This is a genomic window from Novipirellula caenicola, assembly GCF_039545035.1.
GTDB classification, from domain to species: domain Bacteria; phylum Planctomycetota; class Planctomycetia; order Pirellulales; family Pirellulaceae; genus Novipirellula; species Novipirellula caenicola.
This window is the reverse complement of the sequence record NZ_BAABRO010000033.1, coordinates 1-41,827: the sequence shown is the minus strand read 5'-3', so window position 1 is coordinate 41,827 and position 41,827 is coordinate 1. Positions and strand designations below refer to the sequence as shown.

31 protein-coding genes are annotated in these 41,827 nt (G+C 54.9%); 16 read left to right on the top strand and 15 right to left on the bottom strand.

Going from position 1 to position 41,827, the window contains the following annotated elements:
- A partial coding sequence (locus ABEA92_RS30285) for a transposase domain-containing protein (RefSeq protein ID WP_345689442.1) occupies positions 1-402 on the bottom strand: 402 nt, incomplete at its 3' end.
- Between the two features lie 688 nt (positions 403-1,090).
- On the opposite strand from ABEA92_RS30285, the gene ABEA92_RS30280 reads away from it, so the two are divergent.
- Both ABEA92_RS30280 and ABEA92_RS30275 read left to right on the top strand, forming a co-directional pair.
- A complete protein-coding gene (locus ABEA92_RS30280; RefSeq protein ID WP_345689440.1) occupies positions 1,091-3,268 on the top strand; it encodes a 3-keto-alpha-glucoside-1,2-lyase-like domain-containing protein in 2,178 nt (725 codons plus the stop codon).
- A gap of 348 nt (positions 3,269-3,616) precedes the next feature.
- Positions 3,617-4,360, top strand: a complete 744-nt coding sequence (locus tag ABEA92_RS30275) for a DUF3405 domain-containing protein (protein WP_345689438.1) — start codon at positions 3,617-3,619, stop codon at positions 4,358-4,360.
- A 1,820-nt stretch (positions 4,361-6,180) separates the two neighbouring features.
- On the opposite strand, the gene ABEA92_RS30270 is transcribed toward ABEA92_RS30275, so the two are convergent.
- Positions 6,181-6,771, bottom strand: coding sequence for a hypothetical protein (locus tag ABEA92_RS30270; protein WP_345689436.1), 591 nt, complete (start codon positions 6,769-6,771; stop codon positions 6,181-6,183).
- Positions 6,772-7,136: 365 nt separating this feature from the next.
- Between ABEA92_RS30270 and ABEA92_RS30265 the strand changes: the two genes are divergently transcribed.
- The 3 genes from ABEA92_RS30265 (at position 7,137) to ABEA92_RS30255 (ending at position 9,747) form a co-directional block, all read left to right on the top strand.
- A complete protein-coding gene (locus ABEA92_RS30265) occupies positions 7,137-7,703 on the top strand; it encodes an RNA 2'-phosphotransferase (RefSeq protein ID WP_345689434.1) in 567 nt (188 codons plus the stop codon).
- A gap of 86 nt (positions 7,704-7,789) precedes the next feature.
- Positions 7,790-8,860: an ADP-ribosylglycohydrolase family protein gene (locus tag ABEA92_RS30260; protein WP_345689432.1), complete on the top strand. Its 1,071-nt coding sequence runs from the start codon at positions 7,790-7,792 to the stop codon at positions 8,858-8,860.
- A complete protein-coding gene (locus tag ABEA92_RS30255) occupies positions 8,860-9,747 on the top strand; it encodes a M28 family metallopeptidase (RefSeq protein ID WP_345689430.1) in 888 nt (295 codons plus the stop codon). Before ABEA92_RS30260 ends, ABEA92_RS30255 begins: the two co-directional genes overlap by 1 nt.
- Positions 9,748-9,749: 2 nt before the next feature.
- On the opposite strand, the gene ABEA92_RS30250 is transcribed toward ABEA92_RS30255, so the two are convergent.
- Entirely contained in the window at positions 9,750-10,004 is a 255-nt protein-coding gene (locus ABEA92_RS30250; RefSeq protein ID WP_345689444.1) for a ferredoxin family protein, read from the bottom strand.
- Positions 10,005-10,074: 70 nt separating this feature from the next.
- Here ABEA92_RS30250 and ABEA92_RS30245 point away from each other — a divergent pair, with 70 nt between their 5' ends.
- The 5 genes from ABEA92_RS30245 (at position 10,075) to ABEA92_RS30230 (ending at position 16,335) form a co-directional block, all read left to right on the top strand.
- A complete protein-coding gene (locus ABEA92_RS30245) occupies positions 10,075-11,520 on the top strand; it encodes a sigma-70 family RNA polymerase sigma factor (RefSeq protein ID WP_345689428.1) in 1,446 nt (481 codons plus the stop codon).
- A gap of 475 nt (positions 11,521-11,995) precedes the next feature.
- Positions 11,996-12,412 carry a hypothetical protein gene (locus ABEA92_RS31465; RefSeq protein ID WP_425572524.1) on the top strand — a complete coding sequence of 139 codons (417 nt, stop codon included), beginning with the start codon at positions 11,996-11,998 and terminating at the stop codon, positions 12,410-12,412.
- Positions 12,413-12,507: 95 nt separating this feature from the next.
- Positions 12,508-13,116: a thioredoxin family protein gene (locus tag ABEA92_RS31460; protein WP_425572525.1), complete on the top strand. Its 609-nt coding sequence runs from the start codon at positions 12,508-12,510 to the stop codon at positions 13,114-13,116.
- Between the two features lie 832 nt (positions 13,117-13,948).
- Positions 13,949-14,332 carry a hypothetical protein gene (locus tag ABEA92_RS30235; RefSeq protein ID WP_345689424.1) on the top strand — a complete coding sequence of 128 codons (384 nt, stop codon included), beginning with the start codon at positions 13,949-13,951 and terminating at the stop codon, positions 14,330-14,332.
- Positions 14,333-14,943: 611 nt separating this feature from the next.
- Positions 14,944-16,335 (top strand): hypothetical protein, encoded by a 1,392-nt coding sequence (locus ABEA92_RS30230; RefSeq protein WP_345689422.1) that lies wholly within the window; start codon positions 14,944-14,946, stop codon positions 16,333-16,335.
- Positions 16,336-16,430: 95 nt separating this feature from the next.
- Here ABEA92_RS30230 and ABEA92_RS30225 read toward each other — a convergent pair whose 3' ends face one another.
- The 3 genes from ABEA92_RS30225 to ABEA92_RS30215 all read right to left on the bottom strand — a co-directional run bounded on the left by ABEA92_RS30225 (position 16,431) and on the right by ABEA92_RS30215 (position 18,118).
- The gene (locus tag ABEA92_RS30225; RefSeq protein ID WP_345689420.1) at positions 16,431-16,883 is read right to left on the bottom strand and encodes a thioredoxin family protein; all 453 of its coding nucleotides are present in this window, start codon (positions 16,881-16,883) and stop codon (positions 16,431-16,433) included.
- 125 nt (positions 16,884-17,008) lie between these two features.
- Positions 17,009-17,740, bottom strand: a complete 732-nt coding sequence (locus ABEA92_RS30220) for a class I SAM-dependent methyltransferase (protein ID WP_345689418.1) — start codon at positions 17,738-17,740, stop codon at positions 17,009-17,011.
- A gap of 72 nt (positions 17,741-17,812) precedes the next feature.
- Entirely contained in the window at positions 17,813-18,118 is a 306-nt protein-coding gene (locus ABEA92_RS30215; RefSeq protein ID WP_345689416.1) for a hypothetical protein, read from the bottom strand.
- Positions 18,119-18,481: 363 nt separating this feature from the next.
- Here ABEA92_RS30215 and ABEA92_RS30210 point away from each other — a divergent pair, with 363 nt between their 5' ends.
- Complete coding sequence (locus ABEA92_RS30210) at positions 18,482-18,913, top strand: Fur family transcriptional regulator (RefSeq protein WP_345689415.1); 432 nt, start codon at positions 18,482-18,484, stop codon at positions 18,911-18,913.
- A 339-nt stretch (positions 18,914-19,252) separates the two neighbouring features.
- Here the strand turns inward: ABEA92_RS30210 and ABEA92_RS30205 are convergent, their stop codons facing one another.
- Complete coding sequence (locus tag ABEA92_RS30205) at positions 19,253-20,896, bottom strand: alkaline phosphatase (protein ID WP_345689413.1); 1,644 nt, start codon at positions 20,894-20,896, stop codon at positions 19,253-19,255.
- 471 nt (positions 20,897-21,367) lie between these two features.
- Between ABEA92_RS30205 and ABEA92_RS30200 the strand changes: the two genes are divergently transcribed.
- On the top strand, positions 21,368-22,084 hold the full coding sequence (locus ABEA92_RS30200; RefSeq protein WP_345689411.1) for a hypothetical protein: 717 nt from the start codon (positions 21,368-21,370) through the stop codon (positions 22,082-22,084).
- Between the two features lie 97 nt (positions 22,085-22,181).
- On the opposite strand, the gene ABEA92_RS30195 is transcribed toward ABEA92_RS30200, so the two are convergent.
- The 4 genes from ABEA92_RS30195 to ABEA92_RS30180 all read right to left on the bottom strand — a co-directional run bounded on the left by ABEA92_RS30195 (position 22,182) and on the right by ABEA92_RS30180 (position 27,636).
- Positions 22,182-23,723: a PDZ domain-containing protein gene (locus tag ABEA92_RS30195; protein ID WP_345689409.1), complete on the bottom strand. Its 1,542-nt coding sequence runs from the start codon at positions 23,721-23,723 to the stop codon at positions 22,182-22,184.
- A gap of 95 nt (positions 23,724-23,818) precedes the next feature.
- Positions 23,819-24,190 carry a hypothetical protein gene (locus tag ABEA92_RS30190; RefSeq protein WP_345689407.1) on the bottom strand — a complete coding sequence of 124 codons (372 nt, stop codon included), beginning with the start codon at positions 24,188-24,190 and terminating at the stop codon, positions 23,819-23,821.
- A 1,303-nt stretch (positions 24,191-25,493) separates the two neighbouring features.
- Positions 25,494-27,461: a M60 family metallopeptidase gene (locus tag ABEA92_RS30185; protein WP_345689405.1), complete on the bottom strand. Its 1,968-nt coding sequence runs from the start codon at positions 27,459-27,461 to the stop codon at positions 25,494-25,496.
- 31 nt (positions 27,462-27,492) lie between these two features.
- Positions 27,493-27,636: a hypothetical protein gene (locus ABEA92_RS30180; RefSeq protein WP_345689403.1), complete on the bottom strand. Its 144-nt coding sequence runs from the start codon at positions 27,634-27,636 to the stop codon at positions 27,493-27,495.
- A 1,610-nt stretch (positions 27,637-29,246) separates the two neighbouring features.
- Between ABEA92_RS30180 and ABEA92_RS30175 the strand changes: the two genes are divergently transcribed.
- Positions 29,247-31,532 (top strand): bifunctional SulP family inorganic anion transporter/carbonic anhydrase, encoded by a 2,286-nt coding sequence (locus tag ABEA92_RS30175; protein ID WP_345689401.1) that lies wholly within the window; start codon positions 29,247-29,249, stop codon positions 31,530-31,532.
- A 627-nt stretch (positions 31,533-32,159) separates the two neighbouring features.
- On the opposite strand, the gene ABEA92_RS30170 is transcribed toward ABEA92_RS30175, so the two are convergent.
- The 4 genes from ABEA92_RS30170 to ABEA92_RS30155 all read right to left on the bottom strand — a co-directional run bounded on the left by ABEA92_RS30170 (position 32,160) and on the right by ABEA92_RS30155 (position 38,401).
- A complete protein-coding gene (locus tag ABEA92_RS30170) occupies positions 32,160-33,590 on the bottom strand; it encodes a sulfatase (RefSeq protein ID WP_345689399.1) in 1,431 nt (476 codons plus the stop codon).
- Between the two features lie 112 nt (positions 33,591-33,702).
- A complete protein-coding gene (locus ABEA92_RS30165) occupies positions 33,703-35,892 on the bottom strand; it encodes a response regulator (protein ID WP_345689397.1) in 2,190 nt (729 codons plus the stop codon).
- A complete protein-coding gene (locus ABEA92_RS30160) occupies positions 35,889-37,166 on the bottom strand; it encodes an ABC transporter substrate-binding protein (protein ID WP_345689395.1) in 1,278 nt (425 codons plus the stop codon). Before ABEA92_RS30160 ends, ABEA92_RS30165 begins: the two co-directional genes overlap by 4 nt.
- 341 nt (positions 37,167-37,507) lie before the next feature.
- Complete coding sequence (locus ABEA92_RS30155) at positions 37,508-38,401, bottom strand: helix-turn-helix transcriptional regulator (protein WP_345689393.1); 894 nt, start codon at positions 38,399-38,401, stop codon at positions 37,508-37,510.
- Positions 38,402-38,604: 203 nt separating this feature from the next.
- Here ABEA92_RS30155 and ABEA92_RS30150 point away from each other — a divergent pair, with 203 nt between their 5' ends.
- The 3 genes from ABEA92_RS30150 to ABEA92_RS30140 all read left to right on the top strand — a co-directional run bounded on the left by ABEA92_RS30150 (position 38,605) and on the right by ABEA92_RS30140 (position 41,655).
- A complete protein-coding gene (locus tag ABEA92_RS30150) occupies positions 38,605-39,564 on the top strand; it encodes a dihydrodipicolinate synthase family protein (protein WP_345689391.1) in 960 nt (319 codons plus the stop codon).
- A gap of 76 nt (positions 39,565-39,640) precedes the next feature.
- Positions 39,641-40,813 (top strand): Gfo/Idh/MocA family protein, encoded by a 1,173-nt coding sequence (locus tag ABEA92_RS30145; RefSeq protein ID WP_345689389.1) that lies wholly within the window; start codon positions 39,641-39,643, stop codon positions 40,811-40,813.
- Positions 40,810-41,655, top strand: a complete 846-nt coding sequence (locus ABEA92_RS30140) for a sugar phosphate isomerase/epimerase family protein (protein ID WP_345689387.1) — start codon at positions 40,810-40,812, stop codon at positions 41,653-41,655. Before ABEA92_RS30145 ends, ABEA92_RS30140 begins: the two co-directional genes overlap by 4 nt.
- The last annotated feature ends 172 nt before the right edge of the window (positions 41,656-41,827 follow it).

Below are 41,827 nucleotides of genomic sequence, written 5' to 3'. Positions count from 1 at the left end.
GGGACAGTCCAGCAGCGTGCCATCAATGCCCATCATCCGCAGGCCCTTGTAGTAGGCAAATGAATGCTTGTCTGGAGAGCTTGCTAAAAGCTTGACGACCGACACGCAGAGTTTTTCCAACACGCTGACGGAGAGTCGTTTGCGTGCCATCGTGATCGTGGCCGAAGAGGGGACGGGCACCCAGCAAGCGGCCAAAAGCCGGAAGATTTGTCGATACTGCTTGCCAGGAAAGAGCCCCAAACCCACAATGAGCCAGACCAGCTGTTGGTTGTCGATACATTTGCAGTAGCGAGTCTTAAGATGGTCGCCGATACTACGTTGGATCACCTTCTGTGAGAGGACGCGTTTGAGACCACGAAGTCGGGCGGAATCCTTCAGTGACGGCTCAACATTCTGAAACATGTCGCATTTCCTTTGCGGGATTGGGCTTAGACACCACAATCATGCGGGGAAATGCGACTTTTTGAAATGTCAATTTAGCGGTATTGGCCTTACGGCCCGCGGCTCAAATAAACAACGAACTGTCGAGGCCTTCGTCGAGTAGGGTTTGAAAACGGTGCGCGGATGGAAGGCAGTGGGGGACGAAACTTTTGACAAGTTTCGCTACAGGCGGTTCGGCGTAGCGGAAGTCGTCAAGACTTTCGTCGGTCTATTGAGCCGCGACGCGTAAGCGGCCGGGTCCCATGCACGACCCGGTGCCTTACGGCCCGCGGCTCAAATAATCAACGAACTGTCGAGGCCTTCGTCGAGTAGGGTTTGAAGACGGTGCGCGGATGGAAGGCGTTGGGGGGACGAAACTTTTGACAAGTTCCGCTACAGGCGGTTCGGCGTAGCGGAAGTCGTCAAGACTTTCGTCGGTCTATTGAGCCGCGACGCGTCAGCGTCCGGGGCCCGCGCACGCCCCGGTGCCTTACGGCCTGCGGCTCACCGATTAGATTCATCTGGGCCGTGGAACGAAAGTCTTGACGACTTCCGCTACGTAAAACGCGCATCACATCGTTCTTGAGCCGCTCCTTTGCTTGACCCCAGGGAATTCGAGTATCATGGGCCACGTCTTGCTCGTTCCCCCAACATTGATAGGACTGCTTCGATGCGTTTGTTTGGCTTGGTCCACTGTTTATGGCTGTCGTTGTTTACCGTTGCAGGAGTTTGGTCGAGCTCCTGCCATGCCGATGAAGCAAATGATTCGGACGACTCCGCTGCCGAACAGATATCGCTGGTGTCACCTGAGGATGATTGGAGCCAGCCGTCGTTTTGGCGGACCGGCAATGGGAAACCTGTGGGTGAGGCCTGGGAGTTTGCTGAGGGTGAGGTGCGTTTAGTAAAACCTCGCACCGGCGACGGAAATCTGCTAAGCCCTCCTCTGCCGCCAAACTTTGAACTTGCTTGGGACTGGAAGATCTCGCCAAAAACCAATTCGGGACTCAAGTACCGAGTTCGCAAATTTGGCAACCGCTATTTGGGAGTGGAATACCAGATTATCGACGAAGCGATCCCGCTGAAGAACCCGAGCAATGGCTCGACCGCCGCGATCTACGATTTGCAAGCTCCTGTACTCGACAAGCCGTTGAAACCTGCCGGCCAGTGGAATCATGCGAGAGTGGTCGTCCAGGGAACTCATTTGCAACATTTCCTCAATGGAAAACTGGTCGCGGAAACATCCACCGTGGGAACCGCCTGGGACGCGATCTACGCTCGCAGCAAGTTTTACGTAGAGTCCGGTTTCGCCCAACCCCGCGAGGGCGACCGCGTGATGTTGACCGATCACGGCGGGAAAGCGGCATACAAGAACTTTCAGTTGACCATCTTGCCGGCACCCTCGGAAGCTCCCGTGGCACCGTCCACCGATGGGCCGTTTCTCGCGAACGGAATGCGGAATGGTTGGGCCGATCAAGACTCAATTGTGTTGTGGACTCGGACAACCCAAAACCGGGAAGCGAAGATGGATGGGCTGCCCTTTGTGAAATTGTCTAACCGCCAGGCACGAGAACTTGCACAGGGGACCGACGCGAACGAACTTCTTGCCGCACAATTACCTGCCGGAGCGGAACTCGATCAGATGCTCGGTGCATGCCCCGGCGCCGCCGGCGAAGTGCGGCTGACTTACTTCCCAAAATTAAAACGCTACGATTCGAAGACGACAGCATGGACGACGACGAACGCGTCACAGGATTTTACGGCTCAGTGGCATTTGAAAGATCTAAGGCCGGGGACCGAGTACGCAGCAATCGTGGAAACGCGACCGGTGGGCAGTAATCCAGATTCCGCGGAGTCATTGTCGGCGGTTTTGCGAGGCACCTTCGAAACGGCGCCCGAAGCGACAAGCAGCAAAGACGTACGGTTTTGCATGACCACCTGTCACGATTTTATTCGCCGAGATGATGGCGATTTGGGACACAAAATCTATCCTGCCTTTGAAAAGATCAGCCCTGATTTCGTCGTGCACGCCGGCGATATCGAATACTACGACAAACCCGATCCATGGGCGATGACCAAGGAATTGATGCGGTTCAAGTGGCAGCGAATTTTTGCCTTGCCAAACAATCGCCGCTTCTATGCAAACCACACCACTTACTTCATCAAAGACGATCACGACACGCTCAAGAACGATTGTTGGCCAGGAGCTCGCTACGGATCGGTCTCTTTCGAAGAGGGCGTCCAGCTGTTTAACGAAGAGCAATTTCCCTCGCATCAGCCGCGTTACAAAACGGTGTCCTGGGGCAAGCATGCACAGATCTGGGTTTTAGAAGGTCGCGATTTCCGTAGCCCCAATACGATGCCGGACGGACCTGAGAAGACAATTTTGGGCAAGGAGCAAAAGGATTGGTTGTTGCGAACGCTAAAGGAATCCGATGCGACCTTCAAATTGCTGTTCAGCCCGACGCCGATTGTGGGGCCGGACCGTGATAACAAGAGTGACAACCACGCCAATGACAACTTCGTTCACGAGGGAGACGAGCTGCGGCGGGCATTTGCAGAGATCGACGGTTTGATCATCTTTTGCGGCGATCGACATTGGCAATACGCATCGCTCGATAAAGAATCAGGACTTTGGGAATTCGGCTGCGGCCCCGGAAGCGCCGATCATGAACTGGGATGGAAGCCAGGCGACAAAAGGCCAACGCACCAATTTTTGCGAGTCGCAGGTGGCTTTTTGTCAGGGCAAGTCAAAGCCAAGGGAAAGGATGGCAAGCCCGAACTGACACTGCGTCATCACGAGGTCAATGGCAAACGAGTAAGCGAGTTCCGTTTCCCTGTCAAAGAATAATGGTTGTGATGCGAGCTCGCTGTCGGAGCTAACCGTTGTTTGAAGACGCATCGACCGCGAAACGAGGTAGCGGAATTCGTCAACGACTTGTTGTTTTATTCGTACGATGGACTTCCTAGTCCGTCGAATGCGCCATTGACGGACTAGAAAGTCCATCATGCCCCCCTTGCCGCAGGAAACATCATTAAATCAACAAGCCGTCAACGACTTGTTGATTTAATCGAAATGTAAGTTGCAACAGTGAGCCGTGGGCCGTAAGGCACCGGGTAGCGTGCGGGACCCGGCCGCTGACGCGTCGCGGCTCAGTAAATCAACAAGCCGTTGACGACTTGAGGACGTAATATCGAAATGAACATTTGCGTGTTGTTCCTGACTCATGAATCAAAACCTTCGATCATGCAGCATTTTGATTCGATTACATTGCCTGCGGGTTGGAGCAAGCATTTGCTGGTCGACGAGGATTCGTGCGCGGTCAGCGATTTTGGCAACCGCAATGTCATCGGGTTCCGTCATGATAACCTAGTGAAGCTTGGCTATCGGCCGATTGCTGCAACGATCGTCCCAGGCAGTGCCCATTTCCCCGTGATTGAGTTTGCCTACACGCACCAGTATGACTACGTTTGGGCAATCGAATTTGACGTGCACTGGACCGCCAACTGGCTCGATTTTTTCAACCAATTCGACCATCACGCGGACTTCTTGACCACTCAATTGCGGAGGTTTGATTCGGATCCCGAGTGGGTCTGGTGGGATTCGATGCAATCACCTCCCGGAACCCTTTTCCCGTGGCATCACCCGCATGCGTCACTGGCGTCTTTCAATCCGATCTACCGGTTGTCGTCTGCCGCGGTCGCCGCATTGCGACGTCGATTTTTATGGGGTTGGACGGGGCACAACGAGGTGACGATCGCTACCCTGCTGGAACAGGATGGATTTATCGTCGCAGACATGGACAGTGAAAGCGAATTCAAACGCGGCCCCCATTGCAAACGTGTTTATTCACTGGACACGATGCGATGGAGACCAGAATTCAGCCTGCAAGACGTTTCAACCTTTCAGCCCAATCAGCTCTATCATCCCGTAAAGCATTGATATCACGGTCGAGCGAGCAGCCTTTTCTTGTCAAGCGAGCCATCCTTTCGTTAGCCCGTCAAATCCGAAGATCAAAAATCCTAAGACAAACACCACCAAGCACGTTGTCCTACTCCGTTTCTGCTGATTCTGCGTAGCGAACCTTGCAAGCGGCTTATTGATTTGCTGAGCCGCGACGCGTCAGCGTCCGGGTCCCATGCGCTACCCGGTGCCTGACGGCCCACGGCTCAAATAGTCAACGATCCGTTGCGGCTTTCGCTGAGTAGGGTTAGAAGACGTTGCGCGGATGGAAGGGGGAGGGGGGACGAAACTTTTGACAAGTTCCGCTACAGCCGGTTCGGCATAGCGGAAGTCGTCAAGACTTTCGTCGGTCTCCTGAGCCGCGACGCGTCAGCGGCCGGGCCCCACGCACGACCCGGTGCCTGACGTCCCACGGCTCAAATAGTCAACGATCGATTGCGGCTTTCGTTGAGTAGGGTTGGCAGACGTTGCGCGGAAGGAAGGGGGAGGGGGGACGAAACTTTTGACAAGTTCCGCTACAGGCGGTTCGGCGTAGCGGAAGTCGTCAACGGCTTTCGTCGGTCTCCTGAGCCGCGACGCGTAAGCGGCCGGGTCCCACGCCCTACGCGATGCCTGACGGCCCACGGCTCAAATAGTCAACGATCCGTTGCGGCTTTCGCTGAGTAGGGTTAGAAGACGTTGCGCGGAAGGAAGGGGGAGGGGGGACGAAACTTTTGACAAGTTCCGCTACAGGCGGTTCGGCGTAGCGGAAGTCGTCAAGACTTTCGTCGGTCTCCTGAGCCGCGACGCGTAAGCGGCCGGGTCCCACGCGCTACCCGGTGCCTGACGGCCAACGGCTCAAATAGTCAACGATCCGTTGCCGCTTTCGTCGAGTAGGGTTAGAAGACGGTGCGCGGATGGAAGGCGTTGGGGGGACGAAACTTTGGACAAGTTCCGCTACAGGCGGTTCGGCGTAGCGGAAGTCGTCAAGACTTTCGTCGGTCTCCTGAGCCGCGACGCGTAAGCGGCCGGGTCCCACGCGCTACCCGGTGCCTGACGGCCCACGGCTCAAATGGTCAACGATCCGTTGCAACTTTCGTTGAGTAGGGTTAGAAGACGTTGCGCGGATGGAAGGGGGACGAAACTTTTGACAAGTTCCGCTACTACAGCCGGTTCGGCGTAGCGGAAGTCGTCAAGACTTTCGTCGGTCTCCTGAGCCGCGACGCGTTAGCGGCCGGGTCCCACGCACAACCCGGTGCCTGACGGCCCACGGCTCAAATAGTCAACGATCCGTTGCGGCTTTCGCTGAGTAGGGTTAGAAGACGTTGCGCGGAAGGAAGGGAGAGGCGGGACGAAACTTTTGACAAGTTCCGCTACAGGCGGTTCGGCGTAGCGGAAGTCGTCAAGACTTTCGTCGGTCTCCTGAGCCGCGACGCGTGAGCGGCCGGGTCCTATGCACGACCCGGTGCCTGACGGCCCACGGCTCACATAGTCAACGATCCGTTGCGGCTTTCGTTGAGTAGGGTTAGAAGACGGTGCGCGGATGGAAGGGAGAGGCGGGACGAAACTTTTGACAAGTTCCGCTACAGGCGGTTCGGCGTAGCGGAAGTCGTTAACGGCTTGTTGTTTTAGTCGTACGATGGACTTCCTAGTCCGTCGAATCCACCATTGACGGACTAGGAAGTCCATCCTACACCCCTTGCCGCAGGCACCTTCACTAAATCAACAAGCCGTCAAGACTTTCGTCGGTCTCCTGAGCCGCGACGCGTCACTCGTTTCGCGACGAGAAACCTAACAGCGTTTCCCTCCGCTTCCGCGTCTTAGGATTCTGATGAGGAATCGTCCTTTGAAGCATCGTCCGAAACAGAGTTGTCCAATGCGTCACCAAGTTGCATCATGAAGAAGTTCATTTCCTCTTGGTTCTGGTTAATCTGCTCGCGCCACTGCGCTTCGGTCAGTTCAAACGCTTGCTCGCCAAATCGTTCGACTGTTAGACGCGTGCTCTGGACGACAACGCGGCCGTTAAGGTTGCTGAACCATTCCAAATACAAACATTTACGTAAAGTGAACGGCGGCTTCTCGCCCGCCCTCAATCTTCGAAGCAATTCTTCGGTCGGAATCTCGTGGTGCTTGATGACTTGATCGGCCGTGATATCGCCGACGACTCCAGATTGATCAAGACTAATGCCGCTGTAATCGGGTGGAACGTCGCCACCGAAACCTCGATCGAGCTCCGGCGATTCGCGATGGATGCGAAACTTCCATCCGGCTAAATCGGGATGACAATTGCCCGACAGTTTCAATTGCATTCGCTCGGCGAAGCCTTCGAGTTGTAACCAACCGACGGTCCAGCCGAGTTGTGTGTTATCGAGCTCTCCGCCTTCTACAAGGTGCGTCGGTCGCCATGCCATTTCAGTCACTTCACATCTGAGTAACGAAGCTTTCTGTGATTGTGTTTTTCATCCTACCATTTCGGCGTCGTTGATTCAGCTGAAATTTTTGTGGTTGGCATTTGCTAGAAAAGGATACGCAGGGCGTTTTGCACGGTCGTGACGGCGATTACCACGGACCATCGTGCCCCAAAATTGCTGAGCCTTGCCATTTCGTCCGCGACCTACGTTGTTTGCAATTGGCAGCTGCCTATGGAGTTTCGTGGATCATTTTGCGTCGGCGCCGCGAGCTTTGGGCTTGTTGTCGCGGTGAAACCGACCTTAGCGAAACTTCTCATCCCACGTGCCATCCCAGATGACTACTCTTTTCGGTTAGAATCGACGCCATGAAAACAGACAAGTCACTCGTCACGATCAGCAAATTTTTGAGTTTGGTACTTCGGCACCAACCCGAAATCGTAGGCATGACGCTCGACGAAGAGGGATGGCTGGACATCCATGAACTGATCTCCGCAGCAAACGCACGCGGAACGCCTTTGTCGTTGGAACTTGTTCACGAAGTCGTTGCGACGAACGATAAGAAACGGTTTGCGCTCAGTGACGATGGTCGTCGTATTCGCGCGAATCAAGGGCATTCGGTATCGCGGGTCGATTTGAACCTCAATCCGCAGACGCCTCCGGATACGCTTTTCCACGGCACGGTCGCTGCGTTTATCGAAAGCATCCGAGCCAGTGGCTTGCAGAAACGGTCTCGTAACCACGTGCATTTGTCGGCAGACGAGTCCACGGCAACCAAGGTCGGATCGCGGCGTGGCAAGCCCATCATCCTGCGCGTCAACACCGCAGCGATGCACCACGATGGACATCGCTTCTATCGTTCCGCCAATGGCGTTTGGCTGGTCGATGCAGTGCCGGTGGAGTATCTAAAATTCCCGCAGCCGAATCCGCGATGACGCCGGGATTCCGCTGTACGCTGTTCGTTTTTCGACTCGCACTTCTGCGATCCCCTCATTCTACGAGTCATTTTGGAGCCAATTGAGTGAAGCGTGACGCCATCATCGGTTGCATCTTGGGAACGGCCGTGGCTGATGCACTCGGTTTGCCGTACGAAGGTGTTTCGCCCAATCGAGCACCGCGATTGCTCGGCCCGCCGGATCGCTATCGATTCTTCTTTGGGCGAGGCATGATTTCCGATGACACCGAACACACGTGCATGGTCGCCCAGTCGATGATTGAGGCCCTGTCGGATTCTGGGGAACACGTTGACATTGATCGGTTCACGATGCGTTTCACGTGGCGGCTGCGTTGGTGGATTTTGGCTTTCCCCGCGGGGGTCGGCAAAGCGACTGCTCGCGCGGGAATCAAACTTTGGTTGGGGGCGAAGCCACAAAACGCGGGCGTATATTCTGCGGGTAACGGGCCAGCGATGCGTGCGGCGATTTTCGGAGCCGCAGTCGACGACGTTCCCTTGATGCGGGAACTGGTGCGTGCATCGACGCGGATCACCCATACCGATCCCAAAGCCGAATTTGGTGCGGTTGCCGTGGCTTTGGCCGCAAAGCATGCCCGCGAACACGTTTCACCCGATGCGAACCTTTGGCTCGAACAAGTTGTCGATACGCTTGGCGAGGATGCTGCCGAACTAGTCGCTTTGCTTCGGCAAACGGTCGAAAGCGTCCATTCCGGCGATTCGACGCAAACGTTTGCTCAGTCACTGGGACTCGGTCATGGCGTCACGGGGTACACCTACCACACCGTCCCGGTCGCCATTCATGCTTGGTTGTCACACCCGCGAGACTTTTCCGGTGCGGTGGCGACGATCATCGAATGCGGTGGCGACGCAGACACGACTGCCGCGATTGTTGGCGGAATCGTTGGTACTGCGGTTGGACGCGATGGAATCCCACAGCCGTGGATTGAGGAAATCGCGGAGTATCCACGAAGTGTTTCGTGGATGCAGAAACTTGGCGCATCGCTCGCCGACACGATCGAACGCAAACCACTCGCGTCCGTTCCGGCTCTCAACCCAATCGCCATTCTGCTTCGCAATTTACTGTTCTTATTGATCGTCCTTTTTCACGGATTCCGCCGACTTGCTCCGCCGTACTGATGAATATTGACCGTGAACCCATCGAAGCGAACCTACGTCTGCATGTCGATCGACTTGCGGGGCTGATCGGTCCACGCACGCTGCAAAAGCCCAAAACGATCCAGGCGACCATTGGCTACATCCAGTCGCAATGGCAGGAGATGGGGTATACGATTCAGCGTGAAACCTATGACGCCGAGGGCGACGAGGCGACAAACCTGATCGTGGAACAGCCCGGCACCAAACGTGCCGAAGAAATCGTGCTTCTTGGTGCCCATTACGACACCGTGTTCTGCACCCCGGGGGCTGACGACAATGCATCTGCCGTCGCCGTCATGTTGGAAGTCAGTCGGCTGCTTCGAGAATACCGTGGGCGGCGAACCGCTCGATACGTCGCGTTCGCATGCGAAGAACCGCCGTACTTCATGATCGCCATGGGCAGCCAACATCATGCTCGCCAATCACGTAGCCGCGGTGACAAGATCGTCGGCATGCTCTGCTTGGAAATGGTGGGCTACTACAGCCTCACCCCTGGCTCGCAATCGATTCCTCCGGGGATTCCCAAATGGATGCACCGGTTCTTTCCAAAACGAGGAAACTTTCTCGCCGCCGTCGGCAACATGGCGTCGTGGAAATTGTGTTGGCAGTTCCGTCGCGGTTTCAAACGTGGTACACGACGAATGCCATTGTTTTCGATCTGTTTACCCGAGAAGATCCAAGAGATTCGGCTCAGCGACAACAGCTCGTTTTGGGACAAGGACTATCCCGCATTGATGCTGACCGACACCAGCTTTCTTCGCAATCCAAACTATCATCAATCCACCGACACCCCTGAGACACTCGACTATCCACGCATGACCGAAGTCACGCTGGGCGTGGCTGCGGCGATGCGTAAACTACTGGGATAGCCTTAGTCGTGGGCCGAGGGGCATTCTTTGGATTTTGTCGCGCCGAGTGCAATGAATCCTTTCCACGCCTCCGGCACATCGTCTTCATAGAAAATCGCTTCGGCAGGGCATTCCGGAACACAGGCTCCGCAGTCGATGCACTCGTCCGGGTCGATGTAAACCATCGCCTCGTCTTCGCGAAAACATTCGACAGGGCAAACGGGCAAGCAAGCTTCGTCTTTGCAGCCGATGCAGGGCTGGGTAACCACCATTGTCATTCGATCGCCTTTCATTTTAAGTTGGTTTCTCGTCCAATAAGGGCGTGAGAAAGGAATTTGGTAACCGGACATGGGCGAAGCAAAAAAATCAAAAAATGTCCCCGTGCTTACGGACCAGCCGGATGGATGGCTGCTGCGCCAGTGGAAATTGGGGGATGAATGCGCTGCGGAGGTTTTGTTCGACCGCTATTCCATCCGCCTGGTCGCCTTGGTCGCCAGCCGCCTGAATCGCAGGTACCGAAGCACGATCGCGCCCGAAGAGATCGTTCAGTCTGCGCTGGGCAGTTTCTTTAACGCCGTCAAACACAGCCGCATTCACGCCAGCGGTAACGTTTCGCTATGGCGGTTGTTAGCGACGTTTGCTCGGCGAAAGATGGCACGATCAATCGAGCGTCAAGCGGCTGCGAAACGCGGTGGCGACCGAGATCGGATTTCGCTGGATGATGTTCACGTGACCCCGATCGATGACAATAATGAGTCCGACGATGACGAAGCCGACCGATTTCTGCACACGCTCCGAGCAGAACTTCCCGAGCCACTTCGCGTTGTCGTCGAAGGGTTATTGATAGGGCTAACTCAGCGAGAGCTCGCTGATTCACTCGGAATCGATGAGCGAACAGTCCGACGCCGGCTGTTACGGGTTCGCACGATGCTCGCCCCAGAGCGTGGGACCGATGCCGACGTGCAAGCATCAACAAACACGCAACCGACGCTGCCGCGAGTGAGCTACCACCAATTTGTTCTTGGAAAATTGATCGGAGCGGGTGGTTTTGGAAAGGTTTACAGGGCGGCGATGCAGTCGGACGGCAGCATCGTTGCGGTCAAGTTTATGCGTAAAGCGTTCTGGCAGAACGCGCCAGCGCGGCAAACCTTCCTGCGTGAAATTGATGCAGCGTCACAAATCGCGCACCCCGGCGTGATTCGTTACCTTGGCTATGGCGAATCACCGCATGGCGGACCCTACGTTTTGAGCGAGTGGGTCGACGGCCAATCGCTTCATGACATCGCCAATGCGACGATCGAACAATTTACGGGTTGGCTAATTCAAGTCTGCGGTGCGATTGATGCTGTCCACGATGCTGGTCTCGTCCACGGCGATCTTTCGCCAAGCAATATCCTGGTCGACAAACACGATCGAATCACAATCACCGATTTCGGATTCTCACAAGTCTTTGCAGCCGACACGCCCCCGATCCTAGGTGGCACTCTTGGCTTCGCGGCTCCCGAACAAATCGATCCGTCCTTTGGCCGTGTCAGTCCCAAAACGGACATCTATGCCATCGGCGGATTGGTTCACTGGTTCCTTTATCGACAACCGCCGAATCACGGAAATCAAATTGGCGACATCATTGCTCAAACGATGGCAAATCCAAAGCCAGACGCTTCGCGTTTCGCAGACGCACCGCCGCCGTTCCAAGCGATATTGGATGCAACGTTGCTGAGTTCGCCTTCGCAGCGGATCAATCGTGCGAGTGCACTCGTCATGCTGCTGGCACCGATGCGACTCGGGCGGTGAACTGCAACGCTTCGGTCGATGCAACATCTGCAGGATTAACACCTCGCGAACACGCTTCGGTGTCCGGAAAAGTCCAGTCCTGTTACGGTGTCCGCCTCCGATGCGCGGCCGATCCGTCGATTTGTCAAATCAGACTGATTCACCAGATTCGACAGAACTTTTCCATGCCCTAGTGGCCGACCCGGTGGTGTCACCGTTCGATCAAACCAGAACAAGATCGACGTTGGTTGAAGAAGGCAGTTCGTCCTGGGTAGCGAACGCGGAATTTCCAAGTCCACCCAGATCGCCATCAGTTCTCGTCCGCTTCTTAAACGGTATGCAGTTTGCTCAGACTTCGCTAACGCGTCGCTGCTTACGAGAATTGACAAGCCGCTGATGGCCTCCACTAAACTGAACCCGTCGGTACGGCCTGAGGAAGTCCTAGAGCGATATGCGTCGCGTACTCCCTGCGGTACCTTAGATTAAAGTGATTGCGATGTTTAGATTTTTCGACATTTACAATCGGAACAAGCGTGCGTTGTCCGAGCCATCACACCTTCGCAAGGAAATTGAATCTTGGGGCGGCAAGGTGATTCAGCAGCGTGCGATCGGCCGGCCGACGGAGGCACCGTTTCCAAACACAAGAGTGTTTCCAATTCTTTACGAGTTTCGCGTGGATCACGAAGGTCGGGAGGGCATATGGTACGTCCGCACGTCAAACGACGATGGGCCACCTGATTGGGCCTGGTTCAATCTAGATCATAAAGACTCGCTTCCGATCGACCACCCGAACGCGGTTGTAATTACCGAACCCATCACGATCAGCCGGAATCCTAGTTGGCTGATTGTTGCTGTGATGATCATCGTCATCGGGATCGTGGTCTCTCTCGCCGTGACGATCGTTATGGGATAAACCACCATTGTTGAAATCAGAACCGGCCACTTCTCGCGGTTTGTCGAATCCTTGGGAACGGGCCTTTGATAGGACGTGATTTCATCTTTGCGTCCGTGCCGCTTGAGCATCTCAGGAAAGCGTTCCACTTCGATGTCGGCAAAGTCATTTTCCAAGTGCGAACTTTGGTGGGTCGTACCAACCAAGTTGTTTTCGTTCGTAATGAGCTTGTATTAAATCCGCCGAAAGACCTAGAGGAACGCAATCCAGAGTTTGCAACGGCGACGACTGTCGTGACTGACGAAAACGATGACGACGTCAAACTCAACAGTGAGAACCCCGTCGTGTTGGATTTTTTCGGCGACGACTGCCCCGTGTGTCGTCAGCTTGAAACGCTGCTATTGCCCGTAGCAAAGAAGGATGCCGAAACAGCTGTTTTCGCTCGCGTGAGCGTGCAGCAAGCCCCCGAGCTGACTCAGCAATACGAAGTGCGAGCGCCTTCCCACGCGGGTGATGATCCACCAGGGCGAGCTGCTGTTTCAATGTGCGGAATTGACAGCACGACCACCCCTTCAAGCGGCTCTCGAAAAAGCAATGCTTCGAACGCGCTAAAGGAACGGCGGGTGGCTAACCCTGGGCCGCTAAATCAATGGGGTTGCAGTGGCCTTGTCGTTGCGCAGGCATTTTTGCCACCTCTCCACCAATTTCGAAGACTGCTGATTTAGTAGCAAGCGTATAGGCCGGAGGCCGAAACATGACTTGCCGTTGGCGTGAGCCAACGGTTTAGGGGGCGGCCTGTCGCCGTAAGGCCGGAGGCCGAAACACTGACCGAAAGTGGGTCGCCCGCTGGGCTATATTTTCCTACCACCGCTCGCCGGTGGCTCACGCCATCGGCAGAGGGTGTGTCGGCCTCCGGCCTGTGGTCAATGCTACTAAATCAGCAGTCTACTTCGTCGGGGGCGAGGTAACTAAAGAAGTCGCCAGAGGCAAAAGACTAGCTCCCGAAATCGACGGCGACTTCGAAGCAGACGATTGGATATTAAAGCGCCGCAGAATCGAGCCGATTGAATTCATTTCCCTGACTCGCCCTGATCTCCGCCGACATTTCTCAAAGTTGACTCGGCCAGTGAAGTTTCCGCCAATACGTAGTTTTTGCCAGCACCAGCGCCGGCACCGGTGCAGTGAAGCGGACCTTCCAAGACCGCTTCGATCGACTTGGCTTACTGAACACGGAATACAAGATTTGGCCCAGGCGAAGCCTTCTCCCTGGCGGAAAAGAGTCCTGACACCTTCGATCCCTCTTGACACCTTTGATCCCTCCTTGGGGAGCAATTGGCCGAATTGCTCGTGATATGGGAGAGTCTTTCTGCATCTGAGCAAGCCCATTTGCTAGCAACCGCTCGACAATTCGCGGCATAGAATAATCCTACTACAAGTGGCGAGAATCCACCCATTTCGCATGCGGGTTTCAATAGCTTGCGTTTTTGCTCAACTTCCAGTAGAATCCGGGCCAAGTACGTGTATTGGTGGGGTACACGTACGACAGGAGCCAATAAGATGGCTGAAAACAGAAACGATGCGTTCTACGTCGAGGTACTTCTACCTCCGAGTGTTTGGAAGCCGCTCACCCAGAGCTACCCCTACAATTTCGGCTTCGGCACAGGTTATCGTCACTCCGATTTCCGACATGCAAATTGCGAGCGTTGGGGTTCCATCATTCGTCCTGATCAACATGCGTTTGGTTCACTCAACGAATATCAAGAAGTGACCTATGGCCCTTTCGAAACCATGGCAGAAGGGGTAAATCTTTCGAGAGGTATCTCCAGTTGCCTGGCATCGTCCAAAGATTATGGACGAGAGCTTGTCGCAATCCGAATATCCACAGATTTCTGTAAGGTCGTTCTACGAAATTGGACGGGGGTAACCGGCGGCGAGAACTAATTTACAGAGGCGGATGCAACGGCTTGCATCTGTCGCATTGGTTTCCAAGAGACTCGTAAGAGCCTAGAGACGCCTCATAACATCGGCACAACCGCTCTCTTCTGCCAATCGCTATACCCCCTCCCCCGGTACGACCGCCCCGCCCGGTGCAATCACTAAAGTACGCCCGACCGACTAAGGGAGAGGCTTCGGACAGGCGTTGCCAGGGTCAGGTTTTGTGTTCGGTGTTCAATCAGTCAAGTTCATCGACGCAGGTTCTAATGGTCTGTTTAACTACAGCGGTGGCCGACGTCGGTGAGTTGGTTTTCTGTCCACTAGGCGAGGCCTCAGGATGCATTCTTTAATCGAGTTGACGGCGACACGTCGTCTCGGCTTGTGACCGGCTTGGACTCAGATCAGACACGCCGCCGCTCGTATCATCCGGCTGGCTGTGGTTTGGGTGGCTGCGGTTTGGCTGGCTTGGAAAATCAATGACTGAGGCATCTATTCGCCAGACGCGGACGCACAGGAAACTGGCGCTGCTTTGCGATTTGGGTTCCTGTTATCCTGCCACGCGGTCATCGCATTGACTCTGTTCCGTGGAAACTTGCACCGCTTTGAGGTCGTTCATCGTGTTTTTTAAGCCGAAAGCTAACCTGTCCGACGCCGAAAAGTCACGGTTTGAACTTTGCTTGCAACAGATTGCCGAATGCATCGGCTTTGAGCGGTTCACGCTACCAGTGCTGAGCCCAAAAACGTTGTTCGAGGTCTACGAAACCGAGCGAAACCCGCAACACGTGATTCAGTTCCTCGGCAAACACCTTGACCATGATGTCAACGGGATTCAGGTTCGTGTTGCTCTGCCGCAAGCGCAAAGCGCCGGCGGTGGCTGTTGCGGTGGCGGGTCTTGCAGCGGTCCCAGCGAGTTGGCGGGGCGTTATGAACCGTCAAGCCGTTCGATCATGCTCGATATGCCGATCGATAGCGATCCGGCCATGGGGCTTGCTACGCTAGTTAATGGTGTGGTCAGCGATCTGCTTTGGCAAAACGACTACGCGGGAGCACACTTACCCGAACAAGTGGAGTTAGCCGTGGTTGGGACGGGGCTTGGCATGCTCCGCAACCGCATTGGCCTCGTCGCAAAGCAGCCGACGTGCTGGGATTCGACACAGTGGGAATTGATCCCACGTCCGTTTCTCGATTGCCAAGCCCTTGCCTATACCAATGCAATTGCCGCCTGGGCTCGCGACGATGCGACACCCGAGTGGGCAAATGATTTACCGGGCGACGTTAAAAGCCCACTGGGAAAATCGCTCAAATTCTTGCTGAAAACCAATGACTCCTTTTTTCAACCGCGAGCGAAGCGATCTTTGTTGACGCAGTCGCAAAGCGAATGGTGGAAATTGGCAGCAAGTGCATCCGCATCGAGTCAAGTGATCGCGATCCGGCATTTGCAGTCCGACGGCAAACTGAACGACCAGCAGGAATCGTTGCTGTTGGAAAAGCTACGCTGCTCAAACCGGGCGATCATGCTCAACGCGCTTGCGGCCACCGAACGGATGGTTACAAAGCACGAAGCGGTTGCCAGTGAACGGATTGCCAGTGAATCGATTTTCGGTGAACTACGCGTGTTAACGGACCATCGTGACGACGAAGTCCGCGCCAAGGCCATGTGTGTCCTGGCAAGACTGGGTAAGTTGGATGAACCAACGGTCGAGACCGCCGCGATGATGTTGGAAGACCATCAAAAGCACCTGGTTTTCGCCGGCGTGTATGCCCTCTCCACACTCGACACGGTTCCCGAGCGAGTCGTCCCGTCCTTGGATCGATGTTTTGTTCGCGTGTTGCGAGCGTGTGACTACGAGTTCATTGATTTGATTGTCGCGGCCTACCGGCGTTGGCTGGATGATCCTCAATCGCACTTTGAAGCTCTGCTGCAGGACAGCCCTGAACATCTGCCAATTGCACTGGAGACACTAGAGAAGGCTCCCGAACCACTCGTGCAAATCCGTCGTGGGGCCTGACGGAAGGTTCGACGACGATGATCTTGTTGCCTCGGTGAGCTGCAAAGATCATCGTGCTCAAAGACTGCATTTGCAAGTCATGTTTCCGCCGCAAATCACGGTTCGGTAAGCCGGAGAACTTCGCCTTCGAGTAGATCAATGGAAATCGGAAAACTGCGTGTGATGACGGGTTCCCCTTGATCAAACAGCACATACGTCGGACAAATCGTACCGCCGAGTTGTGCAACCCTTTGAGCGTTGGCATTGAAGTCGACTCGGATAACATCAATGTTGCCCTGCAAAGATTCACGCAGACGCACGACGTCGCTTTTCGTTTGCGCGCATCGCGGACAATTGAAATCGACTCCGAACTCGACGAGCACCGGTGATTTGCTCGCTCGAACGTACTCGTCCAATTGTTTTCCGCTGATCACCGGCAGCCCGTTTTCGATCGTGTCGGTCGATGTTGGTTCTACACGGCTAACCCCGCAACCAACCATGGCCGTTAGAAAGCACACCAGCAGTGAACCCGACACTCTCTGGGCGAACACCGTACGACTATGTTTCATCGCATTGAGACTCATTTGCCAGCCCTTGCTCTGTTTAGCAATTTCGAAATCGAAGCGTCTGGTACCGGTAATCCGTAACGGCTCGACTTTGCCAAAGGTTGAACGAAACTTCCACGGGTGAGGGTTCAATTGTTCGATGAACGCTTCGATGGATCCTGGGTGGTCCGCCGCGTGAACCAGGCATGGATCAGCCCCGTCTGCAGGAATTTCACGGGAGACTCGAATCCGCCGGAGACCATTAGTCGCTTCACTTCGTCGGGTGGTAACACCGCCACGTCGCGACCGTAGGCCGCCTTCATCCGCTCCACTCCGTCCGACGGAACATCGGCGGTCCGCATGACGTGCCACCAGATTTCCAGCAATCTCTCATACTCGGGTGAATCGGTGTCTGCAGCCAAATCGGCGTTGACAAGCCGTCCGCCGATTCTCAGTCGCTCGCCAATCTCGCGAAAGAAATCCGCTCGATCCTCTCGGTCCAAAATGAACTGCGAAACGAGCAGCGAGGTGGCCACGTCGAATGGTTCCGTTGAGGGGAGCGAGTCAAGGTAGCCGCCGTGGAACACACAACGAGAACGAATTCCATGCTCTTCCGCCTTCCGTTGGCAAACCTCAAGCATCGGCGCCGAGGGTTCCACCGCCGTGAACGTCCATTGCGGGTGCCGCTCGGCGAGCCGAATCAGCTCCCAACCGGTGCCAGCGCCGACACAGAGCACGCGACAGACCGATGGCATGTCGGAAAGCATCGCCTCCATCAACAAATGCAACGCATCTCGAAGCGGCGCTAGTCGCGTCTGCATCTGATCGTATCCCGACGCACAATCTCGGTCGAAAAACCGTTCTGCCTCTTGTTGCTTCATCGCTATCTCCAAAATGTTTTTGTTGGTCATCAAAACGGACGACGTCCCGCCCCCAGCACCATGTCTGCTGGTTCAGCAACCCCACTGCAATCGAGTTTTCACGATCGATTCCTCGTCGTCGGGCCATTCGCATCCCGATGCCGCGGCCCACCAGAATCCATACGGATTCATCCGGATCTTCACCGCTCTCGCATTGATGTCGTCGTAGGTTTCGTCGCCGCTTTGGATCAAAACCACCCGCGGTGTCGCAGGCGGTAAAGGCGGCAGCAAGTTTGCCTTCGTGGTGTCGGAGACAACCATCACCGGAGCGACGGGATCCTTCGCATGAACCGCAACACCGGCAAAGCAATTCAATACCAAGAACAGGAGCAAACGCATCGCTACCCTTCAAAAATGTCACGCCTCCACAAGACTGCCGCACATGCAATACGTGTGCATGTAAATAGTGTTCGATCAAAAATAATTTTTTGGGATGAACGAGACAACGAGTCATGCCGACGCACGCTCGCGAGCCAAACGTCGGAAAAGGCGGAGAGGTAACCGTTTTGGTAGCTTAGGTTCGAAGGGGAGAGGGACTCGTGCCCGCGTTCACGAGGAAAGGGGGGGATTCGTCGCTTCGACCACTACCAGAGCGGGGAGAACTTGGGGGCATGGTTCGCTGGGAACAAGACGGTTTCTTGCAAAGACATTGCATTTAGATAGAATGGGGTATTGCAGCCTTCTGAAACGCTGGAAACCAAAATGACCAAGAACGACGAATCGCTTGACCTGGTCAAGCAAGCGATTCGCGACGCGGGGCTACGAGCCACGCCGGCGCGAATTGCCACTTTGCAATTACTTCGCGCATCGACGTCCCCGCTCACCCATGCGGTCGTCGCCGAGCATCTCGCCACCACCGGTGTTGACAAGGCAACTGCGTTTCGCAACTTAAACGACATGGTGGACGCGGGGTTGTTGCGCCGAACCGAAGTCGGCGATCACGTCTGGCGTTTCGAAGCGATCATGGGTGAACCGGGGCATGACTCGGCACATCCCCACTTCCTCTGTGTCGATTGCGGCAATGTCTCCTGTCTGGACGACGTCAAGCTGACCGCAGGCAGCCAGCGAGCGAGCGAAAAAGTCGGTGAAGTCACCGAAATCCTGCTTCGCGGCCACTGTAATGAGTGCCGCTAAGCCGATTAGCGTTTGCGACTGACGAAACGAGGCGTCCTAGCAGCTGTTCGAAATAACTTCGTCATTCGAGTTTTGTTACAAATCACGTGGGTGAAGTATTTTCTATGTAGTGGACGAAGCTATGAGTCCCGTCGTGCCACTAAGTCGCTCGGACTCGTAGCCTCGTCCACTACTTCCAAAGCTGGCCGACCTACGCCTATTCCCGTAAATCTCTAGCGGAACGGCCCACACGCCACCGGAAGGTTCATGTTATTTGGAAAATATTTCAAAATGACGAAGTTATTTCCGAACGGTTCCTTCGAACCAATCGTTCGTACCCCTCTCGGTCGAGCATTTTTGTTACTCGATCGGTTTTGGAACGAAGGCATCGGGACGATCCAGGTTGAAATAGTGACCATGATCGGCGGTCAGAATCAATGCCGTTTGGTCCCAGCCCCCGTGCTGTTCAATCCACGACACGACGGCGGCAAATGCGTCGTCGCCGCTGTGGACCGCACCGATCGAATTGTCGATGTTGTTCGAGTGATTCGCCCAGTCGACATCACCGCTTTCAATCATCAACCACCAACGGTCGGAACGTGAATCGAGAACGTCGAGTGCCGCGATCGCCATCTGATCCAGTTTGACGTTTTCGTGCAGGTCGGCTTCGCTATAGACTTCAGCCTTTTCCGGTTTCGAACTGCCGTAGCTGACCACGGGGTCGTAGTTGCCATCGGCGGTTTGATACGGCAAGTGGCCACCTTGGGCGCCAAAGTAACCGAACAAACGCTTGTCACTCTCTTTGGCTTTGCGGACCCCCTCGCTAAGGACTTTAGGCCCCGCAACACCTGGAGTTCGCTGTGCCACGACGTACTTGCCGCCGTTGTTGACATCGATCGTAGACAAATCGTCCGCCGCGATGTACTTGTTGCCGGGGACGTAGTTATCGCCCTGTGCGCCGTCTTTGTCTTTGTCGATCCCCCAGCCGCCACCGATCAACACATCCACTCCGGGCAAACCGCCAGGATGGAAAACCGAGGGTCGGCCGATCAAGTCACGTGTCAAATCTTGATAATCATTGCGATGCACGTTGTTTCCATAAGCGCATCCCGGTGTCGCGTGGCTGATCGGCACACTCGTCACCACCCCGATCGCAAAGCCATCGTCTTGTAACTTGCGAGCGATCGGCAGCACTTCGCGGCCCATGAAGTCAACGTTCATGGCATCATTGTACGTCTTGATCCCGCAGGTTAACGATGTCGCGGTTGCCGACGATTCTGCGTACGCATGTTTGGTCTTTTTGCTCTTGCCGATCGGATAATCGGCATCGACCCCCGGTCGCCAGGGGGCATCGCCGCCAAGCGAGGCGTCATAACCGCCACGAAGTTTGCCATCCGGATTCACAACGGTCTGGGTGTTCACGTCCACGGACGTGCCTTCGTTGTGAGGGCTGGTGACACAGTAACCGAAGTCCGTTTTTGCACCTCGATAGTCCAGGAAATGTAATCCTTCGCCACGCCCTTCGTGGTAGATCTTGCCCGACTTTGCGATCGCAGCAACTCGAGTGATATCCCAATCCATTCCATCGAACACAAACAAGATCACACGCTTCTTGCCAGATTCGATTGCCGACGTTTGCAGTCGATAGACATCGGTCTGGTCAAAATAATCCGCCTTCGGATTGACCGTGTTCTCAGGAACGGAGCCATACAGTTTTTCGATCGCCGACGCGTCGCGATACAAGCTGTTCTTTCCGCTGACCGAATCCAAATCGATTCCGAAGGTGTATACGGGGATCAAGCGATTGCTGTGCGTCTTCCAGCTCGAATACTTTTCGGGTGAGGGCCCCCAGTGCCCCCAGTCGGCGCGTCGACTGGTAACCGCATCTGTTTGCATCTTCGCGATCGGATCGACGTTTTCCGCCACCGCAGGCAGGGAAACATCCAAAATCATCAGGAAGGCGAACACCGACAGACAAAACCTGGAACTGGGGTTTGAATGCATCACTTACACTTCGATGGGTGGGCGGGAGGATGGGCGGGAAAGCATCACGAAGGGAGCCTTGGAGGGTTATAATAGTCGATCGTGAATCGAAGCACAGCACATGTCGCCGCCTGTTTTGCAAAAGTCGGAAAGCGTGATGGGAAATGAGGCAACGCGGCGGGGAGGGGAGCGAAAATGCAGGTTAGCCGTTTTGGCCTACGCGGTGACGCCGTTCCTGGTAACGGGACTCGTCGAACGGCTTGTTGTTCTATCCGTACGATGGACTTCCTAGTCCGTCGAATCCACCATGGACGGACTAGAAAGTCCATCCTACGTCATGGACGGACTAGAAAGTCCATCCTACGTCATGGACGGACTGGAAAGTCCATCCTACACACTTGCCGCAGGAAACTTCACTAAATCAACAAGCCGCCCGCGACGTTCGCGACGCTAAATCAGCACGAACTCGATCCGAAGAGAGTAGCCGCAATCATGGTCGTCGAATCGTTTGTCGGAGCGTGCATCCTGGCGCTGGTCCACCTGTATGCGGGGCGTCTCCGCTTTCTTGACGTGATCCCTCGTAGTCGCTGGCTATCGATCGCCGGTGGTGTGGCCGTTGCCTACGCCCTGGTGCACCTGCTGCCTGAACTGCAACAGCACCACGAGGTACTTCGCACGACCGTGGCCGCGAATGGTTTTCAGTCGCTTGGCGATCATCTGCTGTGGTTGATGGTGCTGAGCGGATTGGTGGTTTTCTACGGGCTGGAGAAGATGGCGATCCGTTCGAAAACCAAGTCGGGTGAATCGAAAAGTCCGGCGTTCTGGCTGCACATTATTTCTTATGCCATCTACAACGCGCTACTCGGCTACTTGTTGGTGCGTGAAGATCGCGGCCTGCAATCGCTGTCGTTGTATCTGGTTGGCATCGGTTTGCATTTTCTAGTCAATGACCATGGGCTGCGGCAACACCATCGCCAGCGTTACCACCATGCTGGACGCTGGGTGCTGTCCGCGGCGGTGTTAGCGGGATGGGCGGTCGGCGTGACCACCGAGCTTCATGAAGCGTTGACGGCATCGACGATCGCGTTTTTGTCAGGTGGGATTCTGCTGAACACGTTCAAGGAAGAGTTGCCGGAAGAACGGGAGAGCCGTTTTTGGGCGTTTGCACTGGGTGCGTTTAGCTACGCGGGTTTGTTGCTAGTCGTGTGAAACCTCCAAAAACGAATTTCGCCAGCGATTGAGGCAGGTAGCCCAATGCTGGCGAATTTCGCGAGACGTTCTCAGTTTGACAGTCAACCGTTACCGCTTATCGAAAACTAGACATTAACTTTTCGCGGCTGGTCAATTGCACCCGAACCGTTCGTTCTTCATCTTCACGTCGGATTTTGACGCGAACATTCTCCGATGGCTTTTTATCCTTGATCATCTTGACCAAACCTGCGGGGGAATCGACCGAGTCGCCGTTGATCGAGACGATTGCATCACCGGCTTGCAAATTAGTCTCCGCCGCAGGGCTTTGCGGATGGATGCCAAGGATCACGACGCCTTCGTCCGTTTCGCCCACTGCGATACCAAGTGCGGCCTGTGACGCGTTGGCGTTGTCGCCGGATCGTTGATGATCACCGGATCGTTGATTGTTTGACGCGTGCGTCGATGAGCGGTCGGATTGATTCGACGATGCATGCGTCTGACGACTTGAATCCTGTGCGGATCGTCGAATGTTGCTGCGGTCGCTTGCTCGATCGCGACGAGCGACTTGCTTTGGCGGCGAGACATTCACCGATTTTCCATTGGCCATCACCTCGTCGGCCACCATCGCGGGTTCGCCGTTCACCTTTGCGGGACGCACGATCAACCGCAGTTCGTCACCCTCGCTCAGATTCAACTGATCCACCTTCGATTTCGCTCCAAGGTTGACGGTTGCTTTTTTGCCGCTTTGGCATTGGATTTCGGCGATCACGAATTGACGATCGTAGTTTCGAAATTGGGCAGTTCGCATGCTAAGCAGCTCGCCGCGAACCCGTTTTGCATTTCGACTGGACGGCAAATTGACCGTAACCTTGTCGCCGCCGCTGGACACCGTGCTGGCGAGCAACATCGACCTGTCATTGACTCGTCCTTTGCGGCCCGTGACGGTAATCTCATCACCTTCGCCGAGATTCAAGCGTTCGATCTGTGACTTGGGACCGAGGACCGCTTTGGCGGGCCAGTTGTCTTCGCTGCGAATGCGAGCGATGACACAAGGCTCGTCGATGCCGACGATCGTTTCCGATCTCAGCTGCAAAATCTTACCAGTAACCGTTTCCTGCGATCGATTCGCCGCTTGACGACTTTGCGATTGGTTGCGATCACGGTCGTCGGCCTCTTGCTTGAATGCAACCGCGCGATCGCCTCGCTCGGCCGAAGCCTTTTGACGCCCTGCATCGTGCTGCTGCGAACGGGCTCGCGAATCATCCTGTTTTTGCGAATGTCGCTTCTGGGCATCACGGTTTTGAGCATCGCGGTTTTGGGCATCGCGATTGGCACGTTGGCGACTGCTTTCACGAGCTTTCTCGAGGTCGTAGGTGAAAATCGTTTCGACCGCATCAAAGCTGCCATCGTTGTCATAGTCGATGGCCATGCGAATCCAACCGCTCGGCGAGATTCGATAGTTGGGATCGCTGCTGGTCGCTGATTGACGCTGTGAGGATTGATTCTGCGAATCACTCCCGCGTTGGCTGTCTTGCTGGAGCGACTTTTTAGCCTGCGAATCCTCGGCAGCGCGTGCGTCGTTATCGCCGGCCAGAGCGAGACCGCTTGTGCATAGTGAGGCAAGACAAACGGTCGTGAAGAGTTGATGTAATCTCATTGCGTTTGTTCCTAATGATTGGGGAAAGGCGGATGAACTCAATTGAATTGAGTCGCCATGACTAGACTCGTTCTGAAGCGAGTCGCAGCATGGATCTATTCGTAAAATTCGTCGTACCGATCGACACCGACGGGGCCCTCGTCGTCTAGCCCGTACTCGTTGTCGTCGTACCAATTATCGAAGTCGGGTTCGTCGTCATACCAGTCGTTGCTGTAGTAGTTGTCGCCGTACCACGCTTCGCCATCGTCGAACTCATCGTTGTCGTAATAGCTACCGAAGTAGTCATTTTCATAGTCGACGGACGAGTCTGAATCGAACCAGTCGCCTGGGTCATACCATTCCTCTTCGTGATACCCCTTGCCCGGGTCCCACTCATAATCGTCTGCGGTTGCCGGCTGGAAGGAAACGACGGCAAGTGCGATGGCACTAGCCAGACTCGCTAGCCAAGATCGAGTGTTGATTCGCATCGGTTAGCTCCGTGTGAATGTGAATTGAAGGTTTCGAAGACAAGATTGTTCGCTGAAACAACAATTTGGTGGGTGGTGATCGACCACGTTTCGGCATGACGGGCCTCACGTTAGGTGTGGTGAAACGATCGACAGTAAAATGCGTTATCTACCACGACCCCCGCAACGAGCGCGCCCATCGAACGATGGCTCCGCCAAAAAATTCAGATCACCGTCGCATCACGTTGTCGTTGAAGACGCGGTGGAGTCGGCGAGGAAACACTTGCATCCGACGAAGAAGTCAGCGATCAAAAGAAGTGCTGCTGCAAACGCTTGCAAATTAAACTTCGGTTTACCGAACCACGCCCTTTTGCCGCGGCGGAAGTCGCGGGCGGCTTGTTGCTTTAGTCGTCCGATGGACTTCCTAGTCCGTCGAATCCACCATTGGCCGACTAGGAAGTCGATCCCACACCCCTTGCCGCAGGAACCTTCACTAAATCAACAAGCCGTCACGACTTTCGTTCCACAACACCCATGCCTCCCGAAACTCTTGACGAGTTCCGCTACGGAGAATGCATCACTGCGTTGGGTTCGCCGCGAATCCAAAGGCTCACAAACGCAGCGATGTGAAGTATTTCCACCTATCAGGTTTGCGTTAATCTGCCGTAGCGGAAGTCGTCAAGACTTTCGACCCACGACGCCCATGCCTCCCGAAACTCTTGACGAGTTCCGCTACGGAGAATGCATCACTGCGTTGGGTTCGCCGCGAATTCAAAAGCTCACAACCGCAGCGAGGTGGAGTATTTTCGCCTATCAAGTTTGCGTTGATTTGCAGTAGCGGAAGTCGTCGAGACTTTCGACCCACAACGCCCATGCCTCCCGAAACTCTTGACGAGTTCCGCTACAGAGAATGCGCTACTGCGTTGGGTTCGCCGCGAATTCAGAAGCTCACAAACGCAGCGCGGCGAAGTATTTTCGCCTATCAAGTTTGCGTCAATTTGCCGTAGCGGAAGTCGTCAAGACTTTCGGCCCACGACGCCCACGCCTCCCGAAACTCTTGACGAGTTCCGCTACGCTAAATCAGTTTTTTTTAAAGCGTGCATCCTGTCGCTGGTCGACCTGGTTGCGGGGCGACTTCGGTTTCTTGACGTGATCCCTCGTAGTCGCTGGTTATCACTCGCTCTGCGATCACTTGCTGTGGTTGATGGTGCTGAGCGGATTGGTGGTTTTCACCGGACTGGAGAAGATGACGATCCGTCGTGTCATCGTGTACCGAACGATGCCACAAAACAGCTCTTTCAATTGAGCTGTTTCGCTTTTATGGCTAGCCTGCGTTCGATCGGCGATCCGGTTGCGAGTCGAAATAACGACGTACGATATCCTGGATCGCCTCTTTAGCGGCATTCCTGTGCGACTCGTCGTATTTCGTCAGCCAAACTTGGTACCACCCCTCACCATACTTGGGATCCTTTGCTTGCCCCAATCCTCGCGGATAAGCCACCTTGGTATGCCTGCGAAAATCAGCGTTATTTTGAGGGACGATCGTCATATAGTGTTCCAATCGCTCCTTAATTCGTGGCGACGGTTTCAAGCCCGCTGCCCGAATCGATCTAGCCAATGCCGCCGGGTTCTGCGGCTGGATGCCCCAGAAATGAATTAGCGGTGTCAGGTCCACTCCCGCTGCCTTGGACAACCGCAAGATTCGGGCGTCGGTTGGATCGGAATTCTGCGGGACACGATCTCCCGGTTTCCAGCGTTCATTTTCGGCACGCCAAAATCGCCCCAACGCATCCCAGCCGAATAAGTAAGCGATCTCGACGTACTTGCCGTAGCCACGATGTTGATACTTCATTTCATCGCCCGGCTTATTGGAATGATTCATCGGCTTGCCCTGCCGAAAGTTTTCTGTGACCATCCACGTGATGGCCGCTTCGTCCAAAGACATTTGAGTTTTGCCACCGACAGATTCACCGAACGCCTTATCCAGAGGCATCCCGAACTTGTTATTCATGATGGCCGCGTGTGGCAAGTTCACAACGGCCTCCGTCTCGCCACGAAACTTGGAAATCTGTTGTGAGTGCCCAACCTCATGGAACACGGTCCAATCCGCGTATTGGGGGCCTTTGACCATCCAAGCGTGCCTCGATTTATTGAGCTCAAGCTGGTAGGGATTAAAGGCATAATTGGATTGCGGGTAACCGGGAAAGTTCGCCGATCCGCGCATGGTTACGTCGGCTTGCAGATATAGCACCGTTTTTGATCGAACCAACGGATACCCGAATAGTTCCGAGACGCCGTCCATCGCTTTGTCCCAATCTTGCATCAAGGTTTCGGGATCGTTCAGTTGTCGAACCCAGGCACTGGGGACCTGCATCATGAACTTGTCCGACTCAAAATCAGCCCATGGCGCCGGTTGCCTTCGCTCTTCACTCCGCCACTTTGCCAAAGGCGTTGTCTCGAAACTGCGTGCCGAATAGAAGGGTGCCCGAACCGCACCACGCACCTGAATTTCTTGAATGCCAAGATTCGCTTGATAGGGAACCTCGATATAGATTCCACCCCCAAGCGGATTCGCGATCCCGGTCAACGTCTTGGTGATCGGATAAACCAACGACACGCGATCGAGTCGTTTGATGATGGGCTTCTTTTGCAAGTCCCACGAATGCGCCCCCACCCGAATGTTATAGCCTTTATTGACCATGGCTTGCGGCACCGCGACCAACACGATACTGCCGGGCGCCAAATAACATCCCGTTGGACGCCGAGCCGGGCTGTCGTGTCCAGCGACGGGTGACCCCCATGCGGTCGGCTGAGACGCATTGATCTGCACCTTGTACGTCGTCTTTGGATTCACAGGCGGGTCGATCGCGCCGGGGAAGTACTGCGACGTCTCGAACCGTTTGCCATTCAAGATTTTGTGAAACCGTTGCAAACCCTCGGCCGTGTAAGCCCGATCGATCAACGCCTGCTGGATGTCAAAGATGGCGTGTTCTAACTTGAGCTTGTCAGATGGTTCCCGTGAAAATCCTCGTTTGGTTGCCGTGTTCATAAACAGCGGCCCCACGGCGTGTTCGTACTGCTGCACAACCGCCAACGCTTCCAATACGGATTCGGGGCTATCGGTAATACCGTCCAGATTGCTTTGCAGACGAATGGCTCGCTGCATAAGATCACCGGGTGAATTTGCCGCTTGGGCCAACGACGTCATCGCAATCGCGAGTACGCTGACTCGCAAAATCAATGCCACCCCCCAGTACGCATGGCCAATGATGTTCGTGCTCGCGAAGTTCATTTTTGACACTGACTTTTACTTCGTTCTTGGCTTAAATCGTGAGACGCAAATCCGATCGACGAGGTCGGCCGACTTGTTTCAAGGTGCCAACGTCATCGAAATGGAATGATCCATCACACAGCGGTCCGGCGTTAACCAATCGCTTGGCAATACGCTGCACTGCTTTGCGATGCATCTCGGTCACCTTTGCGGCGGTACTATATTATCCAGCGGCCGCTCTGCTGTAACCCCAAACCTTGCGGTTGCAATGTGTCACCAAGTTCCCAAGCCACTACAAACCATCCTCGCCCCAAAAGACCGACTTGAGACAGAGCATCTTTCGGTGTTGCTCAGCATGTTCTTGGGGGATCGCGAGACACGTCAAACGTATTGTGCCCCTCTTTGCCCCCCAGAGACAACGTGGCAAGTTTGCTCGACTTGCTGCTAACTCGAAAAGTCACCGCGTTCGACGCCCATCTTGTTGATCGCCATTTTTGTTTTGCGAGGGCTCGCATTTGCTGTCGACGCAAATCAGGAAGGACATCACGCTGCAGTAACGATTCCCCCCCTCGCGATCGAACTCTCTCGCATGGCTCGCCGCCAAGCGATCGTTCGCGAGCAGCCGACGGTTGCAAACGCCTAGCCCGCGAGCTTGCCAACAATGATGTATTGGACGGACTAGGAAGTCCGTCCAACGGCAAGGGATGTACGATGGACTTCCTAGTCCGTCGATGTTGCACAATGGACTTTCTAGTCTGTCGCACGACTAAATCAACAGCCCGTCAAGACTTTCGTCAGCATGGCATCCCCCCTTGGAAAATCGAAATCCTTCACGAATTCCGCAGCCAAGCTTCCGCCTCAGATGCGTTCTCACACAGTGCCAAATCACAGGTCGATCGTGCTAGGACGTGCAAGACTTTTCGCCTGCGTTCGTATCGCATGCGATCGCAGCCAAAGTAGAACTGCAGTTTAAACAGGCAACCGGCATCCACTGTGGACTGGTCACAATTCCGTTTGCCTCGAAGGTTAACCACATGGCAACGCGACACCCTCGTGAGACGATAATGGAGCATCCGAGTCAGCCGTATGGAAACGGACCAGCGGAAGCGGTCGTTGTTAAAATGTATTCGCTCGCCCAATGCCGCGAGTGAATTGGCTTGCGATTGAGGTCGATGAACTGCAACGACAAGAGGAATCGTTGCCCCCAGTATGTTTACGGAAAATTGGCCTTCGTCGGCAACGATATGCACCACGTGACAAAGGAAGTTGATCAAGGTGTTCCTGGTTGAAAACAGGCAATCTTGCTGTGACGACGCCCCACCTGATCACGCTGCAGCCGACCAGGTTTCAGAAGTCGGATCTTGATGGCGGCAAACCCCACAAACACCTGGTCGCACTTGAGCATAGGGTCAATCGCGGTGTTGCACGCGGCATGATATGCCTAGCTAGCGAGTATCCAAGGCAGAGCAATGCCAGCCCTGTTACTGTTTGCTTGAAGCTGAGTCTACTTCAAAACTTCATCCAAAAATCTTTCGGGCATGAGTGAAAGAAATTCAGTCGTCTGGACTCCATTCCTCCAGGGCTTAAATTAGCTACTATTCCAGATTGACTCCGATTCACCGGCAATGACCAGAGTAGCACCCCAAAAGAAGGGAACTCCTAGGTGTTGGCGTACAAGCAGAGTAACCTGAGCAATCCCCCGGTCCGCCGCAGCGTTTGCATTGACGCCGTCGCGCAACCCGAAAGACCCACCCACGCTGTTCCGGCGGCAACTGAAATCGGCGCCCACGCTAACGAGGACTCACAATGGCATCACGCATGGATGACAAAACCGCAACGACATCACTGGCAAACAACCTTTTTCGCGATTCAATCGCATCCCTCGTCGTCTTCCTCGTGGCGTTGCCGCTGTGTCTTGGTATTGCCCTTGCTTCGGGTGCCCCCCTGTTCTCTGGAATTGTGGCCGGGATTGTTGGCGGAATCGTGGTTGGTGCTCTGAGTGGTTCGCAGACCAGCGTCAGTGGACCTGCGGCAGGGCTAACCGCGGTGGTGGCTACGCAGATTGCAAATCTTGGCGCATTTGATGCGTTATTACTTGCTGTGGTTATTGGAGGGGTGATTCAAATCGGACTTGGGATTGCGAAAGCCGGTGCGTTGTCTGCCTTCTTTCCGTCAAGTGTCATTAAGGGGCTGTTAGCGGCGATTGGCGTAATCCTGATGCTCAAACAGTTTCCTCACTTGCTCGGGCACGATACCGATCCCGAAGGTGAGATGTCATTCTCGCAGCCGGATCACGAGAACACCTTCTCTGAAATCGCAACCATTTTTCAAGGCGAGGTCCATTTGGGTGCTGCCGTTGTCGGGTTCATTTCGCTCGCTCTGCTGGTAGTTTGGTCTCGCTCGAAACCGCTCAAAAACTCGGGCATTCCCGCCCCCCTTGTCGTCGTGCTGATGGGGGTGGGTTTGCAGCTACTATTTTCACGATTCGGCGAAGGATGGTCGATTGGCGCCAGCCATTTGGTCCAGATACCGATTGCGGAAAGTTTGTCGGAATTTGGTAGTTTCTTGACGTTCCCGGACTTTTCACAATGGACGAACCCAGCGGTCTACGTAGCAGGGGTGACGATTGCCATTGTTGCCTCGTTGGAATCGCTTCTCAATCTCGAAGCCTCCGACAAGCTGGACCCGCGTCAACGTCATTCTCCGGGCAGCCGCGAGTTATGGGCACAAGGTGCGGGGAATGTCGTTGCCGGACTGATCGGCGGGATTCCGGTGACATCGGTGGTTGTCCGCAGCTCGGTCAACATCAACGCAGGCGCTGTTTCAAAACGGTCTGCGATCCTTCATGGTGTCTTGTTACTTGTTTGTGTTGGGCTGTTTCCGGTCTATCTCAACATGGTTCCGCTGGCAGCATTAGCCGCCATTTTGATCCACACCGGATTCAAATTGGCGAGTCCAGAGATGTTCCGCTCGATGTGGAAACAGGGGCGGTATCAATTCGCGCCATTCATCATCACCGTCATCGCGATCGTGTATAGTGATTTGCTAATCGGAATTCTGATTGGGCTTGTCGTCAGTGTTCTATTCATCCTGAACAGCAATTTACGTCGCCCGATTCGTCGGGTCATCGAACCACACATCGACGGCGACGTGGTGCATGTTGAACTGGCAAACCAAGTCAGTTTCTTGAATCGTGCGGCGCTGGATACGATGTTCAATCAAGCGAAATCTGGTTCAAAGTTACTTTTGGACGCGTCCGAGTCGGACTACATTGATCCCGACGTCTTGGGGCTGATACGGGAATTCAAAGAGAAAACGGGGCCTGCTCGCGGAGTGAGTGTCAGTCTGCGTGGCTTCCGTGACAAGTACGACTTGCAGCAAGAGACTCCGCCGGGAGGCTACCTTACGCGGGACTCTCACGATCGCCTGACTCCTGCGCAAGTGCTCGATATTCTGGGCCAAGGCAACAAGCGGTTTTACACAGATCGTCGAATTTCGCGTGGGTTCGGCCGACCAATCGACACTACCGCCGGAGGGCAACCTCCGCTTGCGGCAGTGCTAAGCTGTATCGATTCGCGGGTACCAACGGAGTTGGTCTTCGATCTCGGCATCTGTGACATCTTCAGCGTGCGAGTGGCCGGCAATGTCATCGGCACGAATTCACTGGACAGCATCGAGTACGCCGTTACCGGTGCCGGCGCAAAACTCGTGCTTGTCATGGGGCACACGCGTTGTGGTGCCGTGACCTCGTCATTGAAATTTTTGCGTGAACGACAAGATAGCGAACGGACTAACGGATGTTCTAAGACACACACGTTTGTCTCGGAGATTCAAGAATCGGTCGACGAGGAGTGTTGCGGCGATGCCGCATTGGATCACGAAACGTTCGATGAGTGTGTCAATCGGGTTGCCACGAAGAACGTCTTGCGTGCGGTCGATGAAATTGTCAATCGCAGCCAAGCAATCCGCCGCGCAGTCGAAACCGGCGATTTCCTTGTTGTCGGTGCGATGTACGACGTCGAAACGGGTGTCATCGATTTCTTCACCGACGATTCAGTCTCAATCGAATCCCAGTCTGAAATGGCCGTCTGAATCGTGGTGAACGTCACCGATCCACCTTGCCCCCTTTTATTTTGCTATCCAGAGGATCAGTGCCGCCATGAGACCTCGTACTGCTAAATCGTCAGTCTGCTCGCCGCGATTCGCAAGCTCGGCTCTAGGCACTATCTGAGAACGCACCCGAGGCAGAAACTTGGAATCGAAATTCGTAAAGAATTTCGATTCCCCAATCGGTTATGCCATGCTGCCGAAAGTCTTGATGGCTTGTTGATTTAGTGAAGTTCCCTTCGGCAAGGGTTGTACGATGGACTTCCGAGTCCGTCAATGTTGTACGATGGACTTCCTAGTCCGTCGATGCTGCACGATGGATTGCCCAATCCGTCGCGTGACTAGATCAACATGTCGTTGACGGCTTGTTGATTTAGTGAAGTTTCCTGCGGCAAGGGGTGTAAGATGGACTTTCCAGTCCGTCAATGGCGCATTCGACGGACTAGGAAGTCCATCGTACGACTAAATCAACGTGCCGTTGACGGCTTGTTGATTTAATGAAGTTTCCTGCGGCAAGGGGTGTGTGATGGACTTTCCAGTCCGTCAATGGCGCATTCGACGGACTAGGAAGTCCATCGTACGACTAAATCAACAGCCCGTCGACGACTTCCGCTACTTCGAAATCGCTTCGTTGGCGGCCGCATAAGCTGCATGTCCGGTGGAGTTGCCTGGCAACACGGGATGCTGGCGGCTCGGCAGAAACGCAGCGTGTTGTGCGATGACCGCTTCGTACTCGGGGTTGGACGCCAAATTCGTCCACTCGTGAGGGTCCTTGGTCAAGTCGTACAGTTCACGCGATCCATCGAGATATTGAATGAAACGATAACGTGTCGAGCGAATTGCAAAATTGCCCAGCCCGAAACTGGAGATCGCAGGATGCTGCCATTCTTGTGTTGGATTTTTCATCAACGGAACCAAACTTTGGCCTTCTTGATCCGCATCCGACGGCAACCCGGCTAGCTGCAAAAGCGTGGGAAAGACGTCCACCAACTCGGCAGGACGTTTGGTCGTTTGACCGGCGGCGAAACCCGGCGCTGAAACAATCAGCGGCACACGAGTACCGTCTTCCCATAGCGATCGCTTTGCCCAACGTTGTTTTTCGCCGAGGTGAAAACCATGGTCCGAAAACAGGACCACCACTGTATTATCCGCGTAATCGCTTGATTGCAGTGCGTCCAAAACCATTCCAACGCAGTGGTCGGCGAAGGTGACCGAGGCCAAGTAAGATTGGACCGCATGCTCCCACTGCCCTGCTTCGGTGACCCAATCATGCGTCGGAGAAACATGCTCGCGATTCGTCAAGTCGATTGCATATTGGCTGAGATCGTTGCGGTCGTCCTCACGAACCAGCGGCAATTGGATGTCTTTCAAGGGGTGCATGTCGAACCATTTTTGCGGCGCGTACATCGGCACGTGAGGTCGATAGAATCCGACGCCCATAAAGAATGGCTTGTCGTGTTTAGTTTCCAGTTGCTTGACCGCCCACTTCGCCGCTTTCATATCGGGCATTTGGTCGTCGTCTTCGGGATAGACGCCCCAGTCCCAAAGCGGGTGACCATGCGGCTGAGAAATCTTCTTCTCGGGTCTCGGCCCAAATCCGCCTGATGGCTGGTATTCTTGAAAAAACCGTTTGTCGCCCGTGTGAAATAGCTTGCCCGACGCCATTGTCTTGTAACCGTTCGCGGCAAACACCTCAGGCAGTGTCTTAACGCCCGCAAGCGCCGGTGCTTGCTTCAGATCTGGCGACAGAAAGTAAATGCCGGTGGTGTGCGGATAACGTCCAGTCATCATGCTGGCACGCGATGGGTTGCAGACGGGTGACTGACAATGCGCGTTGTCAAACAGCGTTCCCATTCCCGCCAAGCGGTCGATGTTTGGCGTCTTGGCCTGCGGGTGTCCTCCCAGACAACCGACCCAATCGTTCAGATCATCGATTGAAATCAGCAATACATTTGGCTTCTCGGCCGCCTGCGCGGTGCCAGAGTCCATGATGGGAAGCGTGGCAAAAGAAAGACAGATCAGAGGGAAAAGTCTATACAACATGAAGGTTCGTCTGGAAAATTCAGGGTGGGGAATGAGTTGGGGAAGGACCAATCTTAGCCTAATTTGTCCACCCCTTGCTACCGAACTGCTATCGAAAAATGGAAAGTCCGGGTCAAACAGGGGAACCGTAGCGTTCGACCTTGGCGAACAACTCCTGCGACTGAAACGGCTTGGAAACGTAGTCATCCATTCCACAGTCAAGGCACTGCTCGCGATCCCCCTTCATGGCATTCGCGGTCATCGCCACAATCGGGATGTGTTTGCCACTTGTTTTTTCGCCAGCGCGAATTTCCCGTGTCGCTTCGTAGCCATCCATGATTGGCATTTGAACGTCCATCAGGACCACGTCAAATTTCGCGGGATCCGACGCCATCAGCGTATCGACTGCTTCGCGGCCATTGTTGGCAACGACGACGGTATGACCGCGTTTTTCAAGCAGCGAAACGGCAACCTTTTGATTGACCAATCCATCTTCGACTAGCAGGATCCGAGCGTGAACGTGGCTACAATCGTTGGCCGCAGCCACACACCGCCCTGGCTCGGTCGACTCGTCACTTCCCAGTTTCGTTGTGACGGCCTGCAGCAACGTCGAATGTTTGATCGGCTTGGGCAGACACCGCGCCACGTTCCATTGCTTAGCAAAGTTGCTGTCCAATGCCGCAGAGCCCGACGTCATCCACATGATGTGCATCGCTGACAGCGTGCGGTTTTCATGTTGGCGGATCCGTTTGACGAGTTGCGAAGCGTCGTCATTCGCAACCGCTCCATCGGCGAGGAGCAGTGAATAGGGATCACCACGATCGCAGGCGTGTTCAAGTTCTGCCATCGCGGCGTCCCCATCGGGCACTGCGGTGGCCGACAGCCCCCACTGCGTCAGCAACTCGACCAGGATTTCGCGAGTGGTGCGGTGGGCGTCAACCACCAGTACTTTTTGTCCGACCACCGCGTCGGGGATTTCGCGGGTCTCTTGCTTCGATGCAACTTGCATCTGCACGACAAATTGAAAATTGCTTCCTTTGCCAAGCTCACTTTCGACCCAAATTCGACCATTCATCAACTCCGCCAGTCGTTTGGAAATGGACAACCCCAATCCGGTTCCACCGAAGCGACGCGTCGTCGCACTCTCGGCCTGGCTGAACATGTCGAACACGCGTGACAGTTGGTCGGGTGCAATGCCGATCCCGCTGTCGCGAACCGAGACGTGTAACATCAGTGTATCGTCGGTTTGCGATTCAATTCCAACGTCTACCACGACCTCGCCCTGTTCGGTGAATTTGATCGCGTTGCCGGTCAGATTCATCACTATTTGACGTAGCCGCGTCGGATCGCCAACCAGCGTGTCAGGGACGTCGGGCGAAATATGACAAGCCAATTCGAGCTGTTTCTCGGCGGCACGGTTGCTGATCGTCAGCAGGGTATCACCGATCGCATCCCGCAATCCAAACGAAATGCATTCGAGTTCGAGTTTGTCCGCTTCGATCTTCGAAAAATCCAAGATGTCATTCAGTAATTGCATCAACGCGTCGGCGGATTGCCGGACAATGTTTTGATAGTCACGTTGTTCGTAGGTCATATCGGTGCGAAGCAGCAACTCGGTCATGCCGATGATCCCGTTCATTGGCGTACGAATCTCGTGGCTCATCGAAGCAAGAAACTCACTTTTAGCGCGATTGGCCGCCTCGGCACGCTGCTCTTCGCGGATCGCGATCTCATTCAGTCGCCGCATCGGTCGGTAGACAAACCACCGCGTGATGACGATCGAGGTTCCCGAGACAGCGAGCGACATCACCACGCCAAGCGCAACCGCGAAAATCATATCGTGCCGGATCTCGTCGATCACGGCTCGGCGGGACATCACCAGATTGACGTGGCCAATGGTTTGGCCATCAAATCGAACCGGCGTCCTGGCTACCACGTGCTGCGACGAACTCAAGTAACCAGCCAGATCGGTCTCGGGCACCCCGGGTTGACGCCGCGACGCCACAATCTCGGCTTCATCGGCGACTTGGACGAACTCGATTTCCTGGTTCGTAAGACTCGCACCTAATAGATCGCCGATCGCGCGTTCGTCGATGTTCCAAAGCGGCGTCGCGATACTGGTTGCGACTGCCCCCGCCGTGCGATCCGCTTGTTCGCGAATCCGATCATCAAACTGAGTGATCGTCAACACCGCCGCGACCACGACAAACAACCCGAGGGTGATCAGAATGGTGGTCACCAACGCGATCACGTACCGCAGCGTGATTCCGTGGCCATCCACACGTAGGTTATTTTGACTGTTCGCTTGGGAGAGTGTGTTCATCGCGAATCCCCGTCGCGATGCGTCTCGGACAATTCCGTCTCCACCGGATTGACTGAATCGTTCTCCGAGCCAGTATTGACTCTCGAGCGATTGTCTTGTCCTGGGCCAAGCTTTCTTTTGGTCCCCGTCGGGTGCTCAATGCCCAAGCTGTTCTCGATCCCTGCTCCTGCCGCAACACGACCGAGATCGAAACGATACGTTGATTGATTGGGGCGGTTCAACAACGAAAATTGGCGAAAATCCGTTTTTTGCCAGGTCTCGCGACTAAGCACCGCGCGATACGCAGCCAAGTTACCGCGTGTGATCAATCGCATCGGCGAATCGTAAAGGGTGGGGATCCTGGCAAGGTCGATGCCGTGAAAGAAGTCATGCAGCAACACAATGCACCAACCCCCTTCCATCACATGGCCACCGACCGTCGCAAATAGCACTTTTTGGGCGATCAAATCCAATGCTTCTGGCGTTGCGTCGACTCCTCCAATGATCACATCGGTCCCAGGTGTTTTTCCTCGATCTTGCATCGCCGCGATGGCTCCGATCGCCATCGCGTCGCTGGCGGACCAGATCACCGATGACTCGGGATAGCGCCGATGCAGAATGCGGCAGCGAAACCGCGCCAATTCTTGGCTCCAATCAGCCGCAACGACTTGATCCAAGACGACTTCGTCGCTGCGTTTGGCGATCGCGTCGTGAAGTCCGGCCATACGTTGGATCGAAGCGCCATCCGATACCACCCCGCTTAAACCAATGACATGCAGTTTGCCATCGGCGGCGAGCCGTCGTGGCGAGCGCAGGGCTTCATCGATCAATGCATTGGCAAGCTGAAAACCAGCATCGTAGTCATCGGGCAACACTTCCGCCAACCAATACGTCAACTTCGTTCGCGGTTGCCCAAGTTCCTCGCTTTGTTCGGGCTGCAGTCCAGCGTTGACAAGCACCGCCGGTACCTGTCGCCGTTCGGCGATTCGCAGAAACCGGGGACCGCCCCTTTTGAAACTTTGGAACACAATCGCGTCCGGTTTGTCCTCGCGATCACACACATCACGAATTTGGGACACCATGCGATTGCGACTGTTGCCAGCGAAGAAGACCTCCAACTGAATCCCGAGATCATCAGAAACCTCGCCCATAAAATCGACGAACGGTCCCCAAAACGCATCGTCCTGGTCTCGCGGTGTAAACATCGCGACGTGAAACTTCCGTTCACCGGCCTCGGTTTCCTCACCGTGCAGTTTCACGGTCGTGATTTGAAGGCTGCCGGCGAACACGATCATTGCCAACCATCTGTAGCCGAAACGAATCGCTCGGCAGATCGGTGCTAGAATTAGTGAACGTATGTCGACAGTTTTGTGCAGAGATCGCATAGCAATACTCGCTCGTCGATAGAGGCAGCGCAATCGCCGAAACGATGTCACAACCCCATCGGATGCCGGAATCTAACGACTTGTCGCATGGGTCATTGTAACAATCCAACAACCCAGCATTCGCATTGGCTTGTAAAAAGCACGGAATCGCGTGTTCCCAAGACCGAAGGAAACGTGCGATTCGATCCCGCTAGCCAACTCTTCCCATTGCCCATTTGGACCGCGGTTGAGCATGCAAATTCGCGGCCAGGTCAATCCGAGTTTTCGCGATAATCAAGTGGTCGCATCCCCGTCAATCGTTGGAAGGTTCGATAGAAGGTTGAAAGTTCATCAAACCCACTTTGAAATGCGATCGACGTCACTTTGCTTTGCGTGTTGCGAAGCAAAGTCTTGGCATGATCGATCCGTCGTTCGTTCAAATAGGCCAGCCATGTCTTTCCGGTCCGGTCGCGAAAATCGTTCGTAAATTTGCGGCGTGACATATTACAAGCTCGGGCGGCCGCATCGACGGTCAACGGTTCAAAGAAGTTCAAATCCAACCACAGCAGATATTCGTCGATCGCGTCCAAGGGGCGTGTGTCGCCGAGATCACGACTTTGGGCATTCTCGGACGCCAGTTGACCGCCGGATGCCAATGCAAGCTGGGCAAAAATCTCGATCGCCGCTGCGATCGCCGACAACGTCGAAGCCGAGCTTGGTTGTGAAACGAGGTACAGCAGACGACGGAATCGTCGTTCAATGTTCAATAACGACATCCGCTGACGAGGCAGTTTGCCAATCGGGATCATCGTGTCAATTTCGGCACAGGGTGCGATCTTTTGAGGGTCGATCGCCAACCCATATAACGAAATCGGATGCCGCGGCGCATCGATAATCCGATGCCTCATCCCGGCGGGGACCAGAATGCAGTCGCCGGCGACACAATCGGATGCCTCCGCCCCGCCGGCTGGCCCCGCGACTGCGGCTGCCCAATTTGCAGCCACTTCGCCGCTTCCCTGGCGAATGTACAGCAGCTTGGGAAATCGATGCTCGGTCTCGGTCATCGAAAAGGCCTCGTCATGCAGGCTTTCGAACACCCAGAGTCCCGATTTTGACATTGTTTCGGGTACTGGTACGCTGCGGCGTTGGGCGGGTTCTAAGGTCATCGATAGCATTCTCGGCAGCGGTCATGTCAGCACAAAGGCCCAAACCAAACGGGATCCGCCTCTGATGATTGCACGGTTTGCCCAAATTGCAAGTCGATTATGCGCAAATGGCCAAGCCGCTAAATCGATCCGCTGCCATAATCCCAACATCGAAATTCAACGCGTCATCGCTTGCCCTCCGTTTCTGTCAAAGGTTTCCTCCAATGTCACAGCTCACCCGTCCAAACATCGACGAAATCCCCGCGATCCGCCCCCGCCGTACCATTAGTGGTATGTCGGCCATCTTGTTGCCGCTGCTCTCGGGGACCGAAATCGATTGGGAAGGTTTTCGCGGACACGTCACTCGTACCGCCGATGCCGGGTTGGTACCGGCAGTCAACATGGACACCGGCTACGCCAACCTGATCAGCGAATCGCAACGAGAACAGGTGCTCGCAGAGACGCAGAGCTTGATGGACGGACAACCGTACGTCGCTGGCGTATTCGTCAAGGACGATCCTGATGCGGCGTTCGACTTTGATGCCTACCGAACCGGATTGGATCAAATTTTGAAATATGGTGGGACGCCGATCATTTTTCAGTCTTATGGCTTGACCGAACAAGCGGATGACGACATCGTCGAAGCCTACGCAAAGATCGGTTCACACGCCGGGGACTTCCTCGGTTTCGAATTGGGCAAGATGTTTGCCCCCTTCGGAAAGATCTACAGTTTGGATGTCTACAAGGGGTTGATGGGAATCGAGACTTGTCGTGGAGCGAAACACTCTTCGCTGAGCCGTGAACTGGAGTGGCAGCGACTTCGGCTTCGCGACGAAACGCGTCCTGATTTCAAGGTATTGACGGGCAACGATCTAGCGATCGACATGGTGATGTACGGAAGCGACTACCTACTCGGGCTGAGCACGTTTGCCCCCGAAGCGTTCGCACGCCGCGATGCGATGTGGGCGGCAGGAGACGCTGGTTTCTACGAACTAAACGACATCCTTCAATACCTCGGCTTCCTCGCGTTTCGCGATCCGGTGCCTGCATACAAGCACAACGCTGCTCAATTTCTGCATGCCCGCGGATGGATCAAGACACCGCTGACGTATCCCGGCAGCCCCGAACGTCCCGAATCGGATGTCGCGATCCTACAAAACATCTTGGATCGCATCTCCGAGTAAAGCTTTCGTTGCCGTTGTCGCTTTCTGTCCTCTTCGCACCCCATCCCGCTTCTCCAATTTACCGCAAGACAGTTCCATGAAAACGCTCACCATCGCCATGCACGGTGTCACCGGTCGCATGGGAACCAACCAACACTACATTCGCTCGATTCTGGCCATCATGCGTCAAGGAGGTGTTGTCACCGAAGACGGACAGACAATTCAGATCAAACCGATCCTGTTGGGACGCAACGAATCCAAACTGCGGCAATTGGCCGAAACGGTCGCCACGCAGGAAATAGGACACTCGGTTGATTGGTCCACCGACGTCGACGCGGTGATTACGGATGCGGCAACGGACATCGTCTTCGACTCGTCAAGCACTCAGATGCGAGCGACGATCGTTCGCCAGGCGATTCAGCATGGTAAAGCGGTCTATTGCGAGAAACCCATCGCGATCGATCCCCACGAAGCATTCAAGTTGGCCGCAGAGTGCGAATCCGCAGGCGTGAAAAATGGCGTGGTACAGGACAAGCTATGGTTGCCGGGGATCCGCAAATTGAGAATGCTTCGCGACCAAGGTTTCTTTGGCGACATCCTCAGCGTCCGTGGTGAATTCGGGTACTGGGTGTTTGCGGGCGATGAACCGAATCAAACCGTCCAGCGTCCGTCGTGGAATTACCGCCGCGAAGATGGCGGCGGGATGATGATCGACATGTTTTGCCACTGGCAATACTTGATCAACGATCTTTTCGGTCCGGTGAAAAAGGTCCTCGCGCACGCGGTTACCGATCTTCCGGAACGGATTGACGAATCGGGAAAACCCTACAAGTGCACCGCCGACGATTCCGCTTACGCATTGTTTCTGCTGGAAAATGGTTTGACTTGCCAATTCAACAGTTCCTGGGCTACTCGCGTCCGGCGCGACGACTTGTTGACCGTCCAAGTCGATGGAACCAAAGGTTCGGCCGTCGCTGGACTTCGCGAGTGCTGGACGCAAAGTCTTGCCTCGACTCCGCGACCGATCTGGAATCCCGACATTCCTCAGCCGATCAATTTTTACGAAGGTTGGCAAAAGTTGCCTGACGCGACGCATTACGATAATGCCTTCAAAATCCAGTGGGAACTGTTTCTCAAACACGTCGCGGCAGAGGCTGATTTTCCATGGACGTTACGCAGTGGCGCCGCAGGTGTTTTGTTGGCCGATGCCGGTGAGACGTCGTCGAGTCAGCAACGATGGGTCACCGTGGACGAAAAGGAATTGGGATGATCCAGACACGACGAGAACACGTAGCACCGGATCGTGATCGATTGGCCGTTCACACGATGACGACCAAACCGTTGTCATTGGCCGAGGCGGCGGAGGCTTATTCACGACGCGGCATTCCCGGTATCAGCGTTTGGGTCGAGGCGTTGGAAGGAATGACGACCGCGTCGGCAAAGCAAATCGTGGATGATGCAGGGCTGAAAGTACCAGCACTCGTGCGTGGCGGATTTTTCTGTGCATCCGACAGCGTGGAGCGTCAAAAACGTGTTGACCACAACCGAAACTTGATTGAAACCGCTGCAGAACTGGACGCCGAAATGCTGGTGTTGGTCGTCGGCGCCGAACCAGGCGTCGCACTGGAAACGCAACGGGGCTGGGTACGCGACGGTATCGAGAGCATCCTGCCCGAGGCGGAGGCGGCAAACGTCAAACTTGCGATTGAGCCGCTGCATCCGATGTACGCCGCAGACAAGAGTTGCATCAACCGGATCGCCGAAGCGAGAGTGATCTGCGATCCAATTGATCATTGTTTGGTCGGTGTTGCAGTCGACGTTTATCACGTGTGGTGGGATCCGGATCTGAGCCGTGAAATCAAGTTGCTTGGCGAAGCGGAACGACTATTCGGATTTCACATTTGTGATTGGCGAGTGCCGACCCGCGACCTTTTGACGGACCGTGGGTTAATGGGCGACGGTTGCATCGACATTCCAGGCATCCGCCGAGAAGTCGAGGCCGCTGGCTTCGATGGCTGGATCGAAGTCGAAATTTTTTCTGACGAGCATTGGGCCGCCGACCAAGGCGACTATTTAGACAAGATCATTCAGCGTTACGAAACTCATTCGTAAACGACATCGCAGTAAGGTGCTGTTCGGGAATAACTTCGTCGTTCGAATTTTGTTACAAATCACGCGGGTCAAGTGTTTTCTCTGTAGTGGGGGGGGGGTCGCAAACCCCCCGGGCCCCAAAAACCCGGGGCTACGTGTACACGCCACCAACACCAAACACGGCCCGCCCAAC

What these genes read in the sequence shown, in the direction of transcription:
- ABEA92_RS30205 (WP_345689413.1), bottom strand. Translation starts at nt 20,896, where the DNA reads ATGCATTCAAACCCCAGTTCCAGGTTTTGTCTGTCGGTGTTCGCCTTC.
- ABEA92_RS30265 (WP_345689434.1), top strand. Translation starts at nt 7,137, where the DNA reads ATGAAAACAGACAAGTCACTCGTCACGATCAGCAAATTTTTGAGTTTG.
- ABEA92_RS30225 (WP_345689420.1), bottom strand. Translation starts at nt 16,883, where the DNA reads ATGAAACATAGTCGTACGGTGTTCGCCCAGAGAGTGTCGGGTTCACTG.
- ABEA92_RS30185 (WP_345689405.1), bottom strand. Translation starts at nt 27,461, where the DNA reads ATGAACTTCGCGAGCACGAACATCATTGGCCATGCGTACTGGGGGGTG.
- ABEA92_RS30210 (WP_345689415.1), top strand. Translation starts at nt 18,482, where the DNA reads ATGACCAAGAACGACGAATCGCTTGACCTGGTCAAGCAAGCGATTCGC.
- ABEA92_RS30180 (WP_345689403.1), bottom strand. Translation starts at nt 27,636, where the DNA reads ATGCATCGCAAAGCAGTGCAGCGTATTGCCAAGCGATTGGTTAACGCC.
- ABEA92_RS30255 (WP_345689430.1), top strand. Translation starts at nt 8,860, where the DNA reads ATGAATATTGACCGTGAACCCATCGAAGCGAACCTACGTCTGCATGTC.
- ABEA92_RS30220 (WP_345689418.1), bottom strand. Translation starts at nt 17,740, where the DNA reads ATGAAGCAACAAGAGGCAGAACGGTTTTTCGACCGAGATTGTGCGTCG.
- ABEA92_RS30150 (WP_345689391.1), top strand. Translation starts at nt 38,605, where the DNA reads ATGTCACAGCTCACCCGTCCAAACATCGACGAAATCCCCGCGATCCGC.
- ABEA92_RS30245 (WP_345689428.1), top strand. Translation starts at nt 10,075, where the DNA reads ATGGGCGAAGCAAAAAAATCAAAAAATGTCCCCGTGCTTACGGACCAG.
- ABEA92_RS30195 (WP_345689409.1), bottom strand. Translation starts at nt 23,723, where the DNA reads ATGAGATTACATCAACTCTTCACGACCGTTTGTCTTGCCTCACTATGC.
- ABEA92_RS30170 (WP_345689399.1), bottom strand. Translation starts at nt 33,590, where the DNA reads ATGTTGTATAGACTTTTCCCTCTGATCTGTCTTTCTTTTGCCACGCTT.
- ABEA92_RS30200 (WP_345689411.1), top strand. Translation starts at nt 21,368, where the DNA reads ATGGTCGTCGAATCGTTTGTCGGAGCGTGCATCCTGGCGCTGGTCCAC.
- ABEA92_RS30215 (WP_345689416.1), bottom strand. Translation starts at nt 18,118, where the DNA reads ATGCGTTTGCTCCTGTTCTTGGTATTGAATTGCTTTGCCGGTGTTGCG.
- ABEA92_RS30160 (WP_345689395.1), bottom strand. Translation starts at nt 37,166, where the DNA reads ATGATCGTGTTCGCCGGCAGCCTTCAAATCACGACCGTGAAACTGCAC.
- ABEA92_RS30190 (WP_345689407.1), bottom strand. Translation starts at nt 24,190, where the DNA reads ATGCGAATCAACACTCGATCTTGGCTAGCGAGTCTGGCTAGTGCCATC.
- ABEA92_RS30270 (WP_345689436.1), bottom strand. Translation starts at nt 6,771, where the DNA reads ATGGCATGGCGACCGACGCACCTTGTAGAAGGCGGAGAGCTCGATAAC.
- ABEA92_RS30235 (WP_345689424.1), top strand. Translation starts at nt 13,949, where the DNA reads ATGGCTGAAAACAGAAACGATGCGTTCTACGTCGAGGTACTTCTACCT.
- ABEA92_RS30145 (WP_345689389.1), top strand. Translation starts at nt 39,641, where the DNA reads ATGAAAACGCTCACCATCGCCATGCACGGTGTCACCGGTCGCATGGGA.
- ABEA92_RS30155 (WP_345689393.1), bottom strand. Translation starts at nt 38,401, where the DNA reads ATGACCTTAGAACCCGCCCAACGCCGCAGCGTACCAGTACCCGAAACA.
- ABEA92_RS30275 (WP_345689438.1), top strand. Translation starts at nt 3,617, where the DNA reads ATGAACATTTGCGTGTTGTTCCTGACTCATGAATCAAAACCTTCGATC.
- ABEA92_RS30250 (WP_345689444.1), bottom strand. Translation starts at nt 10,004, where the DNA reads ATGACAATGGTGGTTACCCAGCCCTGCATCGGCTGCAAAGACGAAGCT.
- ABEA92_RS30165 (WP_345689397.1), bottom strand. Translation starts at nt 35,892, where the DNA reads ATGAACACACTCTCCCAAGCGAACAGTCAAAATAACCTACGTGTGGAT.
- ABEA92_RS30175 (WP_345689401.1), top strand. Translation starts at nt 29,247, where the DNA reads ATGGCATCACGCATGGATGACAAAACCGCAACGACATCACTGGCAAAC.
- ABEA92_RS31465 (WP_425572524.1), top strand. Translation starts at nt 11,996, where the DNA reads ATGTTTAGATTTTTCGACATTTACAATCGGAACAAGCGTGCGTTGTCC.
- ABEA92_RS30140 (WP_345689387.1), top strand. Translation starts at nt 40,810, where the DNA reads ATGATCCAGACACGACGAGAACACGTAGCACCGGATCGTGATCGATTG.
- ABEA92_RS30280 (WP_345689440.1), top strand. Translation starts at nt 1,091, where the DNA reads ATGCGTTTGTTTGGCTTGGTCCACTGTTTATGGCTGTCGTTGTTTACC.